Source organism: Shewanella frigidimarina NCIMB 400, from assembly GCF_000014705.1.
In the GTDB taxonomy this organism is placed as follows: domain Bacteria; phylum Pseudomonadota; class Gammaproteobacteria; order Enterobacterales; family Shewanellaceae; genus Shewanella; species Shewanella frigidimarina.
Window position 1 is genome coordinate 1,729,855 of the sequence record NC_008345.1, and the last position, 57,671, is coordinate 1,787,525.

The 57,671-nt window shown below is 40.5% G+C and carries 50 protein-coding genes, 6 tRNA genes and 1 pseudogene (2 of these 57 only partly in view); 37 read left to right on the top strand and 20 right to left on the bottom strand.

Features of this window, described 5'->3' with window-relative positions:
- Positions 1-1,291 carry the end of an ATP-dependent RNA helicase HrpA gene (gene hrpA / locus SFRI_RS07420; protein ID WP_011636920.1) on the top strand. The gene continues 2,585 nt to the left of window position 1, outside the view, so 1,291 of the gene's 3,876 nt are visible here — the last part of the coding sequence; the start codon falls outside the window, past its left edge; it ends in the stop codon at positions 1,289-1,291.
- A gap of 1,020 nt (positions 1,292-2,311) precedes the next feature.
- Here the strand turns inward: hrpA and SFRI_RS07425 are convergent.
- Both SFRI_RS07425 and SFRI_RS07430 read right to left on the bottom strand, forming a co-directional pair.
- On the bottom strand, positions 2,312-2,764 hold the full coding sequence (locus SFRI_RS07425; protein ID WP_011636921.1) for a DUF4878 domain-containing protein: 453 nt from the start codon (positions 2,762-2,764) through the stop codon (positions 2,312-2,314).
- 549 nt (positions 2,765-3,313) lie between these two features.
- Positions 3,314-4,093, bottom strand: coding sequence for a hypothetical protein (locus tag SFRI_RS07430; protein WP_011636922.1), 780 nt, complete (start codon positions 4,091-4,093; stop codon positions 3,314-3,316).
- 389 nt (positions 4,094-4,482) lie between these two features.
- On the opposite strand from SFRI_RS07430, the gene cysB reads away from it, so the two are divergent.
- Positions 4,483-5,460 carry an HTH-type transcriptional regulator CysB gene (gene cysB, locus SFRI_RS07435; RefSeq protein ID WP_011636923.1) on the top strand — a complete coding sequence of 326 codons (978 nt, stop codon included), beginning with the start codon at positions 4,483-4,485 and terminating at the stop codon, positions 5,458-5,460.
- An 86-nt stretch (positions 5,461-5,546) separates the two neighbouring features.
- Here cysB and purN read toward each other — a convergent pair whose 3' ends face one another.
- A complete protein-coding gene (gene purN, locus SFRI_RS07440; protein ID WP_011636924.1) occupies positions 5,547-6,191 on the bottom strand; it encodes a phosphoribosylglycinamide formyltransferase in 645 nt (214 codons plus the stop codon).
- Complete coding sequence (gene purM, locus SFRI_RS07445; RefSeq protein ID WP_011636925.1) at positions 6,191-7,228, bottom strand: phosphoribosylformylglycinamidine cyclo-ligase; 1,038 nt, start codon at positions 7,226-7,228, stop codon at positions 6,191-6,193. The genes purN and purM overlap by 1 nt, the downstream gene beginning before the upstream one ends.
- Positions 7,229-7,469: 241 nt before the next feature.
- Here purM and upp point away from each other — a divergent pair, with 241 nt between their 5' ends.
- The gene (gene upp / locus SFRI_RS07450) at positions 7,470-8,096 is read left to right on the top strand and encodes a uracil phosphoribosyltransferase (protein ID WP_011636926.1); all 627 of its coding nucleotides are present in this window, start codon (positions 7,470-7,472) and stop codon (positions 8,094-8,096) included.
- 132 nt (positions 8,097-8,228) lie between these two features.
- Here upp and SFRI_RS07455 read toward each other — a convergent pair whose 3' ends face one another.
- Entirely contained in the window at positions 8,229-9,551 is a 1,323-nt protein-coding gene (locus SFRI_RS07455; RefSeq protein ID WP_041412872.1) for a Na+/H+ antiporter family protein, read from the bottom strand.
- A 389-nt stretch (positions 9,552-9,940) separates the two neighbouring features.
- Here SFRI_RS07455 and SFRI_RS07460 point away from each other — a divergent pair, with 389 nt between their 5' ends.
- Positions 9,941-10,546: a peroxiredoxin gene (locus tag SFRI_RS07460; RefSeq protein WP_011636928.1), complete on the top strand. Its 606-nt coding sequence runs from the start codon at positions 9,941-9,943 to the stop codon at positions 10,544-10,546.
- A 126-nt stretch (positions 10,547-10,672) separates the two neighbouring features.
- On the opposite strand, the gene rnt is transcribed toward SFRI_RS07460, so the two are convergent.
- A complete protein-coding gene (gene rnt / locus SFRI_RS07465; RefSeq protein WP_011636929.1) occupies positions 10,673-11,338 on the bottom strand; it encodes a ribonuclease T in 666 nt (221 codons plus the stop codon).
- Positions 11,339-11,525: 187 nt separating this feature from the next.
- Here rnt and SFRI_RS07470 point away from each other — a divergent pair, with 187 nt between their 5' ends.
- The 15 genes from SFRI_RS07470 to SFRI_RS07540 all read left to right on the top strand — a co-directional run bounded on the left by SFRI_RS07470 (position 11,526) and on the right by SFRI_RS07540 (position 22,030).
- A complete protein-coding gene (locus tag SFRI_RS07470; RefSeq protein ID WP_011636930.1) occupies positions 11,526-12,395 on the top strand; it encodes a flagellar protein MotY in 870 nt (289 codons plus the stop codon).
- Between the two features lie 1,318 nt (positions 12,396-13,713).
- The gene (ybgC, locus tag SFRI_RS07475) at positions 13,714-14,115 is read left to right on the top strand and encodes a tol-pal system-associated acyl-CoA thioesterase (RefSeq protein WP_086019746.1); all 402 of its coding nucleotides are present in this window, start codon (positions 13,714-13,716) and stop codon (positions 14,113-14,115) included.
- Positions 14,105-14,794, top strand: coding sequence for a protein TolQ (tolQ, locus tag SFRI_RS07480; protein ID WP_011636932.1), 690 nt, complete (start codon positions 14,105-14,107; stop codon positions 14,792-14,794). The genes ybgC and tolQ overlap by 11 nt, the downstream gene beginning before the upstream one ends.
- On the top strand, positions 14,794-15,222 hold the full coding sequence (gene tolR / locus SFRI_RS07485; RefSeq protein ID WP_011636933.1) for a protein TolR: 429 nt from the start codon (positions 14,794-14,796) through the stop codon (positions 15,220-15,222). The genes tolQ and tolR overlap by 1 nt, the downstream gene beginning before the upstream one ends.
- Positions 15,223-16,185, top strand: a complete 963-nt coding sequence (gene tolA, locus SFRI_RS07490; protein ID WP_011636934.1) for a cell envelope integrity protein TolA — start codon at positions 15,223-15,225, stop codon at positions 16,183-16,185.
- A 43-nt stretch (positions 16,186-16,228) separates the two neighbouring features.
- Entirely contained in the window at positions 16,229-17,557 is a 1,329-nt protein-coding gene (gene tolB / locus SFRI_RS07495; protein ID WP_011636935.1) for a Tol-Pal system beta propeller repeat protein TolB, read from the top strand.
- A gap of 23 nt (positions 17,558-17,580) precedes the next feature.
- Entirely contained in the window at positions 17,581-18,117 is a 537-nt protein-coding gene (gene pal / locus SFRI_RS07500) for a peptidoglycan-associated lipoprotein Pal (RefSeq protein ID WP_011636936.1), read from the top strand.
- Positions 18,118-18,172: 55 nt separating this feature from the next.
- On the top strand, positions 18,173-18,910 hold the full coding sequence (ybgF, locus tag SFRI_RS07505; protein ID WP_011636937.1) for a tol-pal system protein YbgF: 738 nt from the start codon (positions 18,173-18,175) through the stop codon (positions 18,908-18,910).
- Positions 18,911-19,184: 274 nt separating this feature from the next.
- Positions 19,185-19,260: transfer RNA gene (locus SFRI_RS07510), tRNA-Lys, on the top strand.
- 125 nt (positions 19,261-19,385) lie between these two features.
- Positions 19,386-19,461, top strand: a tRNA-Lys gene (locus tag SFRI_RS07515).
- Positions 19,462-19,586: 125 nt separating this feature from the next.
- Positions 19,587-19,662, top strand: a tRNA-Lys gene (locus tag SFRI_RS07520).
- Positions 19,663-19,787: 125 nt separating this feature from the next.
- Positions 19,788-19,863, top strand: a tRNA-Lys gene (locus tag SFRI_RS07525).
- A 125-nt stretch (positions 19,864-19,988) separates the two neighbouring features.
- Positions 19,989-20,064: transfer RNA gene (locus tag SFRI_RS07530), tRNA-Lys, on the top strand.
- Between the two features lie 125 nt (positions 20,065-20,189).
- Positions 20,190-20,265 (top strand) — tRNA-Lys (locus tag SFRI_RS07535).
- 613 nt (positions 20,266-20,878) lie between these two features.
- The gene (locus SFRI_RS07540; protein WP_011636938.1) at positions 20,879-22,030 is read left to right on the top strand and encodes a DcaP family trimeric outer membrane transporter; all 1,152 of its coding nucleotides are present in this window, start codon (positions 20,879-20,881) and stop codon (positions 22,028-22,030) included.
- A 64-nt stretch (positions 22,031-22,094) separates the two neighbouring features.
- Here SFRI_RS07540 and SFRI_RS07545 read toward each other — a convergent pair whose 3' ends face one another.
- Both SFRI_RS07545 and radD read right to left on the bottom strand, forming a co-directional pair.
- The gene (locus SFRI_RS07545; RefSeq protein ID WP_011636939.1) at positions 22,095-22,355 is read right to left on the bottom strand and encodes a GrxA family glutaredoxin; all 261 of its coding nucleotides are present in this window, start codon (positions 22,353-22,355) and stop codon (positions 22,095-22,097) included.
- A gap of 79 nt (positions 22,356-22,434) precedes the next feature.
- Positions 22,435-24,156 (bottom strand): DNA repair helicase RadD, encoded by a 1,722-nt coding sequence (radD, locus tag SFRI_RS07550; protein ID WP_165872376.1) that lies wholly within the window; start codon positions 24,154-24,156, stop codon positions 22,435-22,437.
- Between the two features lie 273 nt (positions 24,157-24,429).
- Here radD and SFRI_RS07555 point away from each other — a divergent pair, with 273 nt between their 5' ends.
- Entirely contained in the window at positions 24,430-24,831 is a 402-nt protein-coding gene (locus SFRI_RS07555) for a hypothetical protein (RefSeq protein ID WP_011636941.1), read from the top strand.
- A 113-nt stretch (positions 24,832-24,944) separates the two neighbouring features.
- Here the strand turns inward: SFRI_RS07555 and acs are convergent, their stop codons facing one another.
- Positions 24,945-26,897 carry an acetate--CoA ligase gene (gene acs, locus SFRI_RS07560; protein WP_011636942.1) on the bottom strand — a complete coding sequence of 651 codons (1,953 nt, stop codon included), beginning with the start codon at positions 26,895-26,897 and terminating at the stop codon, positions 24,945-24,947.
- Positions 26,898-27,153: 256 nt separating this feature from the next.
- Here acs and SFRI_RS07565 point away from each other — a divergent pair, with 256 nt between their 5' ends.
- Together SFRI_RS07565 and SFRI_RS07570 are read left to right on the top strand one after the other, a co-directional pair.
- Positions 27,154-30,576 carry a hybrid sensor histidine kinase/response regulator gene (locus tag SFRI_RS07565; RefSeq protein WP_011636943.1) on the top strand — a complete coding sequence of 1,141 codons (3,423 nt, stop codon included), beginning with the start codon at positions 27,154-27,156 and terminating at the stop codon, positions 30,574-30,576.
- Positions 30,577-30,608: 32 nt separating this feature from the next.
- Positions 30,609-31,208, top strand: coding sequence for a glutathione S-transferase family protein (locus SFRI_RS07570; RefSeq protein ID WP_086019799.1), 600 nt, complete (start codon positions 30,609-30,611; stop codon positions 31,206-31,208).
- A gap of 71 nt (positions 31,209-31,279) precedes the next feature.
- Here SFRI_RS07570 and SFRI_RS07575 read toward each other — a convergent pair whose 3' ends face one another.
- Positions 31,280-31,912: a LysE/ArgO family amino acid transporter gene (locus tag SFRI_RS07575; RefSeq protein WP_011636945.1), complete on the bottom strand. Its 633-nt coding sequence runs from the start codon at positions 31,910-31,912 to the stop codon at positions 31,280-31,282.
- A gap of 158 nt (positions 31,913-32,070) precedes the next feature.
- Between SFRI_RS07575 and SFRI_RS07580 the strand changes: the two genes are divergently transcribed.
- The gene (locus tag SFRI_RS07580; RefSeq protein ID WP_011636946.1) at positions 32,071-32,964 is read left to right on the top strand and encodes a LysR family transcriptional regulator ArgP; all 894 of its coding nucleotides are present in this window, start codon (positions 32,071-32,073) and stop codon (positions 32,962-32,964) included.
- Between the two features lie 75 nt (positions 32,965-33,039).
- Here SFRI_RS07580 and bioA read toward each other — a convergent pair whose 3' ends face one another.
- On the bottom strand, positions 33,040-34,374 hold the full coding sequence (gene bioA / locus SFRI_RS07585; protein WP_011636947.1) for an adenosylmethionine--8-amino-7-oxononanoate transaminase: 1,335 nt from the start codon (positions 34,372-34,374) through the stop codon (positions 33,040-33,042).
- Positions 34,375-34,488: 114 nt separating this feature from the next.
- Between bioA and bioB the strand changes: the two genes are divergently transcribed.
- Genes bioB through bioD form a run of 4 tightly spaced genes read left to right on the top strand, consistent with a single transcriptional unit; the run spans position 34,489 to position 38,247 of the window.
- Positions 34,489-35,541, top strand: a complete 1,053-nt coding sequence (bioB, locus tag SFRI_RS07590; RefSeq protein ID WP_011636948.1) for a biotin synthase BioB — start codon at positions 34,489-34,491, stop codon at positions 35,539-35,541.
- Positions 35,542-35,547: 6 nt separating this feature from the next.
- Positions 35,548-36,747, top strand: a complete 1,200-nt coding sequence (locus SFRI_RS07595) for an aminotransferase class I/II-fold pyridoxal phosphate-dependent enzyme (protein WP_011636949.1) — start codon at positions 35,548-35,550, stop codon at positions 36,745-36,747.
- Between the two features lie 20 nt (positions 36,748-36,767).
- Positions 36,768-37,532 carry a methyltransferase domain-containing protein gene (locus SFRI_RS07600; RefSeq protein ID WP_011636950.1) on the top strand — a complete coding sequence of 255 codons (765 nt, stop codon included), beginning with the start codon at positions 36,768-36,770 and terminating at the stop codon, positions 37,530-37,532.
- 7 nt (positions 37,533-37,539) lie between these two features.
- Positions 37,540-38,247, top strand: coding sequence for a dethiobiotin synthase (gene bioD, locus SFRI_RS07605; protein WP_041413501.1), 708 nt, complete (start codon positions 37,540-37,542; stop codon positions 38,245-38,247).
- Between the two features lie 102 nt (positions 38,248-38,349).
- On the opposite strand, the gene SFRI_RS07610 is transcribed toward bioD, so the two are convergent.
- From SFRI_RS07610 to SFRI_RS07620, 3 genes are all read right to left on the bottom strand, one after another.
- Positions 38,350-39,375: a GGDEF domain-containing protein gene (locus tag SFRI_RS07610; protein ID WP_011636952.1), complete on the bottom strand. Its 1,026-nt coding sequence runs from the start codon at positions 39,373-39,375 to the stop codon at positions 38,350-38,352.
- Between the two features lie 153 nt (positions 39,376-39,528).
- Positions 39,529-40,440 carry a porin family protein gene (locus tag SFRI_RS07615; RefSeq protein WP_011636953.1) on the bottom strand — a complete coding sequence of 304 codons (912 nt, stop codon included), beginning with the start codon at positions 40,438-40,440 and terminating at the stop codon, positions 39,529-39,531.
- 446 nt (positions 40,441-40,886) lie between these two features.
- Complete coding sequence (locus SFRI_RS07620; protein WP_011636954.1) at positions 40,887-41,315, bottom strand: MaoP family protein; 429 nt, start codon at positions 41,313-41,315, stop codon at positions 40,887-40,889.
- 108 nt (positions 41,316-41,423) lie between these two features.
- On the opposite strand from SFRI_RS07620, the gene hdfR reads away from it, so the two are divergent.
- Positions 41,424-42,278 (top strand): HTH-type transcriptional regulator HdfR, encoded by an 855-nt coding sequence (hdfR, locus tag SFRI_RS07625; protein WP_011636955.1) that lies wholly within the window; start codon positions 41,424-41,426, stop codon positions 42,276-42,278.
- 17 nt (positions 42,279-42,295) lie between these two features.
- Here the strand turns inward: hdfR and SFRI_RS07630 are convergent, their stop codons facing one another.
- Positions 42,296-42,667, bottom strand: coding sequence for a diacylglycerol kinase (locus tag SFRI_RS07630; RefSeq protein WP_011636956.1), 372 nt, complete (start codon positions 42,665-42,667; stop codon positions 42,296-42,298).
- Positions 42,668-43,075: 408 nt separating this feature from the next.
- Between SFRI_RS07630 and SFRI_RS07635 the strand changes: the two genes are divergently transcribed.
- Together SFRI_RS07635 and SFRI_RS07640 are read left to right on the top strand one after the other, a co-directional pair.
- On the top strand, positions 43,076-43,924 hold the full coding sequence (locus SFRI_RS07635) for a DNA ligase (RefSeq protein ID WP_011636957.1): 849 nt from the start codon (positions 43,076-43,078) through the stop codon (positions 43,922-43,924).
- Positions 43,925-44,080: 156 nt separating this feature from the next.
- Complete coding sequence (locus SFRI_RS07640; RefSeq protein WP_011636958.1) at positions 44,081-44,566, top strand: low molecular weight protein-tyrosine-phosphatase; 486 nt, start codon at positions 44,081-44,083, stop codon at positions 44,564-44,566.
- Between the two features lie 151 nt (positions 44,567-44,717).
- Here SFRI_RS07640 and ylqF read toward each other — a convergent pair whose 3' ends face one another.
- Positions 44,718-45,659: a ribosome biogenesis GTPase YlqF gene (gene ylqF, locus SFRI_RS07645; RefSeq protein WP_011636959.1), complete on the bottom strand. Its 942-nt coding sequence runs from the start codon at positions 45,657-45,659 to the stop codon at positions 44,718-44,720.
- Between the two features lie 130 nt (positions 45,660-45,789).
- Entirely contained in the window at positions 45,790-46,629 is an 840-nt protein-coding gene (locus SFRI_RS07650) for an isopenicillin N synthase family dioxygenase (protein WP_011636960.1), read from the bottom strand.
- A 162-nt stretch (positions 46,630-46,791) separates the two neighbouring features.
- Between SFRI_RS07650 and SFRI_RS07655 the strand changes: the two genes are divergently transcribed.
- Positions 46,792-47,709 carry a bifunctional methionine sulfoxide reductase B/A protein gene (locus SFRI_RS07655; RefSeq protein WP_011636961.1) on the top strand — a complete coding sequence of 306 codons (918 nt, stop codon included), beginning with the start codon at positions 46,792-46,794 and terminating at the stop codon, positions 47,707-47,709.
- Positions 47,710-48,105: 396 nt separating this feature from the next.
- On the opposite strand, the pseudogene SFRI_RS21235 reads toward SFRI_RS07655, so the two are convergent.
- Positions 48,106-48,733, bottom strand: a pseudogene (locus SFRI_RS21235) (SulP family inorganic anion transporter).
- Positions 48,734-48,964: 231 nt separating this feature from the next.
- Positions 48,965-52,339 (bottom strand): ribonuclease E, encoded by a 3,375-nt coding sequence (gene rne, locus SFRI_RS07665; RefSeq protein ID WP_011636962.1) that lies wholly within the window; start codon positions 52,337-52,339, stop codon positions 48,965-48,967.
- 626 nt (positions 52,340-52,965) lie between these two features.
- On the opposite strand from rne, the gene rluC reads away from it, so the two are divergent.
- Complete coding sequence (gene rluC, locus SFRI_RS07670; RefSeq protein WP_011636963.1) at positions 52,966-53,922, top strand: 23S rRNA pseudouridine(955/2504/2580) synthase RluC; 957 nt, start codon at positions 52,966-52,968, stop codon at positions 53,920-53,922.
- Between the two features lie 31 nt (positions 53,923-53,953).
- Complete coding sequence (locus SFRI_RS07675) at positions 53,954-54,607, top strand: HAD family hydrolase (protein ID WP_011636964.1); 654 nt, start codon at positions 53,954-53,956, stop codon at positions 54,605-54,607.
- A gap of 184 nt (positions 54,608-54,791) precedes the next feature.
- Here the strand turns inward: SFRI_RS07675 and SFRI_RS07680 are convergent, their stop codons facing one another.
- Complete coding sequence (locus SFRI_RS07680) at positions 54,792-55,412, bottom strand: Maf family protein (protein ID WP_011636965.1); 621 nt, start codon at positions 55,410-55,412, stop codon at positions 54,792-54,794.
- A 247-nt stretch (positions 55,413-55,659) separates the two neighbouring features.
- On the opposite strand from SFRI_RS07680, the gene yceD reads away from it, so the two are divergent.
- The 4 genes in view from yceD to SFRI_RS07700 are tightly spaced (at most 18 nt apart) and all read left to right on the top strand, a layout consistent with a single transcriptional unit that may run on beyond the window.
- Entirely contained in the window at positions 55,660-56,184 is a 525-nt protein-coding gene (gene yceD, locus SFRI_RS07685; RefSeq protein WP_011636966.1) for a 23S rRNA accumulation protein YceD, read from the top strand.
- 18 nt (positions 56,185-56,202) lie between these two features.
- Positions 56,203-56,373, top strand: a complete 171-nt coding sequence (gene rpmF / locus SFRI_RS07690; protein WP_011636967.1) for a 50S ribosomal protein L32 — start codon at positions 56,203-56,205, stop codon at positions 56,371-56,373.
- Positions 56,374-56,388: 15 nt separating this feature from the next.
- The gene (gene plsX / locus SFRI_RS07695) at positions 56,389-57,417 is read left to right on the top strand and encodes a phosphate acyltransferase PlsX (RefSeq protein WP_011636968.1); all 1,029 of its coding nucleotides are present in this window, start codon (positions 56,389-56,391) and stop codon (positions 57,415-57,417) included.
- A gap of 8 nt (positions 57,418-57,425) precedes the next feature.
- Positions 57,426-57,671, top strand: the 5' end (the start) of a protein-coding gene (locus SFRI_RS07700; protein WP_011636969.1) for a beta-ketoacyl-ACP synthase III. Its footprint extends 714 nt past the window's final position; only the first 246 of its 960 coding nucleotides appear in the window; the start codon lies at positions 57,426-57,428; the stop codon falls past the right edge of the window.

The window sequence follows — 57,671 nt, forward strand, 5'->3', positions numbered from 1 at the left end:
TGTTGATGACGGCGTATCTGTGCATATTCCTGTTGCACTGATTAATCAAATTGATGACAGTGACTTTGATTGGTTAGTGCCTGGGTTGCGACAAGAAAAACTGATTGCACTGATTAAATCCTTGCCTAAAAATCTACGTCGTAATTTCGTTCCCGCACCAGATTATGCTCGGGCATGCTATCAAGCGATGAAGCCGTTTGAGTTATCGATGCTTGATACCATGTGTAAACAGTTACTGCGCATGAGCGGTGTACGCATTTCTGCTGATGATTTTGATGTAACTCAACTGACAGAACATCTTAAGATGAACTTTAAGATTGAGGATGACCATGGTCGCTTAGTCGCCCAAGGTCGTGATTTAGAGCTGTTAAAAGGTCAACTGCAAGGTGTTGTTGCTAAAGCAATACGTAAAGTGGCAGACAAAGGCATTGAGCAAGAGGCAATAACCACATGGTCATTTGGCGATTTACCCGCTCAATATCAGCAGCGCAAAGGTAATTACGAAGTTAAAGCGTATCCGGCATTAATTGATAATAAAACCGATGTGGCGATTAAGTTATTTGATGATGAACATGAAGCAAAACGTCATCATCGAGTAGGGTTGCGCCGATTACTGTTGATTAACATACCTTCGCCAGTGAAACATTTACAACAAGCTTTGCCTAATAAAGCAAAGCTAGCGATGTACTTTAATCCATTTGGACAAGTGCAGATATTAATTGAAGATATTATTAATGCAGCGGTACAGCAGTTGTTAGATCAAAAGCAACTAGATATTCGTAACGAGCAGCAGTTCGAACAAGCAAAAGAGTGGGTTCGCCAAGAGCTCAACCCAACAGCAGAGAATATTGCGCTAAATGTAGAACAAATTTTGACAATTTATCAACGTATTAAAAAACGTCTTAAAGGCAAAATTAGTTTAGATATTGCATTTGCAATGAGTGATATTCAAACTCAGCTTGATAGTCTTGTTTATAAAGGATTTGTCGAAGACTGTGGCTGGCAACGGTTAACGGATGTTGTTCGTTATTTAAAAGCCATTGAAAATAGACTCGATAAGCTACCTGTTGACCCTACACGCGATCGATTACACATGCATAGTATTGCAAAAGTACAAGAGGCGTTAACGGCTCAGTTAGCGAAAGTGCCACGTTCACAACCGGTCCCAGAAGCACTAATTGAAGCTCGCTGGATGATAGAAGAGTACCGAGTATCTTGTTTTGCTCAGGTATTAGGTACCGCTTATCCTATTTCAGAAAAGCGAGTATTGAGTTCTATCAGTCAAGTGTAACCTTGGCACGTTGCTCTATCGCATGACGATGTTAATACAACCGATATCACTTAGGTGATGTCGGTTTTTTATTATCCTAAATTGATTCATTTTCTACTGATGTCTGTAAGACCTGTCATTTCCTAAGAACTCATCAGCTTTAACTATTAATTCTAAGCCAAAAGCTTAGCTGTATGTGTTAAATGCTTTGATAGTGCAGGATGGGTGCAGGGCGTTATTTTTGAGTGAAGCTCTCAGGTGCTTCATTATGTTGTGCTTCGTCTTTTAAGGGCATTATTCTTTCAATAAATAATCAGAACTATAGAGTTTGAGTTGCTGTAATAGAGGCATTTAGCCTTAACAGCAGCAATGGATCCGTCGACTTGTGTCGCAATACGTTAGTACGTTGTCACGTCGAGCATGTTGTAATTTCTGAAAGACTTTCTGTTTTTTAGTGCAAAATCTCAATTTAAAGACACATTTAGACTATCCGCAAAACAGAACTGAAAGTTTTTCGTAATTGTGGTTTGAAAGTAATCTGACTATTGATATACTTAGCGCCAAGAAGAAAGTGATTGGTACTCTTCTCTCTGTAAGGCAAATGTCATCCCCCCAGCATTAACACGATGTCGTCAGTATTAAGGATTCAATATCGTGTTGTTGTTTATAAAAAGACAGGCCTACACCTACAAAACGACCTAAAAGATTGGAGTTATTATGGAAGTTCATGAATACGAAAACGCTTACTATCAAGTGAAAGATGACGTGTTAGAGTCTTTACCTTCTGACGAAGAATAAGACGATTGAACGAGCTGATTAATGCTTTGACAACTTAGTTGTTGCATTAAATACTCCGACAAAAAAATAAAAATAGCAGCCTAGGCTGCTATTTTTATTGGTTATTGCTAATAATCGGTTTTTTCAATAATACTTAAACATATCGCATAGCGGTGTATATCTGTAATCAGTGATAATTGTTTTGATCTTCCATCATGACTAAACTAAAACTAGCTAAGTTTGGTAATATGCTTTGACTCAATACTAACCTTCAATACGACCTTTTTCGGGTAATATTTCAACAATCACCCAGGTATTGCCTTGTTTATGCAGACGAATGGTTCGATCATCAATCCAATTTCTTCCACCTTTTAATCCTTGCATTTTAACGATGACAGTAACGTCGTCGGTAAATTTTCGGAAGAAGTCGATATCAATTTCATCAATAGACATCGTCACCTGTTTCATGGATAAGCCTAATACATGTCGTTGTACCGCTGATGCAATATGATAATGATCCATAATCTCTTGGATGTCAGGTGCGACAAACTTTTTAGCTTTCTCGACATCACGATCGACATAAATAGCTTCGAAGAACCCCAAAGAAACTTGTTCTGGTGTGAGTTGAGGTTGACCAAACTCATCTGATTGTCCGCAAGCGGTGAGAATGAACAGTAGAAGTACAGGCAATACTTTAATGGAATTCATTTTTAACATAAGGCTCTTTTTACAGCTGATATTATTATTTTTATCTAGTATCTCGATTTATGCTATAGCTTACAAGGATAGGCTCGATTTAAATAATATCATTATCAAAAATTGTAACGTAGAGCCTTAAATGCTCATATTTTGTAATATATTGAAAGTATGAATGGTTCAATTGAGTTTGATGATAAGCTATTATTTGTTCGATTAACGACAAAACAGGGTGCTTTTGATCGTAATGGCTTGACGCGATCAAAATGACATGTCATAAGTTAACGATACCGACACACGATAGTTATATAGAGACCGATATAGCGTGTGCTCATACCGATTCATTATAGCTACTATACATAGTGATAAGAATTGGCTAAAAATGTTATCCACAGATTCTGTGGACAACTGTGTTGACGAACGAGAGTAATTATACTAACCCACTGTATTTTTACACTTTTTGTGTGTGGTTAAAAAATAACGCAGATTTTATATTAAATGGATTTTGCGTGTAAAAAAACCAAGCCTCTTAATGAGACTTGGTTTTTTAGTTAGTGAAGATAAAGATACTTACCATTTCTTTTTTGGCTGAAACAACATATCAAGATCATCACCTTCTTTTTTCGGTTTTGGTGCACTCGGTTCACTGTGTTTTTGAGCACCCATGATTTCATCGAGTAACTGCTTAGCTTCATCGACTTTACGAGCAATAAAAGGATCATTGGGCGTCTGCGCTTTAATCGTGTGGAGCGTGTTTAATGCTTTTGTGACCATTTGTTTACTAGAACCGTACTGCTTCATAAAGCAAGCTGCACGAGCTCGGCTAATCATAGAATCAACATTAATTCTTAATTGCAGATTGTCGATACGCATTTCTTCTTGTGCAAAAATAGACGGATCCACTTTTCCCTTATTATGTTCAGCACGTAAAATGGCTTTGAGCTTCTTAAGTGTTTTTACTAATTCTAAAACTTGCCTATCATTATCAGGTAAACGAAAGTTCTCAATCGCAGGGACTTGGCTTGGTGAATTAGACACTGTGGCTATTTGCATTTTAATGTCACCTAGGCGACGCTCATAATCCGATTTTAATTGGCCTGATGCATGGACAACAGATTGTTCTAAAGCATCTTGAATGCGTCGATATAGTACTAACATAATGTGGCTAGAAGATGGGGTCATGCCAGTGTTGGATAATACGGCATCAGTTTCATCTATGATGGCGCGCTGGCGAGATGCTTCTACTCGACGTTCAGCTTCTGCTCGCTCTTTTTGTTGTTGGACAATACTAAAGCCGATAATCAGCAATAATAATGCACCAATAAGAATTAATACCAAAATTAAGGACATAAAGGTTCCATTTTATCTTTCATATCTCATGGTAAATATAGCCAAACGACAATGGCTAAAAGTTATTTTGATGCTGGAATAAATCGTTGCAATAAAACTTCATCAAAATGATTCTATATCTTAGCGTATGTTATCGTGGCTGTCGTTGAATAATAAGTCGTTTTGTTGATAAATCATTAAACATTTGAGCCATGATGTTTATCAAAAGCTAAGTCAATTAAGTAACGAGCGATTTTTGCTTGCTCGTTATTACTATTTATATTACATTTCAATTGTCATATAACGTTTTATTATAGTTGAACGTTTGTTCTTCTCATGTAAGACAACGACCGATTTGTTCTTGTTTGCATATTTTGCTGATGAGTGTTGGTTAAATCAAGGATAAAACCATGAAGCTGCAACAACTTAGATATATTGCAGAGGTTGTAAAACACAACCTAAATGTGTCATCAACGGCTGAGAACCTCTATACCTCACAACCCGGCATTAGTAAGCAAGTTAGAATGCTAGAAGATGAATTAGGTATTCAAATATTTGGTCGAAGTGGTAAACACTTGACTCACGTAACTCCTGCTGGGCAGCAAGTTATTGATATTGCAAATGATATACTTGGAAAGGTCGATAGCATTAAAAAGGTGTCTGAAGAATATACTCAGCCTAATCAGGGGGATTTAAATATTACCACCACTGATACTCAGGCTCGATATGCTTTGCCACAAATTATTAAAGAGTTCATTAAGCGATATCCCAAAGTCAATCTGCATATGCACCAAGGCACGCCGTCACAAATTAGTGAACAAGCCGCTAGAGGTGATGCTGATTTTGCCATTGCAACCGAAGCTATGCACTTGTATACCGATTTAATTATGTTGCCTTGTTATCATTGGAATCGCTCAATTGTTGTGACCCGTGACCATCCACTCGCGACTCAATCGACAAAAATTAGCATTGAAGATTTGGCTAAGTTTCCGCTAGTAACTTATGTGTTTGGTTTTGATAAAGCCTCTGAAATTGAAAAGTCATTTAAGCGTGCAGATCTTGATCCTCGAGTGGTGTTTAGTGCAACCAGTGCTGATGTACTTAAAACCTATGTACGTTTAGGATTAGGGGTAGGGGTTATTGCTTCTATGGCAATCGATCCGGCTGTTGATAAAGATTTAGTGGCGATTGATGCAAGCCATCTGTTTGCTCATAGTACAACCAAAATCGGCTTTAGACGTGGTAGCTTTTTACGCAGTTACATGTATGACTTTATGCGACATTTTGCACCGCACTTAACTCGCGATGTAGTAGAAAAAGCTGTCGCGCTTCGAGATCAGCAATTGATTGATGAAATGTTTGCCGACATGACATTACCAGTACGTTAGTACCCTATATCGATAATGCTTATTACATAAAAAACCTCGCGAATCTGCGAGGTTTTTTGTTTAATTTAAAGGCTTAGTAATTGGTGTTAATCTGGTGCGTAACCAGATGGCCCAATTAGCTCGCCATCTAAATAAGCTTTACCATCGGTCATCGCTAAACGACCTAAGCTGAACCATTTTACCACCAGAGGATAAATGGCATGTTCTTGTTCATGAACACGCTCTGCTAATGCTTCAGCATCATCTTCTGGGTAAATAGGGACTTTAGCTTGTAATATAACTGGTCCAGCATCGAGCTCAGGGATAACAAAGTGCACACTAGCGCCATGCTTTTTGTCTCCAGCATCAATAGCCCGTTGATGCGTGTGAAGCCCTGTATACTTAGGCAATAATGATGGATGAATGTTAATCATTTTCCCTAGAAAATGACTGACAAAATCATCTGTCAAAATTCGCATAAAACCCGCAAGAATAATGAGATCCGGTTGGTATTTTTCAATTGATTTCAATAAACGCGCATCATAATCACTGCGTACTTCATTGGCATAAGGAATAACACAACTGGTATCAATCTCGCTTTGATGAGCGCGAATTAACCCATAAGCATCCGGTTTGTTACTAATCACACCAACAACGGCAGCTTTTAAGTTATCGTCACAGCCATCAATAATAGCTTGAAGATTACTGCCATTACCGGAAATCAGTACCACAACTCGACAGCTTTGACTCATTAGATGATCTCCACTTGCTCTTCGTCACCTTGACGAGTAGCAATTTCACCTATCAACCAAGCATTTTCGCCTTCAGCTGTTAATAATGCTAACGCAGCATCAACTTTCTCTGTTGGCAGCGCAATAACCATACCTACACCACAGTTAAATGTTAGGAACATTTCATGCTGTGCAATATTACCGTTTGTCATTAGCCAATCAAACACTACTGGCCATTTCCAAGAGTCACCCTTGACTACAGCTTTGCAATCATCAGGCAGTACTCGTGGGATATTTTCCCAGAATCCACCACCGGTAATGTGCGCCATAGCGTGAATGTCTGATTGTTCAATCAGTTTCAATAAAGGCTTAACATAAATTCTTGTTGGCTCTAATAAATGGTCAATTAAAGGCTTTCCAGCAAGATCTTGCTGAGGGTCTGCTTTGCTGACTTCTAATACTTTTCGGATTAACGAGTAACCATTTGAATGAGGACCACTTGAAGCAAGCGCTATGAGTGAGTCGCCCGCTTTAACTTTAGTGCCATCAATGATGTCTGCTTTTTCAACAACACCAACACAGAATCCGGCAAGGTCGTAATCTTCACCTTCGTACATGCCTGGCATTTCAGCCGTTTCACCACCGATTAATGCACAACCAGATTGGAAACAACCTTCTGCAATGCCGCTAACAACTGAAGTCGCTGTTTCAACATCAAGCTTACCTGTCGCGTAGTAATCAAGGAAGAAAAGCGGTTCTGCGCCAGAAACAATCAGATCGTTGACACACATAGCAACTAAATCAACACCGACGGTGTCATGCTTTTTGTAATCAATGGCTAATCTTAATTTTGTGCCAACGCCATCTGTGCCAGAAACCAGTACAGGATGTTTGTATTTAGTTGGTAATTCGCATAATGCGCCAAAACCACCTAAATTGCCCATAACTTCTGGACGGCGAGTGCGTTTTACCGCAGATTTAATGTTGTTTACTAACGCATTTCCTGCATCGATATCAACGCCGGCGTCTTTGTAACTTAGGGGGGTAGGAGTGGTCACGGAGGATCCTCTAGGGTACATCGTTTTATGGAATTTTATGCGGCAATATTCTACCAGTTTGTGCTGCTAGTCGGAAGCCATGTTTTTACTTTATCCTATAAAGAAAACGATGAATTGCCTATTTTTTATTGGTTTAGGTCACGATTTACTGCAATTTTGAAACTTTATGTTTTATAGAGAGGATAAATCGACTAACATTTATCAAATTTGCCTGAAATAGTCAGAAATCTAGGAGAAAGAAATGAAAGTCGTTGAAGTAAAGCATCCTCTGGTTCGTCATAAAGTTGGTTTAATGCGTGAAGCGGATATCAGCACCAAACGATTTCGTGAACTCGCCACTGAAGTTGGCAGTTTATTAACCTACGAAGCTACCGCTGATTTTGAAACTGAAACGGTGACAATTGAAGGTTGGAATGGCCCTGTTACTATTGAGCAACTTAAAGGTAAGAAAGTAACTGTAGTGCCTATTTTACGTGCCGGTTTAGGCATGATGGATGGCGTTCTTGAGCATTTACCCAGTGCGCGTATTTCTGTAGTGGGTATTTATCGTGATGAAGAAACATTACAACCAGTACCTTACTTTGAAAAAATAGTCAGTAATGTAGATGAGCGTATCGCTTTAGTGGTTGACCCGATGTTAGCAACTGGCGGTTCAATGATTGCGACTATCGACCTGCTGAAAAAACGCGGTTGTACTTCAATTAAAGCGTTAGTTTTGGTTGCCGCGCCAGAAGGCATTAAAGCACTTGAATTAGCTCATCCTGATATTGAGTTGTATACCGCTTCGATCGATGATTGCTTAAACGAGCAAGGCTATATTTTGCCAGGTTTAGGTGATGCGGGTGATAAGATATTCGGTACCAAATAATTCGTTATACTGAATTGTTGATGCCATTGCTCGGCGTGATTTACATCATGTACGAGACAATAAAAACGGGAGCCTTTAGTAAGGCTCCCGTTTTTATTTCTAGCTTGATAAGCCGTCGTTATCATTTAAATGTTAAAGCACCATTGCAGCTATCCAACCAAAAATAAGCAGTGGGATGTTGTAGTGAATAAACGTTGGGATCACGCTGTCGCGAATATGATCATGTTGTCCATCGGCATTAAGACCTGCTGTTGGACCTAGGGTCGAATCCGATGCCGGTGAACCCGCATCACCAAGCGCTGCAGCAGTACCGACCAGCGCAATCGTTGCCGCAACAGAAAAACCAAAACTGAGTGCTAAAGGCACGTAAATGGTGGCAATAATGGGAATAGTTGAGAACGAAGAGCCAATTCCCATGGTGATCAATAAGCCGACAATTAGCATCAGTAATGCGGCTAAAGCCTTGTTGTCACCTATGATGTCACCTAGGGAGGTCACTAGTGTGCCAACTTCCCCGGTAGATTTAACCACAGCAGCAAAGCCCGCAGCGGCAATCATAATAAAGCCGATATTGGCCATCATGTGCACACCTTGGTTAAACAGGTCTTTGCTCACTTCGTGTTTAATGATCCCTGAGAAACGAAAGATAATGAAACCACTTAACGCACCAAAGATCATCGAATCAGTTTGTAATTGAACGATTAAAGTAACCACAATTGCTGATAGTGATATCACAAGGCTTTTTCGACTGATGGTGGTTGCAATAGTGTCACTTACCACGGGTTGTTCAATCATGTATTCTCTAGGCTTGCGGTAACTGATAAATATTGCGGTGAGTAGGCCGACAACCATGCCCATAGCAGGTAATAGCATTGCTTTAGGAATTTGTTCACCGATAGCATTTAGCCCATTAGTGTTTAAATTTGCCAACAGAATGTCATTGAGAAAAATACCGCCAAAACCGATGGGTAAAATCATGTACGTGGTGACCAAGCCAAACGTGAGGATACAGGCTATAAGGCGGCGGTCGATACCTAGCTTTGAAATAACATGCAATAAAGGTGGAATAAGGATAGGAATAAAGGCGATGTGAATCGGCAAAATGTTTTGTGATGAAACAGCCATCAATAATATTGTGACTAATAGTAACCAACGTACAACTTGAGTATTGCCACTATTGGGCTCTTTACCGAGTTTTTTGATAATTGAATGAGAAATTAATGTCGTTAAACCTGAATGTGACAATGCTGCTGCAAATGCACCAAGTAATGCATAGCTTAGGGCTATTTGAGCGCCGCCGCCTAGGCCATCATTAAAGGCTGCGATTGTTTGATGAATATCTAATCCACCGACTAAACCGGCCACAACTGCACTAATGGTTAACGAGACCACAACGTTAATTCGAATAAAGCTTAAAAACAACATTAAGCAAACCGCGATTACAACCGCATTCATAATCATTTTTCTTAAAAGTAAGTGAGGCCGCTATTCTTGACTGTCTAGAGTCTATTTGTCCAGCTGATATCGATTTTTTAGGTATTTTTGCTGATAGTTAACTCAGGATGACTTGTCATTTAATATGTGGTTGTAGAAAACAAGGAATGAAATCATGTCATCAAATCATTTTGTCATATTTGAAACTTATTATTTAATGAGTCATGATGTTTTATTTTTCAGCAAGTAAACCAACATTCATCTGAAATAACTTATAAGTCCGTTAAATTAGATGTATGGTATACAACTGATTTAAGTCTCAACAGTATGGGTAATTGCTTGGTGGGTCACCATTTTGCGATACACATGTACTGTTGTTGAGTGTTTAAGCCATTAAATGGAGATAGATAATGAGCGTATTAGTAGGCCGTCCAGCCCCAGATTTTACAGCCGCAGCCGTTCTTGGTTCTGGTGAAATTGTTGACACATTTAACCTTGCTACCGCAATTAAAGGTAAGCCTGCAGTTATTTTCTTCTACCCACTCGATTTTACTTTTGTATGTCCATCAGAGCTAATTGCTTTTGATCACCGTATGGAAGAGTTCACTAAACGTGGTGTTGAAGTGATTGGTGTTTCTATTGATTCACAGTTTACTCATAACGCATGGCGTAACACTCCAGTCGACAAGGGTGGTATTGGCCAAGTTAAGTACACTCTAGTAGCTGATGTTAAACACGAAATTTGTAAAGCATATGACGTAGAGCATCCAGAAGCTGGTGTAGCTTTCCGTGGTTCTTTCTTAGTAGACAAAGAAGGTCAAGTTCGTCACCAAGTGGTTAACGATTTACCACTAGGCCGTAACGTTGATGAAATGATCCGTATGATTGACGCACTTCAGTTCCATGAAGAGCACGGTGAAGTTTGTCCAGCGGGCTGGTCAAAAGGCGAAAAAGGTATGACTGCAAGCACTGAAGGTGTTGCTGCATATCTAAAAGATAACTCTGACAAGCTATAATTTAGCGAATTAGAGACAATAAAAAAGCTGCTTCGGCAGCTTTTTTATTGGGTGACATTAATGCTTTCTTATCGAACTGGCCAAGTGTTGATGGCCTGCAAGAGATAACGAAGGGCTAAGTATTCATTATTCGCTTGTAGAGTCGCTATCATCTTCCACAGCCGCTAATGGCCATCCGCCCAACGCTTTCCATCTGTTAACGATGAGGCAAAATAATTCAGCGGTACGTTCGGTATCATATAATGCTGAATGGGCTTCTTTATTGTCGAAATCGATCCCTGCCATTTTACAGGCTTTAGCTAATACAGTGTGTCCAATAGCAAGGCCTGCGAGTGTCGCGGTATCAAAGCTAGCAAAAGGATGAAAAGGAGATCGTTTTAAACCATTTCGTTCAATAGCCTTATTAACAAACCCTAAATCAAAAGCGGCATTGTGCGCGACAATGATACTGCGATGACAATCTGCTGCTTTTTGGGCTTTTTTAACTTCTTTAAAAATCTCTAAAAAAGCGACTTTTTCGTCTACTGCACCACGAAGTGGATTGGTGGGGTCTATACCGTTAAAAGCTAATGCTGCAGGTTCTAAGTTTGCGCCTTCAAAAGGCTCAATATTAAAGTGAAGGGTTCTATCAAGTACAATGACTCCATCACTATTCATTTTTAATAAGCTGACAGCAATTTCAAGCAACGCATCGGTATTGGCATTAAAACCCGCAGTTTCGACATCGATAACAACAGGGAAATAACCACGAAATCGGTGTTTAAACTTATTAGCGTCGCAAATATCAGTCATTACAGTTTTTATCCTCAATAGCTATCATTCATCGGTGCAAATGATATAAGCCAAGTATTATGCGCAAACTCAAGCGCAGTGTCATGTTTGATTGTGGTTTTTATCATCGATTAAACATGATTGTTTACTAAAGGAACTGACTTTGTGGCCGATAGAACAAATGTAATCGGGTATAAAGGGTGGTTTTATGTGGCGAAAACTGATGGTCCTCACAAGTTTGTGTCTTTGCTCAACGGCTAATGCCGACTTGAGGCACTACGTTGCGTCATTAGAAAACTCTGCATGGCGTATTGGTGAGAACAATCCAATAGAATGCCGTCTTGAACATGATATTCCTGACTATGGGCGAGCTGTGTTTACCAGTAACGCCGGTAAAGCGTTAAATTTACATTTCACGTTAGACATGTGGCTAAAACCTGATGCAGTGACTAAAGCGACATTAATTAGTCGAGCCCCTAGTTGGCGCCCAGGACACAATTCTAAAGAAATCACTCAACTGACTTACAATAAGCAGTTTAATGGTGAAGTGCCTAAAAAAGCTGCCTGGTCTATGCTGAATGAATTGAGCCAAGGAATGGAACCCACGTTTTATTATGCTGATTGGTATAATCACAATGCCAAGATTGCCGTCGGTTTGTCATCGGCTAATTTTGGCGGTAAATACCGTGAATTTCGTGCTTGCTTAGCTAATTTATTGCCATACAGTTTTGATGATATTGCTTTTACGGTGTTAAATTACCAAGAAGGCGGGGTAGAGCTTACTCGTTTTTCTAGCCAGCAATTACAGAAAATACAGCGTTATTTGTCTTTTGACCCTGAAGTAGAGCTCGTGCTCATTGATGCTTACACCGACAGTTACGGTGGACGTTCGGTTAACCAAAAGGTGTCAGATAAGCGTGCTGATTCAGTGAAAGATATTCTTATTGCTAGTGGTATCCCTAAAGATCGGATTCATACATCGGGTCATGGTGAGAAACGCCATGTAACAGGTAATGATCTTGCAGAAGAACGTAAGATGAATCGTAGGGTCGTGATTAAAATAACCAAACCTATATAAATTCTATAATGTATCGCTTATTGCGCGCCATGCGCAGTCGCCTCGTTTATTGATATGATAATTTGTTTGAGCCTGTCATCCACCTGGTAAGCAGTACAATGGCTCAATCGCTAGATTATCCTCATCTATCTCTGCCCATTTCATTTGGCTGCTATTCAATATTTTTTAATACCAAAAGCCAAATCGATAATACTCATTTGTAAACGGATGGCGGTTCACTTAAAAGCCAACTCAATAGCGTGGACATCATTTCACTTTAAAGGGTTACGCTATTTCTTATTCGTATAGCTCAAATTTATAATAGTGGCATATTTTGATTTGTAGATTTGTAGATTTGTAGATTTGTAGATTTGTTCGCTAGTATTTTGGTTTATGAATATGCTAAAAAAAAGGCAAAAAAAACCCACTTAATCCAAGTGGGCTAAATAATTTGCAATCAACAAATCTAAGGAAGGAAGTCAAGCATAAGAACTAGGGATAACTGAGGTATTGGGTTACATCAGTTTGGAGTTCTTGGTTTTCAACATCTGAATCAGATGTGTCCTGAAAACAAGGCAATAATAGAATGTATACACTAATCTGACAAACTAGAAAAATTACGAGTTACCATTAGTAAAACTAATGATTAAATATGGTTGTTAGATGTTGTTTATACTCTAATCGGCTTATATAGCGCTTTATTAGGTTATTACCTATATTTATTGCATAACTATTCGGATTAGTTAATGCGGCGGTAAAAATATTTAACAAATAGTCTATATCTCATCATGTGACAAAGCATGCTTCTTGATTTAAATATGCAAAATATAATCCTAAACAATGTTAGACATGTAGGAATTACTCATATTAAGTTGGAATGTTAAGGTTGTCTCTTCATGAGGTTTAGTTAATCCCAACATAGTCAGCAAGACAAATAAGGCAACGTTATTGGCAGAGCCGTTGATAGTGTATTGACTGGAAACAAAACGCAGAATGTTGTTGGCTTAACTTTTATTCACGTTTACATTTTCAGAGTGTGCGATGATGCTGCCATCTTGTTGTTGTCTTTTTTGTGTATTTAGCTTTTTAAGCGGCTAAACATAGGCTTTTTCAGCCAATAAATGACTATGCCTATATTGCATGTTTTGTTTAACAAATTGTTAATTTTTTTGATAAATACATTAATAAAGCTTCATCTCTTACAGTTCCTGAGGTTTTTCGTGTGTTTTAGCGCATTTTGAGCAAAATAAAGTCTACTTTTCCCTCGGTACAATATTCACAAGCGTGTTGGTACTCGGTATAGTAAGCCAACTTTTACAACCTAAAAATTGATGTTCAGATTATGTTTGTTTGGCCTATTTCAGTCTATTACGAAGATACCGATGCCGGTGGTGTTGTGTACCATTCTAATTACTTAAAATTTTTTGAACGAGCCCGAACGCAATGGTTAAAATCAATGGGTGTTCGCCAAGCTGAACTGTTGTCAGAAGATATTGCTTTTGTCGTCAAACATGCAGAATTAGATTTTCGTAAAGCTGCAAAATTTGAACAGGATTTTGTGGTTGAATCAAAAGTTATAGAATTAAAAAAAGTGTCGTTGGTGTTTCACCAGCGGCTAGTTGATCATCAAGGTGATTGCTATTGTGAAGCGACAGTTGTTGTCGCGTGTATATCTTTATCACGTATGCGTCCCCGCGCTATTCCCCTAAATATTGTTCAGGAGTTTGACAGTGCACGCTGAAATTTCATTTATTGGTTTGTTTTTAGAAGCCAGTGTGTTGGTAAAGTTAGTTATGCTGACCTTGTTGGCATTATCGATTGCCTCATGGGCAGTGATCATTCAACGCAACAAATTATTAGGCTCTGCAAGAGTTAAGTCATTACGTTTTGAAGAAACGTTTTGGTCAGGTGTTGATTTAAACCGTCTTTACAAAGAATTAATAGCACGTGGTAGTGCTATCTCTGGTTTAGAATCGATGTTTGTGGCAGGTTTTAAAGAATATACTCGTTTGAGCAAAGTAAACAGTAAAGCACCTGAAGCTGTTATGGATGGAACTTCTCGAGCAATGCGAGTGAGTTTGTCGCGAGAAATGGAAAAGCTTGAAAACCATTTGCCGCTATTGGCAACGATTGGTTCTACCAGCCCATACATTGGTTTGTTTGGGACGGTATGGGGAATTATGAATTCCTTTATTGCACTGGGCGCCGTTGAAAATGCCACTCTTGCCATGGTTGCACCAGGTATTGCAGAAGCATTGATTGCAACCGCAATGGGCTTGTTTGCTGCTATACCTGCCGTTATTGGTTATAACCGTTTTACAACGCAAGTTGATAAAATTGAAATGACTTATGCTAACTTTATGGAAGAATTCTCCAACATATTGCAACGTCAAGCGTATAGCGAGAAGGAAGCTGTTTAATGTATCAGCGTAAACGTCGTCGTCCAGTTGCAGAAATCAACGTTGTACCTTACATCGACGTGATGTTGGTGTTGTTGATTATTTTTATGGTGACAGCGCCTATTGTATCGCAAGGAGTCAAAGTAGAATTACCTCAAGGTAATGCCGAGTCTTTACCACCTGATAGTAAGCCTCCTATCGTTGCATCGATTGACGCGGCTGGACAATATTTCTTGAATATCGGCAGTAGTTCTAACTCTGAAGTTATGGACTTAGAACAAGTGTCGACTGAAGTTGGAGCGTTAATCCAGCTTGAACCGTTAAGGCCTGTGGTAGTAAAAGCTGACCGCACGATACCTTATGAAAGCGTTATTCAATTAATGATTAGTTTGCAAGGTGCTGGTGTGCCTGCTGTAGGGTTAATGACCGATTCACCGAAGGAGAAATAGGTGGCTGGAAATTCAGATTTAACCGTACCAGTTTCTATTTCTGCTGGTATTCATATTGGATTTATCGTCATTCTTGCTTTAGGCATTAGTTTTGATGATAAGCCCAAGCAAATGCAAACGGCAGCAGCAAGTGCACCTGCCGTTCAAGCAATTGTAATTGATCAACAGAAAGTTAATGACAGAGTTGAGCAATTAAAGAAACAAAAGCAAGATGTGGCCAAGCAAGAAAAAGCCCGTCAAGCAGAACTAGAACGTAAAGCATCAGAAGCTCGCCGTGAGCGTGAACGTGAACAAGAAAAAATTAAAACTTTAGAGATCCAGCGTAAACAAAAAGAGCAGGAAACTCAAAAGGCTAATGACGCCGCTAAAGCAGCTCAGGCAAAGCAAGTGCTAGAAAAAGAGCGAGCAGATAAAGCTGAAGTAGTACGCAAGCAAAAAGAACAAGAGCAAAAAGCTTCTGAGGACGCAGCTAAGAAAGCAGCTGAAAAACGTAAGCAAGAAGAGGCTGCTGCGAAAAAAGCTCAAGAAGAACGTCAACGTGCTGATGACGAACGTAAGCGTAAAGAAGATGCTGAGCGTAAACGTAAAGCAGAAGCTGATACTAAAGCGCGTCAAGAACGTGAAATGGCAGAGGCTATGGCTGCTGAACAAGATTCACTTTCTAAAACACGTAACAAGCAAGTGTTGTCAGAAGTTGATAAGTATAAAGCCATGATTATTGCCACTATTCAACGAAATTTAGTTGTTGATGAGTCAATGCGTGGGAAAAGCTGCAGGGTCTTTATTCGTCTAGCGTCAGATGGTTTTGTCACAACAAGCCAAACGTTAGATGGTGATCAGGTAGTTTGTCGAGCAGCCAAAGCGTCGATAAATAAAGCGGGACGGTTACCAGTATCGCCTGAACCGGCTGTTTATCAGCAATTAAAAGAAATTAATTTAACCGTTTCACCGGAATTTAATTAATATAAATCGTATTTAATGATGGAATGGAGTTAAAAGGAGTCACATGAATAATTTGGCTAAATGGCTAACACTGGTATTAATAGTGTTAACTACACCCGCTCGCGCAGCGTTAGATATTGTTATTACAGAAGGGGTTGATGCAGCAAGACCAATTGCTGTAGTACCTTTTGTATGGCAAGGGCAAGGTCCCGCTCCTGCATCTATTTCTGATGTGGTAGCATCTGATTTATCTCGCAGTGGTACATTTAAGACACTTGATGTTCGTGCATTGCCACAATCAACTATTTCGTCTGTAAATGGTTTTACTGCTCAAAACTGGGCTAATGTAGAAGCTGAAGCGCTTGTAGTTGGTACGGTTAAGCCATATGGAGCAGATCAATACCTAGTGAGTTTTGAGCTGATTGATTTAGTCAAAGCACAACTGCAAGCGGGTAAAGGGCCTCAGAATAACAATGAGTTATTACTTGAAAGCCGTGAAACGGTTATTAGTGCAAACCAATTTAGACAGTATAGCCATCGTATCAGTGATATTGTTTATGAAAAGCTCACCGGTATTCGTGGTGCATTTTTAACCCGTATCGCATATGTTGTGGTTAAACAAGGTCAAAAAGCACCTTACCATCTAATGATTGCGGATTACGACGGCTACAATGAACAAATGCTACTACGTTCACCAGAGCCCTTGATGTCACCAACTTGGTCTCCTGATGGGCGTCGTTTAGCCTATGTTAGTTTTGAAAATAGAAAAGCTGAAATCTTTGTTCAAGACATTTACAGCCAAACTCGTACATTAGTGAGTAGTTTTGACGGTATTAATGGTGCACCGGCTTTTTCTCCTGATGGGAAAAAATTAGCTGTTACACTGTCAAAAGATGGCCAACCAGAAATTTATGTCGTCGATATTGCCACTAAAGCAACTCGACGTATTACAGAGCATTACGCAATTGATACAGAACCATCTTGGTTCCCAGACGGTAAATCAATTTTATTTACCTCTGAACGTGGTGGGAAACCACAGTTATATCGCGTAAGTTTAGATACAAATAAAGTCTCGCGTATGACTTTTGAAGGTGAATGGAACCTCGGCGGTTCAATTAGCCCAGATGGTCGTAGTATGATTTTTGTAAACCGTACTAACGGTAAATTCCATATTGCTAGAATGGATCTTGCAACACGCTTTATGCAGGTGCTTTCATCAACTCAACTTGATGAATCACCAAGTGTTGCTCCAAATGGCACTATGGTTATCTACGGTACAACCCATCAAGGTAAACAAGTGTTAGCTGCTGTTTCTATGGACGGCAGATTTAAAGCAAGATTGCCTGTCGGCCAGGGCGAGGTGAAGTCACCCGCATGGTCTCCGTTTCTCTAAATAGATATTGATAAGGATTTAAAATGGATCTGAATAAGTTGTTTAAAGCTATGTTGGTTGCAGTTCCGCTTATGGCACTGGGTGCCTGTAGCTCAACTTCAGACTCTGAAACTGACGCTAACGGTTCTATGAGTGGTACTGGTAGTGAATACGGTAATGGTGGTATTGAAACTGGCGGTGTAGCTCCTGTACTAAGCTCTGCAGAACAGCAGCGTTTAAAAGAACAAGAATTACGTCGTCAAAATATCATTTACTTCGACTTTGACCGCAGTGAAGTTCAAAGTGAAAATGCTGAGATCATTCAAGCTCATGGTAACTACTTAGTTGAGCATCCAAATGTTCGAGTATTGATTGAAGGTCATGCTGATGAACGTGGTACGCCAGAATACAACATCGCACTAGGCGAACGTCGTGCTAAAGCGATTGCTAAGTATTTACAAGGTATGGGTGTACAACCTAGCCAAATGAGCATCGTGAGCTACGGCGAAGAAAAGCCATTAGATTATTCACGCAACGATACTGGTTTTGCTAAAAACCGTCGTGGTGTGTTAGTTTACTAAAGCGTAAAAAGTGCAAGGCCAACCGTTATCGGTTGGCCTTTTTTAGGAGATAAAAATGAAACTAGCCATATTAGTTGCGGCGATGTTCTTTACAACGGCAACGGCTTTTGCTGCACCAGCACCGGTTTCGGATGCATCTGGTGGTTCAAATGATGACAGAATTTCAAGATTAGAGCGCATCATTAAAGCAAAGCAACAAGGCGAATTCGACATGCAGCGTCGTATGGATGCATTGCAAAATGAAGTGTTGGATTTAAGAGGCATTACTGAGCAACAAAATTATCAAATGAATCAGATGTTACAGCGTCAACGACAGCTGTACGAGGAAATTGCTAATCTTACTGCTAAGTCATCAACCCCAGCAGCACCAGTTCAAGCTGATGCCACTACGGTTGCCGCAGCTAGTTCAACGTTGGGCGAGACAGGAAGCTATGAGGCCGCTGTGAACTTGGTCCTTAAAGAACGTAAGTACGATGAAGCCATTCCTGCTTTTCGTAGTTTTATATCGACATACCCAGACTCTAATTATGCAGCTAATGCAAACTATTGGTTAGGCCAGTTGTTGTACAACAAAAGCGAGTACAATGATGCGAAACAAGCATTTAGTACTGTTGTCAGTAAATTTGCAGATTCAAATAAGCGTGGCGATAGTTTAGTTAAGCTTGGCATGATTGCAGAAAAAGAAAATGATTCTGCCGGTGCAAGAGCTTTGTATAACAAAGTTCTAAAAGAGTACGCAGATAGTGCCTCCGCACGCCTTGCACAACAACAATTATCAGCATTGAAAGGCTAATTAAGCCAAAAAACAGCCTCTTAGTCTGTTTTTCATGCAAACAACAAGAAATTATAAATTTGCGCTTGCATGAGAAATTGAAAAAGGTATTATAGGCGCCCTCAGAACGGCAGAGCTTTCTGGGGTGTGTTGAGGTGATACTAACTTAGTCTACAGTTACTGTGATATGAGTTATTATTAACAATCAACACAATGGGATGTTAATTTAACAAGTCTTGAAATATAGCAGTTAGGTATGTTCCAGTAAGAATGTCAGTTCTTGCAAAACCAAGATGGGTCGTTAGCTCAGTTGGTAGAGCAGTTGGCTTTTAACCAATTGGTCGAAGGTTCGAATCCTTCACGACCCACCACTTTTTAAATCGTGGCTAAAGAATTTAAAGGTTACACCAAGATGGGGCGTTAGCTCAGTTAGTCTTGAAATAGAGACAGTTGGCTTATGTTCCAGTAAGAATATCAGTTCTTGCAAAACCAAGATGGGTCGTTAGCTCAGTTGGTAGAGCAGTTGGCTTTTAACCAATTGGTCGAAGGTTCGAATCCTTCACGACCCACCACTTTTTAAATCGTGGTTAAAGAATTTAAAGGTTACACCAAGATGGGTCGTTAGCTCAGTTGGTCTTGAAATAGAGACAGCTGGCTTTTGTTCCAGTAAGAATATTAGTTCTTCCAAAACCAAGATGGGTCGTTAGCTCAGTTGGTAGAGCAGTTGGCTTTTAACCAATTGGTCGAAGGTTCGAATCCTTCACGACCCACCACTTTTTAAATCGTGGTTAAAGAATTTAAAGGTTACACCAAGATGGGTCGTTAGCTCAGTTGGTCTTGAAATAGAGACAGTTGGCTTTTGTTCCAGTAAGAATATCAGTTCTTGCAAAACCAAGATGGGTCGTTAGCTCAGTTGGTAGAGCAGTTGGCTTTTAACCAATTGGTCGAAGGTTCGAATCCTTCACGACCCACCACTTTTTAAATCGTGGTTAAAGAATTTAAAGGTTACAGCAAGATGGGTCGTTAGCTCAGTTGGTCTTGAAATAGAGACAGTTGGCTTTTGTTCCAGTAAGAATGTTAGTTCTTCCAAAACCAAGATGGGTCGTTAGCTCAGTTGGTAGAGCAGTTGGCTTTTAACCAATTGGTCGAAGGTTCGAATCCTTCACGACCCACCACTTTTTAAATCGTGGTTAAAGAATTTAAAGGTTACACTAAGATGGGTCGTTAGCTCAGTTTGTCTTGAAATAGAGACAGTTGGCTTTTGTTCCAGTAAGAATATCAGTTCTTGCAAAACCAAGATGGGTCGTTAGCTCAGTTGGTAGAGCAGTTGGCTTTTAACCAATTGGTCGAAGGTTCGAATCCTTCACGACCCACCACTTTCTTTGTTATTCCCTCACTATTATTTCTAAATCATCACAGAATACAAGACTTATCATTGGCTAAAATAGCTCAGTATATTTTCAGATGTTTAAATCTCGATAGTTTGCTTTAATTTCAATAATAATTAGGTTTTGCAAAATCAAGATGGATCGGCAGCTTTGTTACTCTGTGTGAAATCAACTGCTGCCGTTGACTTTTGAGTCATTTTTCCAATGTTTGAACCTTTCATTACCCACTATTTTACTCCTTTAGTTATGTCCTCTAAGAATCCCTTTTATCAACGTTATATCTTATTATTACGTTACAAGATTTGAGTAGCGTTCGATGATTATATTCCAGCGAGCCTAAGATGTTATACAAAACCAATCCAGGTCGTAACTGGTCGATGTATTTTGTTATCAGCTTATTTAGCGTTTAATTTCTTATAAATCTTTAGTGTCCGAACTCATCAAGATCTACATTGTATTAAACAACATCTTGTTTTCGAAGTAGTCTATTTATTAGTTTTTGCTTGTCTACTTTTGTCTCATAGACCTATTGCTAATGTTATATGATTGTTAATTGGCTCATATTGCTCAAGATTAGAACAATATCAATAGGGAGATAATAATGAAAAAGCAAAAACTCAGTCTTTATGTTGCAGGTGCTTTATTGGCAATGAGCGGGGGAGCTCAGGCTGCTACAGATATGACTTTTGGTGGCTACATTAAAGCCGATGTGATGTTTAGTGATTATGGTAATGGGGCGCCAGATTCAGGTTCTCTATCTCGTCAGTTCTATGTGCCAGGAACGATTTATGGCACGACGGGGAATGGTAAGCAAGTAGTCGACTTTCAAGCTCGTGAATCGCGTTTTAATTTTAAGACTGTTACTGATCTTGAAGGGCATAAACTGACCGGTTTTATTGAACTGGATTTTATGACACATACAGATGGTAATGAACGTGTGTCTAATAGTTACTCTCCACGTATTCGCCATGCATTTGTAAGTTATGATAATTGGACTGTAGGACAAACGTGGACCACGTTCCAAAATCCTGGTGCTTTACCGGAAAACCTGGATTTTGTTGGTGCGGCAGAAGGCACACCGTTTGTTAGACAATCACTATTACGTTATACCAGCGGTAACTGGCAATTTTCGATTGAAAACCCTGAAACAACTGTGACGCCATTAGGCGGCGGTGGTCGAATTACCAGTGGCAGTGGCGTTGTTCCTGATTTTGTAGGACGCTATAATTTTAGCGCTGCCAGTGGTTCTGCATTTTCAGTTGCGGCGATTGTAAGGCAATTAGATCTAGAGCAAGTCGTTGGTACCACAACGTATGATACTTCTGAGCTGGGTTATGGTGTCAGTTTTGCGGGGGTTATCCCTGTTGGTAAAGATGACCTCAAATTTACTGCCACTTACGGGGAAGGGCTAGGTCGTTATATGGCGCTAAATTATGCTAACGCTGGTGTGCTTGATACCAACGGTGAAATTCAAACGATTAAATCGTTTGGTGGTTTCGTCTCATATCGTCATTGGTGGTCAGAGCAATGGCGATCTAGTGTGACGCTTTCAGGTTTTAGCGCAGATAATGATGTAGCGCTTACCGGCGGTGCCGTTAATAAAGAGGCTTACTCTGGTTACGTTAACTTATTGTTCTCACCTTCAAAGCCACTGACTTTTGGAGTTGAGTTTATGCATGCCTTGAATGAACGTGAAGACGGTTCCGATGGCGACTTGAATCGGATTATGTTTTCGGCGAAATATGCTCTTTAGTATTTGAGTAGATAATAAAAAGGCAACCCATTAGGTTGCCTTTTTATCTTTATACTTACGAAGCTTAATTAAGTAAGTTGTTTTGACGAACATACGCTTCGAATTCGGTGCAACCACCAATAGGTTGTTCATCTACAAAAATTTGTGGAACAGTTTCTACCGTTTTACCCACACTTTTTGATAAATCCGCTTTAGTGATACCTTCGGCATGAATATCAATATATTTGAATTTGAAATCTTCACTCTGCGCCGCTAATTTTTCTGATAATTCAACAGCTCGAACACAATATGGGCAACCTGGGCGGCCAAAAATAACTACAAACATGGTGACTCCTGTTTTATGATATGGCCAATTTATACCATAAGTACTTTTCAAATCATAATTCAACGCAATTAATTTTGTTTTAACTCATATCGATTTTATATTTGCCTTGATAGTCAAAAAATGAATCAACTAAATCCCAGCGATGTTTGTTTTTTTTCAGTAATAATAAATCGGGTTTTCTGAATCGAATTTGATCCGTCAATACATCGGTTACTTTATTATATTGAGGATGCGGTATACCTGGAGTGCGGGTATGACTGAGAACAAATACCGCATAAAATGCTTTTCGTTGTGCTGGTGTGGCGAAGCTAAACATTCGCTTAAAATCATTACCTTCAATATCAATATATTGAATAAGCAACTTATTGTCTTGATCGCGCAACAACATTTGCTCACATTTAAATAAGTGATGATGCTGAGCGTTAAGTACTTGTTTTAGTCGCTTATCGGGATCAATTAAGGTTGATTGGCAGCTATGACAAATACGTGCCGCGATATCATTTTCCGCTCCACAGTCAGGGCATGACTTTGATCTAAATCTAAAGTCACACTGTTGCAGCTCATCGATTAACCCCTGACAGCGTCTGCCATAATGTTCAATAATATCGCCATCGCCATCTACTAGGCCCCAAAAAGTATTAGCAAATTGACATACAGGACAATGCACTTGTACTGGTACTGATTTGCTATTGGGTTTGGCTTGACCGACTTCCGGGTAAAATAAGTCATAACCATTAGCGGCATAATCAATGACTAAACAATCTGCTTTATTGGGGGCCAAGCGTAATCCTCGACCTATCATCTGTTGGAATAGGCTCACCGATGCGGTGGGGCGCAAAATTGCGATAAGGTCGACGTGAGGAGCATCGAAGCCTGTGGTTAATACGGCAACGTTAACAATGTATTTGAGACGTTGGGCTTTAAAGCGATTGATGATGTCATCACGTTCGCTATGTGGCGTTTGAGCGGTAATTAAGGCGGCATCGTCGTCTAATAGAGTCATTACTTCATTGGCATGTCTGACCGTAGCAGCAAAAATCAATACACCTTTTCGGAGTTCAGCAAGTTGTTTTACTTGTTTGATAATAGCTGTGGTTGCTCGTCCTTGATGATGTAATAAAGAATCGATTTCCATTTGTGGATATTCACCACTGTCATGTGCAACGAGCTCACTAAAATCATACTGTGCACTCAGTCCGTCAAAAATGGTTGGTTTGGTTAAGTAACCTTTTTTGATCAATGGTCGCATTGGAAGTTCAAAAATGCATTTTTCGAATACAGGTGTATCTGTATTACCTACTTTTCCATGATAATGGTGCCGGTAAATCCAGCCTAAACCTAAACGATAAGGCGTGGCAGTTAGCCCAAGCAGTTTAATGTCAGGATTACGCGCTTTAAGGTGCGTGAGCAGTTGTTGATATTGGCTAGTAGACTCATTACTGACTCGATGGCATTCATCAATGATCACTAATGAAAATGCTTGAGTGAATTTATCTAGGGCGCGAGCGGCTGATTGGACACTGGCTACCACGGTTTTGCCATTAGCCTTTTTTTGATTTAATCCTGCGGAATAGATGTTGGCCTCTTGAGTGAGTAAACCCACTTTTTCAGCATTTTGAGCGACTAATTCTTTTACATGGGTGAGCACTAGCACATTACCATTCGCGATACGTGCCAGTTCGGCAATCACAATACTTTTACCCGCACCGGTAGGTAGCACTAATACCGCCGATTGTTGGCTGTGCTTGAAGTGAGCTATAGCCGCGTCGACCGATTGTTGTTGATAGTCACGTAAGGTGATATTTACGGGGTGAGTAGATGAGTGTTTCACTTTACCGGTAGCGTTGTTCTGGTTTATATAAAGCTTAACATAGCCAATGATTGATAAACCATGATGTTTTAATTGAGTTGGATAAATCAATTGCTGATGGTTAAAGATGATAAATAGACAGGGATGGTATTTTTTGCGTGTTAAGCGCTGTTTTTTTATATCAGTTGGTGTAGATTCATCTATTGAATCAGATGATATTAATACTAATAAAAATGAAATTTATCACCATCAGGAAAACACATTATGAAATTTTTATCGTTAGCCGCTCTGTTAATGGTTAGCCATCTCGCCGTTGCCGAAGAAAGTCTGGTCATTGGTTTATCTATTGAAGAAACGGTTAAGCATTCAGACGATGCAACTGCATCGGCATCAAAAATTGAGATGGGACTAAATGAATCTGTGTCACTCAGTGTTGAAGGAGACTATGGCGTGACCATAGTATCGACAGCAAATAGTGATAATAAGGTTAATTTGTTGATAAGTTTACGCGATGAATCTAATGATGGTGCGGATCTATTAGGTGACAAAGCCATAACGATTAAAGTGGGTCAATCAACGAGCTACAAAATGACATTAAATGATCATTCATATAATGTCACTATTGATACTGCTTATGCTCCACAGCCTAAGGTTTCAGATAAGTAATAATGTTAAATAATGCTGGTTTTAGATAAAAAAAAAGCCCCTCAATTGAGGGGCGAAAAGAGAAATTGGTCAGGATTTCTCAGGGTGGATAGAACATCACAAGTTGATTTTCATTACTCAGTTTTGTTTAAGCGAGACTCAATCAACGTATCAATCACTGCAGGATCTGCCAGAGTAGAAGAATCACCTAAGTTGGTTACTTCGTTAGCCGCAATTTTACGTAAGAATCGACGCATAATTTTGCCTGAACGCGTTTTAGGTAAACCACTTGCCCACTGGATAAGGTCTGGTGTAGCAAGTGCACCAATTTCTTTACGAACCCATTGACGTAACTCTTGACGTAACTCTTCTGTCGGTTCAATGCCACGGGTTAGGGTGACGTATGCATAAATTCCTTGGCCTTTAATGTCATGTGGGTAACCCACAACGGCCGCTTCAGCAACGAGTTCATGCGACACTAGAGCGCTTTCCACTTCAGCCGTACCTAAGCGATGCCCAGAAACGTTGATGACATCATCGACACGACCAGTGATCCAATAATAGCCATCTTCATCACGACGTGCGCCATCACCGGTAAAATACATACCGCGGAATGTTTTAAAATAAGTCAGCGCAAATCTATCATGGTCACCGTACACTGTTCGCATTTGGCCTGGCCACGAGTCAAGGATAACTAAGTTACCTTCACCAGTACCTTCAACAATATCACCCATGTTATCAACCAGTGCTGGTTGCACACCAAAAAATGGTCGAGTTGCAGAGCCAGGTTTGGTATCCGTTGCACCAGGTAATGGGCTGATCAGGATGCCGCCAGTTTCAGTTTGCCACCAAGTGTCGACAATAGGGCAGTTTTCATGACCGATTACCTCATGGTACCAACGCCAAGCCTCAGGGTTTATGGGTTCACCTACTGAACCCATAATGCGCAATGAGTCACCTTTATAGCTGCTAAATTGTTCTTTACCTTCAGCCATTAATGCACGAATTAATGTAGGAGCGGTATACAGGATATTGACCTTATGTCGGTCAATCATTTCACCTAATCGAGCTGGAGTAGGGTGATTAGGTACACCTTCATGAATTAATACCGTGGCGGCATTAGCAAAAGGTCCATATACCATATAGGAATGACCGGTAATCCAGCCTACATCGGCGGTACACCAATATACTTCGTCAGCTTTATAATCAAACACGTATTCGTGTGTCATCGAGGCATACACCATATAACCACCGGTAGTATGAAGCACACCTTTAGGATTACCTGTAGAGCCAGAGGTATAAAGCAAAAATAGTGGATCTTCGGCGTTCATTTCTGCTGGTTGGCAAAATTCTGAAGCCACTTCCATGAGTGAATGCCACCAAACGTCTCGACCTTCAACCCAATCGATGTCACCACCTGTGCGCTTAAATACAATAACTTTTTCGACGCAAGTAACATCAGGATTTGATATGGCTTCATCAATGCTGCGTTTTAAAGGGATTTTACGGCCACCACGAATACCTTCGTCGGCAGTAATTAAGACTTTTGATTTTCCATCAATTACCCTTGCTGCTATCGAGTCGGGTGAGAAGCCACCAAATACCACTGAATGAACTGCACCAATGCGAGCACAAGCAAGCATAGCGACTGCCGCTTCAGGCACCATCGGCATGTAGATAGTGACGATATCTCCCTTATTAACCCCTTGGCTACGTAGCGCATTGGCAAACTTACACACTTGTGTGTGTAGCTCTGCGTAAGTTAATTTGCGTTGTTCGTTGGCGTCATCGCCTTCCCAAATAATGGCAAGCTTATCGCCGTGTTCTTCAAGGTGACGATCTAAACAATTGGCCGAGGCATTGAGCGTGCCATCATAAAACCAATTAATCGAAAGATTATGATCATCAAAAGACGTTTTCTTAATTTTGGTATAAGGTTTAATCCAATCAATACGTTTGCCGTGTTCTCTCCAGAAACCTTCTGGATTAATAATGGACTCCTGGTACATTTTCTTATATTGATCGTTATTAACCAGTGCGTTTTCTGCAATGTCACTAGGAACTTTGTAAAGAGACTGCGGGGTCATGGGGCTTCCCTTTCTAAAAATGGCGTGGTTAAAGTATCATCTGCAACGGGTTGTTTGCACTATTAGACCTTGGTCTAGTTTTAAAATATCCTTAATATTTAGTCTGTTGCACGTGTTAATATGGTAATGGTTGCTGCAGATTTGGTCGATTATTTATATCGATTCTCTTATGCAGGTTGTTTTCTGCTCAATACATGATGTTTTAGATGAAAATAAAACAGATTTTTAATAATAATAAAGTGATAGCGGACGTTTCATGAACTTAACCTTAATCGTTGCCGTGATTGCGGTATGTTATGTGTCATTGCTGTTTATTTTGGCATGGGGTGCCGAGCGGTGGTTTAGTAAAATAAATCAAAAAGCTCAAGTATGGATTTATGGGCTCAGCTTAGCGGTGTATTGCTCATCATGGAGTTTTTTAGGCACAGTAGGTCAGTCTGCCAATGATTTATGGTCATTTCTACCTATTTTTGTCGGCCCAATATTAGTGTTTACTCTTGGGTTTGGCATGCTACGAAAAATGGTTGTGGTGTCTAAAGCACAAAACATTACTTCAGTTGCCGACTTTATTGCTGCTCGTTATGGCAAGTCACAGTTATTAGCCGCTTTAGTCACGCTTATTGCATTGTTTGGCATCATGCCTTATATCGCACTACAGCTTAAAGCAATGGTGTTTAGCCTTAACTTATTTCAACCTGATGATACCCCCTTAAGCCCAGTGGCGGTGCCATTATTGATCACCATGTTACTGGCCATTTTTGCCATTTTATTTGGTACGCGTAAATTAGATGCGACTGAACATAATCCTGGAATGATGGTCGCGATTGCGTTTGAGTCATTGGTTAAACTTGCGGCATTTATCTCAGTCGGTTTGGTGATTAGTTTTGGTGTTTTTGATGGCTTTGGCGATATTTGGCAGCAGGCATCAGATAAAGCATTAATCGAAAATAGTCACATTCGTTTAGAGTCGTTTCTCCCTGAACTATTTGTTGGTATGGCAGCGTTTTTGTGTATGCCAAGGCAGTTCCATGTGATGGTGGTTGAATGTGGCGGCGAGCATATTTTAAAGAAATCTCGCTGGATATTTCCGATTTATTTAGCCTTGTTTGGCATGTTTGTCGCGCCATTGGCATTAGCCGGTAAAATTATTCTGGGTGATTCGGTATCTGCTGATACTTATGTTATTAATTTGCCTTTGGCACTAGACCAACCAATATTAGCGGTTGTAGCCTTGTTAGGTAGTTTGTCTGCGGCAACTGGGATGGTGATCGTGGCCGTAGTGACCATCAGTGTGATGGTCAGTAATGAGTGGTTGGTGCCATTTTTGCTGCGAACGGGGCAAATAAGAGAAAAGAACTTTAGCCAATTTTCTCAATTATTATTAAATGTCCGCCGTTTATCGATTGTGGTTATTCTAGGTTTTGGCTATTTAAGTTATTTACTGTTTACTGACAGTGACTCGCTTTCACATTTAGGAATGATGTCCTTTGGCGCATTTTCTCAACTAGCGCCGGCATTAGTCGGTGGATTATATTGGAAGCACGGTAATCGAGCGGGTGTTTATCTTGGCCTAGCTGTCGGTTTTAGCTTGTGGTGTTTTATTTTACTTCAAGGTGCAGGCGAGGCTCGTTTACTCGGTAGTGAGTCTGGCTTACTCAATTCAATAACCCCAAATATTAGTGATACATTAATCGCTTTGTTAGCGAATATATTTTGTTATGTGTTGGGTTCTATTTGGTTTAGAGCGGGCGTTGCCGAACGTATTCAAGCAAGTAATTTTGTTAAACCTTGGTCATCTAAGAAAGATTCGAAGAAACGTCAAGGGCCTATTTCGCAACAAGATTTATTAATTTTAGCAAGCCGATTTGTGAGCCCAACTCGTGCTTATGAAAGCTTTAGTCGTTTTTCTGCCGATGCAGTTAAAAGTGACAGTTGGTACAAAGCAGCTCCAGAAGAATTAATTGCTCACACTGAACACATGCTGTCGGGTGTTTTAGGTGCATCAAGTGCATCATTAGTGATGGACTCTGTCCTACAAGGCCGCGATTTGGCGCTGGATGAAGTATTCAGTCTTGTAGATGAAGCATCCTCTAAAATTATTTTAAGTCAGGATATGCTGCGCGGTGCAATTGAACACGCTTATGAAGGTATGAGTGTGGTCGACAAAGACCTAAGCTTGGTTGCGTGGAATTATCGCTATGTTGAATTGTATCAATATCCTGAAGGCTTTTTACAACAAGGAATGCCTATTGCTGAAGTGGTGCGGTTTAATGCGTTGCGCGGCTTTTGTGGCTCGGGAGACATTGAAAATCAGGTAGCAGTGCGGGTACAGCATATGCGTAATGGCACTCCGCACACATCTGAGCGTGAACGCCAAGATGGTAAAGTGATTAAAATTCAAGGTAATCCAATGCCCGATGGTGGCTTTGTGATGACATTTACCGATATTACTCAATATCGTTTGCAAGAAAAAGCGTTACTGGAAGCCAACGAAACTCTAGAAAGTCGTGTGCAAGAACGAACCTATGAATTGGCGATGCTAAACAGTGAATTACTTGAAGCAAAAGCGCAAGAAGAGCTCGCTAATGCGTCTAAAACTCGATTTTTAGCCGCCGTCGGTCACGATCTAATGCAGCCATTAAATGCGGCAAGGTTATTTACGGCCTCATTATCGCAATATCCTAATCTAGATTTAGAAGCCCGCACCACGCTAACTCATGTAAACAGTTCGTTGAAAATAGCGGGAGAGTTATTGACCGATTTACTCGATATCTCAAAACTCGACTCTGGCATGGTGGACGTTAATCGTCGTGATTTTGCTATCGCAGAGGTGATTAACGGTTTATCGGTTGAATTTGACGCCATGGCCAGTGATAGCCAAATTTCGTTTTCAATGGTGCCTTCAAAAGCGACAGTTAACTCCGACCCTTCATTATTACGACGTATTTTGCAAAACTTTTTAACCAATGCATATCGATATGCCCGTGGTGGAAAAGTATTATTTGGTTGCCGCCATCGAGGTGATTTTATCGAAATCCAAGTGTTAGATACTGGCTGTGGGATAAATGAGTTTGATATACAAGAAATTTTTAAAGAGTTTAAACGTCTTAATCATCCCAGTAGCCGTAATGTTGGCGGCTTGGGATTGGGATTGGCGATTGCCGATCGGATTAGTAAAGTACTTGATCATCAAATTCATGTAAGTTCAACTTTAGGTCATGGTTCTCTATTCTCTATATTCGTGCCATTAGGTGAAACGGTCAGCAAAATAAGTAGTAAACCTTTACCGACATTATTGCAGCCTTTAGCTGGCATTAAAGTCTTGTGTATTGATAATGAAGAAGCCATTCTCGCGGGGCTAGAGTCTTTGTTAAGTCGTTGGCAATGTGAAGTTATTTGTGCCAAAGACCTTGCCGATGCTCGAATTAAATTAGGGCTTAAAGGAGTCGCCCCAGACATTATGTTAGCTGATTATCATTTAGATGATGACCAAAATGGTATTGATGCGATGAATGGTATTCGCAGTCGTTATGGTGAGCATTTACCAGGGATATTAATTACTGCCAATACTAATAAAGATTTGATTGATGATGTTGAAAAACGTGGCTATCACTATATGGCAAAGATGGTAAAACCTGCCGCATTGCGTGCGTTAATTTCTAGTCTTGTTAAAAAGTAATTGAGTTATTTTAGCGTTGAGGACAACTAATGATCACAGCTTATGGCGATAGCATGTCGGGTAATTGTTATAAATTGCAGCTGGTGTTGAATATGCTCGATGTCGATCATCTATGGCAAGAAATGAGTATCACGAATGGTGAAACGCAGACACCAGAGTTTTTAGCTAAAAATCCGCAGGGTAAAATACCATTAATAGAACTCGATGATGGCAGAGTATTATCGGAGTCGAATGCCATTATGGGTTATCTTGCTGAAGGCTCTGATTTGATCCCCACCGATACTTTTAGTAAAGCTAAAATGTATCAGTGGATGTTTTTTGAACAGTATAGCCATGAGCCATATATTGCCGTAGCACGCTTTATTCAGTTGTATTTAGGGCTACCTGAAGATCGTTTAGCTGAATATCACTCACTGCACGTTAAAGGCCATAAAGCGCTTGCGGCTATGGAGGCTGAGCTCGCTTGGCAACCCTTTCTGTGTGGTTCGCAGTTTACCTTAGCGGACATTGCTTTGTTTGCTTATACTCATGTTGCACATCAAGGTGGCTTTGATTTGGCCCATTACCCGCAGATTAATCAATGGTTAATACGCATAAAACAGCAAGCTGGTTTTTTGCTGATGGAGAGTTAATTCTTTACTGTTTTTTATGAGTATCTTTTGGTCTACATGTGTAGCTTTTGGTTTACATGTGTAGCCTGTCGCTATAAGTTTGTTGGTATTATTAATAAAGTATTAAATACTGAATAGGCGATAAAAAGCATAATAGTGCCGACTATGGCATCAATCACGCGTTGAACTTTAGGTGAACCTAACCAGGGTGCAAGTTTAGCGGCACCAAATGCAATAGTATAAAACCACAAAACCGATGCCAGTATAGTACCTATTGCAAATGCCCATTTTTCGTTACCATCAAAAGTACCGCCCACGCTACCTAATATCATCACAGTATCTAAATACACATGAGGGTTAAGCAAGGTGACCGCAAATGTGGTGCCGATAATTTTTTTACGACTATTGGCTGCTGCAATGTGTGTTGCAACTTGGTACTGATTTCGCCATACATTTTTGAACGACATAACTGCATAAACAACTAAAAAAGTGACTCCGCCCCAGCCAATAAGTAACATTAGCCATTCACTGCTGGCGATTAATTTACCTCCGCCAAAAATACCTAGACCAATTAATAACACATCACACAACATACAAATTGTGGCCGCGAGAAAGTGGTGATTGCGTTTTATTCCCTGACTTAATATGTAAGAGTTTTGGGCGCCAATTGGAATAATCATTCCTAAGCCGAGAATAAGTCCTTGAAATAATGCAGAAGTGGCCATGAGTTTCCTAGTTACAAGCAATGTAATGAGTTGCTAAAGTAGCAATAGTTTTGTTATAAGTTAAATTAATAATTTTTCTGCTGTATAAGATAAATTAATGAAAGCGGCATAAATACCGGTTACGATGGTTTCAGGGGATTTAATGAGTTGGTAAAACAATGAGTAAACTTGATTATAAATTGCTGCAAGCATTGAGTTGTGTGATTAAAGAACAAAGTTTTGAGCGTGCAGCAGGTGTGTTGTGCTTATCGCAATCGGCGGTGTCACAGCGGATTAAACAATTAGAGCAACAGTTTGCTCAACCAGTATTGATTAGAAGCCAACCTATTCAAACTACAGATTTAGGTAAGCAGCTCTTAAAGCACTATTACCAAGTGGTACAGCTAGAAGCTGACGTACTTCCTAGTGCTATGCCTCATTCGCCCCAGACTCCGTTAACTCTGAATATCGCCACCAATGCCGACACGTTGGCAACTTGGCTCATTCCGGCAATAGCCCCAGTGATTAAGTCACATTTAGTTGAGATAAATCTGCTGATTGAAGGTGAAGCTCGTACGATTAATAGGTTAAAGGATGGCCAAGCTTTTGGTGCCATTTCGGTGCAATCTACACCGATTAAAGGTTGTCAATTAACTCGATTAGGCTGTGTCGACTATCTGCTAGTGGCGTCACCTGAGTTTAGTCGTGATTATTTCCCTAACGGCATTAGTGCTGACAGCCTTAGAAAAGCACCGGGTATTGCGTTTGATCATAAAGACAATATGCACACACGTTATATTCAACAGCATTTTGGTTTGATGCAAGGTGAATATCCATTACATGCTGTGCGTTCATCAGATGCTTTTGTGACCATGGCTAAACATGGTGCTGCCTATTGTTTAGTACCAAAAACGCAAATTAAACCAGAACTAGCCACTGGTGAGTTAGTGCACATATGTAAAGACCATATCATCACTGAAACGCTTTACTGGCACCATTGGATTTTACTTAAAGGTGTCTATAAAGACGTTTCAGATGCCATTATTGCCCACGCTCAATCGGTATTAGATTAAGCTAAACTTTGATCTACCTAAGCTGAGACGGGCCCAAATTGAGACTTACCCAAGCAGTGAATAGACCTGCTTTGATTATCCATGGCTAATCAACGTTTGATTCTCTTCGGTAGGAATAAGGGTATCGGCAATTAACAACATGGCCGAGGTTAGTTGGGTTAATTGTGCAGCGCTAATAGTGTAAGGCGGCATGATGTAGATATAGCGGCTAAAAGGCCTTACCCACACTCCTAAGTCAACAAAGGCTTTTTGTAAGGCTGCGGTATTCACTGGAGAGTGCATTTCTATTACGCCGACACTGCCAAGTACTCGTACATCTTTAACCTCTTTTGATGTCATGGCTGCGGGTAAGGTGCGTATTAAATGCGCTTCAATGTCTTTCACCTGCTGTTGCCAATCGCCAGCAAGCAATAAGTCTAAGCTAGCGGTTGCTGCAGCACATGCCAATGGATTCCCCATAAAAGTAGGGCCATGCATAAACACACCAGCGGGAGAATCACTAATACCATTGGCCACTTCGTCACTGCATAAGGTGGCTGCGAGGCTAATATATCCACCTGTTAATGCTTTGCCTACACATAAAATATCAGCCTCAATATTGGCATGCTCATAAGCGAAGAGGGTGCCAGTACGGCCAAATCCGGTAGCTATTTCGTCTAATATCAATAGCACATCGTATTGGTCGCAAAGTTGGCGCAGTTTAACTAAATAAGCTGGTGAGTAAAAACGCATTCCGCCAGCACCTTGCATGATGGGTTCAATAATCACCGCAGCAATATCTTGATGGTGTTGCGCAAATGCGGCATTTAATGCGAGTGTATCGGTTTGATTCAACGGTTCGTCAAACTTTGAGGTTGGCGCAGGGATAAAGACTTGTCTCGTCACATTGTTGCCAAACATGGTGTGCATTCCACCATCAGGATCACATACGCTCATCGCGGCAAAAGTATCACCATGATAACCACTTTTTACAGTCATAATCCGTTGCTTTTGCGGCTGGTTTCGCCCCTGCCAATATTGCAGCGCCATTTTTAGCGCAACTTCCACAGCAATTGAGCCTGAATCAGCTAAGAAAACCTTAGTTAAGTTATCGCTGGTCATCTGCACTAAGCGTTTTGAGGTCTCAATGGCTGGCTGATGGGTGATTCCGCCAAACATCACATGACTGAGCTGTGATAGCTGCTTTTGCATAGCGGCTAAAATGGTCGGATGACTATAACCATGCACACAAGACCACCATGAACTGGTGCCATCTATAAGTACTTTCCCATCATCTAAAGTCAACTCACAACCTTGTGCTGAAACGACTCCATATACAGGCAGAGACTGGGTCATGGAGGTGTATGGGTGCCAGATATGTTGTGCATCGAAAGCATAATCGATTGTGGTATTTGTATCGGAAAGTGGCATAATTATAAGTGCTCTTTTTTTGACCGCTAGTAAAGCGTAAAGTGGTTACTGCGTTGACAGTTTACGGGCTCAGGGTATCCTAGCCAACATAAAATCAAAATAAAGGAATGATCCATGTCGTTAGCTGAAGTTCGTCACGATTGGCAAAAAGCACAAATTGAAGCATTGTTTGCGCTGCCTATGAATGATTTATTGTTTAAAGCTCACAGTATTCATCGTGAAACGTTTGACCCTAACGAAGTGCAGATCAGCCGCCTATTGTCGATTAAAACCGGCGCATGCCCAGAGGACTGTAAATATTGTCCTCAAAGTGCACGCTACGATACAGGTCTTGAAAAAGAACGTTTACTTGAAATTGATAAAGTACTAACCGAAGCTAAAAGTGCTAAAGCGGCAGGAGCATCGCGTTTTTGTATGGGCGCCGCTTGGCGTAACCCGCGTGACAAAGATATGCCATATTTGACGCAAATGGTAAAAGATGTCCGTGCTTTAGGCATGGAAACCTGTATGACATTAGGGATGTTGTCGTCTGAACAAGCCGGAAAATTAGCCGACGCTGGTTTAGATTATTACAACCATAACCTTGATACCTCGCCTGAATATTACGGAGACGTTATTACCACTCGTACTTATCAAAGTCGCTTGGATACGCTAACAAACGTACGCGCATCGGGCATGAAAGTGTGCTCAGGCGGCATTGTGGGTATGGGTGAAAAAGCTACTGATCGCGCAGGTTTATTGCAACAGTTAGCTAATTTAGAACAACACCCCGATTCAGTACCAATCAACATGTTAGTTAAAGTCGCCGGTACACCGTTTGAGAATATCGATGATCTTGATCCGCTTGAATTTGTGCGCACTATTGCTGTTGCCCGTATTTTAATGCCTAAATCTCGAGTACGTTTATCTGCAGGACGTGAAAGCATGAGTGATGAACTGCAATCTATGTGTTTCTTTGCCGGTGCTAATTCTATTTTTTACGGTTGTAAGCTATTAACAACGCCAAACCCTGAAGAAAATGATGATATGAGTTTGTTCCGTCGTTTAGGTTTGCATCCTGAGCAAGGCCCACAAGCCAACATTGAAAACGATAGCGCACTATTAGCCAAAGCCAGTGCCAAACAAGATAAGTCGACTAAGCAGTTTTTTGATGCCGCAGCGCTGTAATCTAATATGACATCATTCAGTCAGCCTGAAATTGGAGAACATCCAATTACATTACGGATAAGTGAGAAGCTTGCCGAACTGCAGGCTGCAGGATTGTTACGCCAACGACAGGTGTCGGCAACGTCGCAACAATCAACATTGATTGATTTTAGCCATAATGACTATTTAGGTTTAGCCCACGAACCTGCGTTAGCACAAGCACTTTACCATGGTGCAACCGTGTATGGTGTAGGCAGTCGGGCATCACCGCTTGTGAGTGGTTATAGCCAAGCCCATGTGGCGCTGGAACAACGTTTATGTGAGATTACCAGCCACCAAGCTTGTATGCTGTTTAGTTCAGGCTTTAGTGCCAATAGTGCGTTAATGAAAACCTTGTTTAACACCGATGACACGGTCATTGCCGATAAATTGGTGCACGCCTCAATTATTGATGGCTTAAAAGACTGTGGCAGTAAAATTAGTCGCTTTTTGCATAATGACATCAACAGCGCAGCACGTATTATTGAACGAAATCCCAATTCAGCCGTTGTCACCGAGAGTGTATTTAGTATGGACGGCGATATAGCCCCCATTACTGAGCTATCTGATTTATGTAAGCAATATGGATGTTGGCTTATTGTCGATGATGCCCATGGTTTTGGGGTATTACCAAGCTCGTTTGTTAATGCCGATAATGTCGATATTCAAGTGGTCACCTTTGGTAAAGCGTTAGGGGGTCAAGGCGCAGCGATTTTAGCCTCAAAAGAGGTAGTTGATTACTTGGTTGCTACCTGCCGTGAGTATATTTACTCGACAGCTTTATCTCCAGCCAATGCTCATTTAGCATTAGCGGCGATTAATTGGCAACAAACTCACCCAGAATTATTGGCACAGTTAACGGCTAAAGTTGCGTTGTTTAGACAACTTGCATTAGCAAATAAATTGAGTATTACGTCTTCTACCACCGCAATTCAGCCCATTATGATCGGTGATAACCATCAGGTTATCGCGATTGCGCAGCAGTTAAAACAACAAGGCTTTTTAGTCGGCGCAATTCGTTCGCCAACGGTGCCAAAAGGCCAGGCGCGTTTGCGTATTACTTTAAATGCACGGCATAAAGTCGATGACATTCATGCATTGGTTAATGCTTTGACTCTGCTCATTGATCAATATAATGATTCTGACGAAAAGCAAGGCGCATTAGCACCACAAACAATGGCTAAATAAATCGTATCTATGAGACCCTCATGACGTTAGATAATCCGGTGGCAAATAAATTTTCAATCGCCGCATCTCAATACAAGCAACATGATGTATTACAACGTATCACTGCGAAGCAATTATTAGACAATGCGCCGTTATTTGGCACCTTACTTGATGTAGGAGCCGGCCCGGGTACGAGTTTTAACGCCTTTAATGACGTTGAGCAGGTCGTTGCAGTTGATATCGCGCATGGGATGCTTAACCAACTAACAAAACAATACCCTGACTACTTACCTATTTGCAGCGATGCACAGGCGCTTGGATTACAAAGTGCTTCCATTGACAGTATCTATTCCAATTTAGCTTTACAATGGTGCCAAAACCTACCCGAAGCGTTTGCTGAGTTTCATCGGGTATTACGTCAAAATGGTGAATGTTATCTCAGTGTGGTTGTTGATGGCAGTTTGGCTGAATTAAAAACATTGGGCTTTAGAGTGAATCAGTTTAATTCGGTATCAGCTATTAAAGCAGCGTTTATCGCATCTCAAGATTCACCAAACGATTGGCTTAATATTGATATTCAAGTAAAGAGTATTAGCGTGTATTTTGATGATTTGCGCAGCTTGCTGTACTCAATAAAAGGTGTGGGTGCGTCGTTTGCTCAACAAGGCGAAAACAATGCAACACATCATCATCCCCTTACTAAGCAACAATGGCAGCAACGCATCGCACTTGCAGAAACAATGCGTACCGATAAAGGCATACCATTAACTTATCAAATTGCGTATATCCGCGCCAAGCGAGGTTGAAACGATGTTGTACTTTGTGACAGGAACAGATACCGACAGCGGCAAAACATTAGTTTCGGCAGCATTACTATCAAAGGCTCAAGGCCATAAATGCGGCTTTAAACCCATTGCATCAGGATGTATATCCACAGATGTGGGCTTACGCAACAGTGATGCCTTAATGCTAATAGCTCAGTCGAATATAGATTTACCATATCAAGTGGTTAATCCTATTAGTTTTGAACCCGCTATAGCACCGCATATTGCCGCCAAGCTAGTTAATCGAACATTAACAGCGCAAAGTGTCCTTGATACTATGTACAACCCCGCGATGTTAGAAGCAGATTTTGCCTTGATAGAAGGTGCTGGTGGCTGGCGCTTACCGTTTGGTAATGGTGAGTATTTATCTGATACTGTCAAATTATTGCAGACTAAACTGCAACAAGCACAACAAATTCAAAACCCAAAAAAGAAGCCAAAGATAGAGGTTATTTTAGTGGTTGGCATGAAGCTAGGTTGTTTAAACCATGCGTTGTTAACTCAAGAGGTTATATTGGCTGACGGATTAACGATAGCGGGGTGGGTGGCGAATCAAGTCGATGCTGAGATGGCTTTTATTGACGACAACCTCAACAGCTTACAGCAGATGATGCAGGCACCATTTTTAGGTTACGTGCCTCATTTAACGGCAGCAACAGCTGAGAATGCTGCTGTTTATCTGCAATTACCTCAATAACCCGCAATATCAAAAAATATTCAGCCCAATTTTTCCTGCTGTTAGCTTTCAGCATGGGCAGGTAAAAATTGGGCGAACAATCAATTGATATTATCAGAATGGTTAGTTTGCGATTGGCATCACTCTATTACGACCGAGGCGTTTTGCTTCGTACAGTAACTTATCAGTTGCTTCAATTAATTGAGATACACTTTGTTTAGCTTTCCATTCAGCAACACCAAAAGATGCAGTTATTGAGTCAATAACTTTGTCACTGCGTCTGTCTTTGACGCTGAGTTTTTCGAGCGCTCTGCGAATGCCTTCAGCTAATTGTCTGGCAACTCTAAACTGACTACTTGGTACAATAATAGCGAACTCTTCACCACCAAAACGATACAGTTTAATGCCGTCACGACAGGCTTCTTGGATACGCTTCGCAACGGTTTTTAGGACTAAATCGCCAAGTTGATGGCCAAAATTATCGTTGAAGGTTTTAAAGTGATCAATATCAATTAAAATCATGCAGGTACCCGCAGGAGCTGAGCCAATTTGCGCTTCAATGTCAGTGTTAAATGCACGGCGATTTAACACATTGGTTAGGGCGTCAAATAGCATGTCTTTTTCAGATTCAGCTAAACGAGTTTTGAGAGTATCGATTTCTGATTGAGCTTTTTGGAGTTGTTCGGTAAAACTCACGGTGCTAGAACGGATGCTGGAAGATTCTTTAACGATATTTCTTACAATACCAATCACTTGCTCTAACGAGAAACCTTGATTTTCGAGGTCGCTTAATTTCTTAAAATCTTTATCAATTTGATTTTGAAATGTCTCAGTGTCCAAATTAGTATCTTTGAGTGACTGAGATAATTCACATACCATCGCATCAAGATTTTTACGCATGTCTCGCACATCAAGCTCAACCGGGTCAGCCACATGTTTACGATATAATAATTCGCTGGTCACAGGTGAACAGGTTTGATGTTGTTTGACTGCTGTATCTAATTCTTGATTGAGTAACGGGTTTTGTTCACCCACGTAAGCATACCAAAGCGCGTAGTTTGTTGGCGTTGTGGGTATTCTATATTTTAACATTAACGGAACAGCTTTTTTCAAATTGGCTGCAGCGGTTTGCAGTAGTGTGTTCGACATTAAGTGCCTCATGATCCGGGCTAAGGAAAGACTTTGAAAAAATCTACAATTGAAGTAAATATAACAATAATAGCAGGTTTTGCACCATGATATTATAGTGATACAAATAACAAAAAAGCATCCGAAGATGCTTTTTTAGTGACTTGAATCATATTAAAAAACGTAAGAGACCGCAAACATTGGGCCAGTAAAGCTGTAGTTTATGTTGTAATCAAAGGTACGTTGCTCAATATTACCGACATTACGTGTTTTTTCGATAGTGACATCGACATCATAATAGTTGTAAGCCAGTTTTAATGACCAATTATCACAAATTTTAGCTTCAACACCTAAGCGGATATCGATCAGTGATCCGTCTACATCATCATATTTGATAGCAAAATACTGGGCGTGAGCATCAAATGTCCAACCAGGATAAAACTCGTAGGAGCCGTAAAGACCAATGTCTGGAAGAGGTGCCGTTAGAGTGTCGTCGATAACTTCTGGTGTGGCAACTGCATTGCTGCATAAACTGGTTAAGGTTGAATCTGGGACACAAATACCGATAGTGCCTTTAAAAGCGGTTTCGATAAACATGGTATGTATACCAACGGATACTCCAACAGCGTAATGAGTACCTTGCCAAATGTCATAACCATAACCAATTCGCAGAATATCAATATTAAGTTCGGTATTCAGTTTAGCGCCAGTTTCAATCAGGTAGTCTTTTCCATCAATATCTTCAAGAATAAAATCTTGTGATACCGTTTCTGTGTCGGCTTTGCGATCCAACGACTTCCAATCAATATAAATATTATGGCGTTGGTTGAAAGAGAATGTGAATTCAAAGTAGGGTAAGTATTGCTCTTCAGCAAGTAGAAGTTCATCTTCAAAATCTACTGGGAATGTTCCACCTGTTTTAGGGTTTGTAACGATGAAGTTTGAATCGGAGTTAGCATAAAACATACCGACATCAAGAGTATATTTGTCGGAGACTGTTGAGTCGTTAGTTGATAGGTTCGTCTCTGCCGAGGCAGTTCGAGTACCTAATATCAATAACACTATACAAAAAAAAGTTCTTATCATTGAAACTCCGCATTTATTATTTTTTCTATATCACAGGATATGCGTCTTCATATGATGCTTTTGTCGAATTTAATACCTAATCTATTCAACGCAGATATCCAAAATAAGGGTTATCAAAATGCGCAGTCATAAACATTAAGTTAAAATAAAAACGACAAACTGTTCAGTGCATATACTAACACTTTGTTACTAATTGTGAAGTATTTGTATAGGATTATTGCGCTAAATCAAGTTTTCGTTAATAGCTTGACCTCTACGGTGTAAAAACAACCATTTTAGTGAAGAGTCGCTATGTATAAAGGCGCCAGAGCATTGGCGGAATTGCGGTGGGTGACAAATATGTGACAAAACGAAAAAGTAGAGCGGGAAGTTGACTCTACTTTTATCATTTGTGTTACATAAATGTTAAACTCTGTGAGCGGCGACTTTAGCAGTTAAAAGATGGTTTACTCTGACTCATCGGTGTCTGAAGCATCTTCTTCTACATCGTCAAATTCAATTTCAACTTTAGAGCTTGCAGGTGCATGAATTGTCCCAACAACAGCATAAAATGGTTTGCCTTTTGCCAGACGACAATATTTAGACCACAATAACTCCATTGGAGTTGATGCAGGTTTTTTCCCCTGTAAAACGTTAACAAATTGGTCTTCGTCAACATTACAAGGTAACTGCGAACCATTGGCTAAATTTTTCATTGCTTGACCGTGTTGTTCAAGCAACTCAGCTTCTTTATTGGTAAAATCACCACAACGTTTAAATCCCTTTGGGAAATTCACGTCATCATAGAAGCGTTTAGTAGATTGAAAACTGTTGCTATGACCATTGGTGTTAGCATCAATACCTTGTTTTGCATTGATAAATGATTGCTGAGACATGGCTAATACCTTCTAGATTATGAGATATAAAGATTTGCAACTGGAGTATTGGCTAGTATTATCATTTTTTAAATCAAAATATTTTGTCCTTAATGGTAAAGAATTTTTATGGATACAGATTTATTAAAAACATTCTTAGAAGTGTCCCGAACTCGGCACTTTGGTAAGGCGGCTGAAAATCTATACCTCACTCGAAGTGCTGTCAGTTTTAGGATAAAGCAGTTAGAAAATATTTTGGGTTTAGAGTTATTTGAACGCTTACGTAACAATATTCAACCAACACCTGCAGGTGAAAGAATGCTCGGCCATGCTGAGGCAGTGCTTAATGCTTGGGAAAGGGCAAAACAAGATATTATTTTAAATCAGCAACACAGTGCTCAGTTAGCGTTGTCGGCTGGCGATAATATTTGGGATGCTTTTTTACAAGGTTTCTTGCAGCCATTACATTTAGGCTTAGAAGGGGTGGCTTTAAGAACTGATGTATTACCTGCAACGGTGATGACTCGCCAACTTATTGAACGAACTTTAGATATTGCGATTACTTTTGACCCTCCAAAGCTTGATGGAGTCATATTAGTTAAGCTTGCTGAAGTAAAATTGTATTTAGTATCCAAACAAGCAGGCGTTAAGCTTACACAAACACCTACTTTACCTTATATAAAAGTAGACTGGGGTACCGCCTTTAATATCACTCATGCCCAAGATTTTACCATGTTGCCTTTGCCGGTATTACACACAAGTTCTGCTCGTATGGCATTGGACTTTATACTTAATAATGGTGGATGTGCATTTTTGCCTGAAGCACTTATAAAGCCTTATTTAGATAACGGGAGCTTATATGTCGTGGATGATGCAAAATGTATCCATAGACATGTGTATGCTGCATATTGGGCTGAAAATGAAAGACTTGCTTATATTGAACAAGCCATTTCAATTCTGACAACCGATAAGCGCACTGAATGATATTCGTCTGGCCGTTACTAAAACAGTAATGGCCAAATAACGATGCTCCAAGTGATTGCACATAATACCAAACTGAGAAAGACTGCTGCAGAAGCAATGTCTTTTGCCTGACCACTAAGTGGGTGGATCTCATCACCAACCCGATCAACTACCGCTTCAATAGCGGAGTTTAGCAATTCTACAATCAATACAATTAATACTGTCATGATAAGCAAAATACGTTCAGTACTACTTATATTGAGTAGCAGAGCAATGGGTAACATTAGGCAAGCAAGCACGGTTTCTTGTCTAAATGCCGCTTCGTTTTTCCACGCTGACTTTAGACCTTGCATAGAAAACCCAGTCGCTCGAAACACGCGTTTTAGACCATGATTGTTCTCTGGTTTCATTTTACTCATTATCTTTTTGATGTTAATTCCGTAGATTGTAACATTCCGTTCATATGCTTCCAGCAGTAATTTAGGTCTTATGATGTGCTGTAGAACAAAACAAATATTTATTGTTGTGATGGTATATGCCCTCATTATGCATCGATTTATATCAATATAAGCCCTACCAATGAATGGATAATTATTCTGTTTGTACTACGCTCACCTAACCCTGTAGAGGGTTGAGAATCATTTAAACAGGTGAAAGTCGTATTCATCCACAGATGATAGGCGTTATAGCAGTATTTTAGAGGTTTTACTTGGAAGTGGCTCGATGCCGAGAGAGTACAATCATCGGGATATTGAAATAAACTTTTGAACGAAAATGAAAAAACACTAAATGGATTTAACTTTTAGCAAGGATTGCATATGCGTAAGCTACCGTATCTTTTTATTTTGGTCATTATTTCACTGCATTGTTTTACGATAAAGAGTGAAGTGTTATCAATACCTCCTATTCAGTTGGCAACAAAATATCAACAAGATATAGATGTCACTGAATACTTAGTCAGCGAGAAGCTTGATGGTGTTCGAGGCTACTGGGATGGCAGTAACATGCTGACTCGCAGTGGACGAAAAGTGGCATTACCTTCATCGTTTACACTGGGTTTTCCTCATACAGCTATTGACGGTGAACTTTGGTTGGGGCGTAATCGATTCGAAGATATTTCAGCATTGGTTCGACGCAAGCAAGTACCCGATAAAGAGTGGCAGGAAGTTAAGTTTATGATGTTTGATTTACCGCGGCATTCAGGCCCTTTTATTGAACGCTACTTAGCGATGAAAATGTTGGCAGAACAAACGGCCTCCATACATTTACAGGTCATTAAGCAGGAGCCGGTGGCTTCAACTGAAGCTCTGTTTACATTGCTTGATTCCATCGTTAATGCTGGTGGTGAAGGATTGATGTTACATTATCAGCAAGCGCATTATGCAGTCGGCCGCAGTGAGTATATTGTTAAGCTCAAACCCAAATATGACGCTGAAGCTGTAGTGATTGGTCATACAGAAGGTAAGGGTAAGTATCGAGGTAAACTAGGTGCGTTAATTGTAAAAACACCTGCGGGGGTAGTGTTTAATATCGGCAGTGGTTTAAGCGATAAACAACGAGAAAATCCACCTTTAGTCGGTTCTACCATTACTTATCAATATTTAGGCTTAACTCAAAAAGGGACGCCAAGATTTGCTACTTTTCTGCGACAAAGACCACCGCAATAACGCTTCAACATTGCTGGCATGTTGCGTTGCGTATCATTGTATAATTAATGGTAAAACTAAATGTAGAACTACAATTGGTAATGATCATAACCCCGGTTAAGGTATCGGCAATATGATTAAGTGATGATATAAAACTGGAGATAATGGCGGTTATCAATGATCGATGATAAATATCTTTTAAATGTTCGCTCGGTGTTGTTTGTCTGTATGGGTAATATTTGCCGCTCGCCGACGGCAGAGGCAGTGTTTAGGCAACAAATGAAACGTCACTCGCTTCAACTCGACATCGATTCTGCAGGGACTATTGCCTATCATCAAGGGCATGCTCCGGACAGTCGCAGTATTATTGCTGGCAACAAGCGCGGACTTGATTTTTCAGGTATGAAAGCTCGGCAGGTTATCGACGCTGACTTTGAACGATTCGATTTAATTTTAGCGGCAGACTTTGCCAATTTAAATGATTTGAAAGACAGGTGTCCTGCCCATTTACGATATAAATTACAGTTGATATTAAGCTATGGTGATTCGTTAGTCGAAGAAGTACCTGACCCATATTATGGTGGTGAAAGAGGATTTGAGATGGTTATCAATTTACTTGAAGCCAGTTTAGCTGCATTGGCGATTAAACTAGCTAATCGTTGAAATATAATCAATTAACTAAGGGATTTAACTAAGCTACTTATCTAGGCGACTTAATTATGATTACTTAATTCAGGCTACTTAGCATGATAGGTCACTCTGAATGATAAGTGCTAGGCCGGCATTGATGTTGACGACCTAGACTTTGTTCGGCTTAATCGTTATAACGTTTACCGGAGCGTTTAAGTTTCTCTTGCTCTATTTTCTGCTGTTTAATGAGTTCTTTCTCAGCTAATTTACGTGCAACTTCCTCTTTTTCTACTTCAGCCATCGCTGGAGTTTCAAGGCTTAAAAGTCCGATTTTCCCTGAGCGGTATTCATGTAGTAATAGTTCAGATACTTTATGGTAATCAACTCGGGCGCCAGGGCGAAGTGCTCCGCGAGAACGACTGATAGCTTCGAGTAATTCGATATCGCTGGCTGGTAGCGATTGAAGCTTATAACGTTCACAAATTTCGTCAGGATAGGCTTCAAGGAAATAGCCAGCAGCAAACATTGCCACATCTTCGTATTCCATAGCGGTATCTTTAATTGCACCGGTGACAGCAAGGCGATAGCTACTGGCTTCGTTGTCCACTTTTGGCCATAAAATGCCCGGAGTATCCGATAGTACGATTCCGTTACGTAAGTTAATACGTTGCTGACGTCTTGTGACTGCAGGTTCATTACCCGTTTTAGCTATAGTGCGACCCGCTAAGGTATTAATAATTGTAGATTTACCGACGTTAGGAATACCCATGATCATGGTGCGAATGTCTTTTTCCATGATGTCACGGTGTGGCACCAGTTTACGGCAAAGATCAGGAATGCTTTTTACCATACTGGGTTGTAAACTTGTGATTGCTGATGCCTGAACGCCTTGTTCACGTTCTAGGTATTCAATCCATTGAGCGGTAACCTTAGGATCGGCTAAATCAGATTTATTCAGTAATTTAATGCAGGGTTTATCACCACGTAGTTGTGACACCATCGGATTTTCACTGCTGTATGGAATACGTGCATCGAGCACTTCAATAACGAGATCCACTTGAGGCATTGCCTCCTCGATCTCTTTACGTGCTTTGTGCATGTGTCCTGGATACCACTGAATTGCCATGATGTTGCCTTATAAACCGGAGAGTAAATACAATAAATACAAAAGTGATATTCTACCTCGTTAGCAGATTAAATGCATAAAAAAAGCGCCCGAAGGCGCTTAGTATCATTGTTAAATGAAGCATTAATGTTTAAATAACGCCTAATTCACGTAATCTTTCCTGTAAATAGCTGTCTGCGGTATAACGCTCTGATAGTACTACTTCTGGATTAGGGTGCAAAAACAGCGGTAATGAAATCCGTGATTTGGTTTTGTCTGTCCCTTCAGGATTGATTACCCTGTGTGAAGTGGAAGGGAAATAACCACCAGATGCTTCTTGCAGCATGTCACCGATGTTAATAATGATGCTGCCAAAATCGCTAGGTACGTCAATCCATTCACCTGTTTTGGTTTTCACTTGTAATCCAGGTTCATTTGCTGCAGGTAATATAGTGATGAGGTTAATGTCCTCATGCGCTGCTGCACGGATAGCGCCCATTTCTTCATCACCTTTCATTGGTGGATAATGTAAAATCCGCAACAAGGTTTGTTGGCTTTGAGCAATCATGTCTGGTAATGGAATAGAATATTTTTCCGCAACATCTGCCGGTGTATATTTTTCAATCCAACTGAGTAATTCCGCAGCTAGGGTATTGGCATGTTCATAATATGCAAGAATATTGGCTCTAAGTGAATCAGGAATACGGCCCCAAGGATACACATGATAATATTCTTTGATATCTTTTACATTGTTACCTTTGGCTGTTTCAGAAATCGATGCAGGAAAAAATCCATCGTGTGTTTCAGACTTGAACAAAAAGTCATGTTTTTGTTCAGACTGAAAGAAGTTGTACCACTCTTTATAAATATCTTCGACAAGTTGCTTTTGAATAGGGTGATTCGATAGTACCCCAAAACCTGTTTCACGAAGTGATTCAACAAAGCGCTCAGCGCTATCTGGTGCTAAGTAATCAATTGTATTTAGTTTCATTATATTTTCTTATTAGTGTGTTGACCCACTGCTAATGGTAACCTTAGTCACACTTTGTCGCAATTCTTTGCGTGTCTTCATGTTGTATTGGTTGAACTGATGCCGCAGATCTCACGTATCCTTTGTTAATATCTGCGACAAACAACTCAATGAGAGCCGACAATGAATGATTTAACCGAATTTGAAAAATATGTTATTGAACAAAAAGGTACTGAACGGCCTTTTAGCGGTGAATATGTTGATCATGATGCACAAGGCGTTTATTTATGTAAAAAGTGCTATGCACCTCTATATAAGAGTGAGCATAAGTTTAATGCCCATTGTGGCTGGCCTGCATTTGATGATGAAATTAAGGGAGCAGTAGAACATACTCCTGATGCCGATGGACATCGAACCGAAATTACCTGTGCACAATGTGGCGGTCATTTAGGCCATGTGTTTGAAGGGGAGCATTTAACAGATAATAATGTTCGTCATTGTGTTAATTCAGTATCGATGATTTTTAAATCTCGTGATGAATTAGCACAATCAAGTTCGGCTAAAACTTCTTACCAAAAGGCTACTTTTGGAGCTGGGTGCTTTTGGTGTGTCGAGGCTATTTTTGCTCAATTTAAAGGCGTGCACAGTGTTAAATCAGGTTATTGTGGCGGTGACGCTAAAGATGCAAATTATGATGCTGTGTGTTCTGGTAAAACCGCGCACGCAGAAGTCATTCATATTGAGTTCGATCCCGCTGTAATTCAATACGACACTCTGCTAAGTGTATTATTTGAAAGCCATGATCCGACAACACTGAATCAGCAGGGCAATGACAAAGGCCCGCAATACCGTTCGGCAATTTTTGTTCATAATAGTGAACAAGCTGATGCCGCCAATAAATTCATCAATACCTTAACTCAACAGCAAGTATGGCCTAGACCTATTGTGACCGAAATAAGCGCGTTTGACACTTTCTATCCCGCTGAAAATTACCATGATGATTACTTTGCTAAACACGGTCAGCAACCATATTGCCAACTTGTGGTGAAGCCAAAATTTGACAAAGTGATGAGTAAATTTGCAGATAAACGTAAAGTGTAAACTAAATTTTTTGCTCTTGTGTTAGGGCTAAACATGATAAAAAAGGGGTGATTGAATATTCAGTCACCCCTTTTTTTTATTATATCAATTCCATTAATTATGTGCTTAATCAGAGCCAGTCATGTTTTCCAGTTTGAGGCGCATTGTTGAAAGAATGGTTGTTCCCTTGTAAAACAATGCAACAAAGAAATGGAAAGCCTGAGTAATAGCTCCCGCAGGGCGGGTTTCTGTATCTTCTATGCTGCTTATTGACGTACGACTGCAAGGACGCAGAAGGTAGAGTAACGCAGGACCTGTTGCCGAGAACAACTATGTCTACAAACCTATTACTTGCCTAGAAGGCGCAGAACTCCCGCTGAATGACCAGATAATTATTGGAATTGGTATTATGTCCGTTTAGCCTAATTTATCGTCGGTCACTTTGTTGTGCAGATCTTCAATAAGGTAAACTTCAACCAAATCACGTGCTTTAGGGGTAGGGCTTTACAATCTTGACTTAAGTGACGTAAATGCAGACATTTTCCCGCAGCCACATAACGTTTAGCTAAAGTATCGATAGCCTCTAATGTTGATTGATCTGCTACTCGTGAATGTTGAAAATCAATAATCACATCTTAGTTATCATTTCCAACATCAAATAATTCAAGGAAGTTAGCAACTGAGCCAAAGAATAATGGCCCATTTAAGCGATATATTTTCTAACCATTTGTATCTTCACTTATGTCAATGTTGATGTGTTTTGCATGTTCCCATGTAAATACCAAAGCAGATACGATAACACCAACAAACACAGCAAAAGTCAGATCGGTAAATACGGTTATACCGTGTTTAATCACTAGTGACTCCATTACTACTGCCATAGCACCTGTAGCGCCGGACATAATCCCCGGTCGTCCACCAATGCGGTGATTAAACCCATAATGAAGGCTGCGTATATTCCTACCATGGGTTCAACATGGGCGACGAATGCAAAGGCAACAGCTTCAGGGATAAGGGCGAGTATCACGGTTAATCCAGATAAAATATCGACTTTACTACTTGTTTAATGGCGAATGAGATCGAACATTTAACCTCTGGTTTTGTATGTAAGTTAATAAAAAGGATGTTTGCTTTAACACAAAAAATTAACAGTTGAATGATAGTGACATCGATTCAATGACACTAAATGTTAAGTTTTATATTAATATTTCCAATAAAAAAGCCATGCTAAGCATGGCTTTATAAATAATGGGGCGAAGTTAGCCCTTTATTAAGTTTACTCTCCAGGGCGAGTCATATCAGCAGATGCACTGTTATTCTTCGCTACTTTCGTAACCTTGCTGTCAGTCGCTTGAGCTTCGTAAGTACGTCCTTGAGGTACCGCTTTCTGCTCACGGACATCTACTGTAGGTTTAGTCGTGTCAGATGACACCATAGAACCAAAGCGACTTGCCTTTACGGGGACTTTGGTTGATGGCGCTGCTTCAGTAGAAACCGTCTCTGCTATTGTCGCCGCGACTTCTTTTACGACTTCAGGTTTAGCTTGACGCACAATTGCAGCAGGCTTAGCCATAGGCGCAGATGAATTGGCCGCAACCGTTTTATCTTGCTTGCTAGTTAACGCTGCAGCTTTTTCAGCTTCAACAACTGCGGTATTTGCCACAGTGGTTTGTTTAGCTTCAACATCAACCGTTGTTTTAACAACTTCTACTTCAGCTTTAGGTTCAGGGGCCTCAGGTGCTTTTACTGCTTGAGGTACTTCCTTTATTTCTACTGGCGTTTCAGTTTTTTCAACATTAACGGGTGCTGCATTAGCTTTGTTAACTTCAGCTTTAAGCACTTCAACCGGCTTAGTAGCGGTTTCAGCAGCAGTGCTAACCGTTTCAGCAGGTTTAGTAACGGATTCAACAATAGCCTCAGTTACAGGAGCTTGTGCTTGAGTTCTAGCTTGCTCTGCGTCTAATTGCTTCTCTAACTCATCATTAGGTGTGAAAACAGCTGGTTGTGTAGAGCCTGTTTCATCATCACGACGACGACGTTGACCTGCTGCACGTAAGTGACGAGGACTACGACGACTACGACGTTGACCTTCACGGCCTTCAGCTTCGCTGTCTGTTGTAGCATCTTCAGCGCTCGAGCTTGACTCATCAGTTTCAGCTGCAACGTCAGTGCTAGCAACTACCGTTTCAGTGACAGTATCAACATCTGCTTGAGTTGTTTCTGCTTTTACTTCAACCACGGCAGTAGCGTCAGTTTCAACTGGAGCAGCAGTACTGGTAACATTTGCTACTTCAGTAACTGGATCAGTTGCTTGCTCTGTTTCATTTTCAGCTGGCGCTTCAACCGCCTGTTCAGTCTTCTCTTTACGAGGTTGACGACGACTGCGTGGCGCTCTCGTTTCTGATGTTTTATCTTCAGCTACTTTTGACTCTACCGCTTTAGGTTCTGATGTCATTACCTCAACTGATTGCTCAGTTGATTTATTATCATTAACATCGGTTGTTGGTAATGCTTCACTCTGTTCGTTTTCAATACGCACTTTACGACGTAAATTACGACGTTGGCGACGCTCACGAGCAGCTTCTTGTTTTGGAGATTTTTCTGTAGCGACTTTAACTTCGGCAACTTTAGCATCTGTTGCTTTGGTTTCATTGACAGCTAATGGCTTGTCAACTTTCTCAGTTTTCGGTTTGTTTTTGGCGTTGTCATCTTGAACTGTATTTCTGCTATTACGTTCATTACGCTTATTCTGAGAACGAGCTTCTGTGCCGTCTTTCGATTTGTCGCTGTCATTACGTTGACGGCGACTGTCATTGCGTTTGTCATTACGGTTAGCGCTGTCGTTACGAGTGTCATTACGACGGGTGTTACGACGAGTGTTAGTTTGAGTCGATTCTTTAGTAGATACTGCTGCTTTGGTCTCTTTAACCTCAGCTTCACTTCCAGAAAATAAAGCGCTAATGGCAGAGATCATTCGAGTGAATAAACTTGGCTGATTAGACGTTGCCACAGGAGCGACATTTACTGGTGTGGCTTTTACTGTATCTTCAGCTGCTTTTTGTGGCGCTGCGAAGCCTTTTAATGCAGGTTCAGGAGATGCTGCACGCTCAAGCTTGCGAGGCTCATACAATTTTGCGACAGGCTGTTCTACTCGCTTATAGCTAGATTCACTGACTTCATCATCACTCTTACGACGCACTACACGGTAATCTGGTGTTTGCATGTGTGCATCTGGAATGATGTACACTTCAACTTGGTGACGCTCTTCTGTAATACGAATCGCTTTACGTTTTTCGTTTAGTAAGAACGCAGCAACATCAACAGGCACAATCGCTTCGATTTGTGTGGTGTTTTCTTTAATGGCTTCTTCTTCCATTAATCGTAAAATCGATAATGCTAAAGATTCGGTACTACGAATAGTGCCTTGACCATGACAACGAGGGCACAAATGAGCGGCAGACTCTTCTAGCGATGGACGTAGACGCTGACGCGACATTTCCATCAAACCAAATCGAGAAATACGACCTAATTGCACACGAGCACGGTCATGATGTACTGCATCACGTAAACGATTTTCAACTTCACGCTGATGACGAACAGGTGTCATATCGATAAAGTCGATAACCACTAAACCACCTAAATCACGAAGACGTAATTGACGAGCAATTTCATCAGCAGCTTCAAGGTTAGTGTTTAGTGCAGTTTCTTCAATGTCGCCGCCTTTAGTTGCACGGGCTGAGTTGATATCGATAGACGTTAATGCTTCTGTTGGGTCAATTACAATTGATCCACCTGAAGGTAAACGCACTTCGCGTTGGAACGCTGACTCAATTTGAGACTCTATTTGGAAGTGAGTAAACAGTGGTACTTCTGAGTCATATAGCTTTACACGTTCAACAAAATCAGGACGCACTAAACCAATATGCAATTTAGCTTCTTCGAAAATACGTGGGTGATCGATAAGGATTTCGCCTACATCACGACGTAAATAGTCACGAATAGCGCGAACAATCACGTTACTTTCTTGGTGGATTAAGAATGGTGCAGCTTTACTTTGAGCAGCTTCTTGAATAGCATCCCAATGATGTTGTAGTACTTTTAAGTCCCACTTTAGCTCTGTTGATTCTTTACCAACACCAGCAGTACGCACAATCAAGCCCATACCATTAGGTACTTCTAACTCAGCCATTGCTTCTTTTAGTTCTGTACGTTCATCACCTTCGATACGACGAGAAATACCGCCAGCACGAGGGTTATTTGGCATTAAGACTAAATAAGATCCAGCAAGACTAATAAAAGTAGTTAGTGCAGCGCCTTTGTTGCCTCGTTCTTCTTTATCTATCTGAACGATGACCTCTTGGCCTTCTTGTAACACTTCTTTAATGTTTGGACGGCCTTGGAATGAATAACCTTTTGGGAAGTATTCGCGACCAATTTCTTTGAGAGGTAAAAAACCGTGACGATCTGCACCGTAATCAACAAATGCAGCTTCAAGTGACGGTTCTACTCGAGTGATTTTACCTTTATAGATATTTGATTTTTTCTGTTCGTGACCAGGACTTTCAATGTCTAAATCATACAGTTCTTGCCCATCTACTAGGGCTACGCGCAACTCTTCTGATTGAGTTGCATTAATTAACATACGTTTCATGATGACGTGATTCTTCTAAATGAGGTCATCAAACAACACGATTTTTCTGCATTACGGGCCTGAATTAATCGGTATAACCTCACGGCTAGATCCAGGCAATTAGGTGCTCATTACTGTAAAACGCAATCACTGCGTGTCGCATCCTATTTATGGCTTATTTTCTAATGTTTACAAAAACAAGGAATTGGTTGACTAACAACCAACCCCATAAATTATGGTATTTTAATCCGTTAATGCCCAAGTCGAATCGGTTTGTTTGATAACAAGCTAAAATGTTGTTCGAATTTGGGGCGATTTACTACAGTTAAATTGAAATCTTTATTCAAAACTTACGGTTTAATTGCACAAACGGTTTTTGTCGTTTTTTAATTAATACAATTTGCAAATCAATGAGTTGCTACCGATTAGGTTCATTTTTCTAACTGCTAGTGTTTCGCATTTGGTGAAAGTTGTGAACACTTTATCCACTGTTTACTCTCAACCTGTGGGCAAATATAGCAACAAACGTTATTTTCAGCAATCAAAAGCCCATATTCTTTCATGTATTTATTTCAAGTCTGATGCGGCAATAGCCAATCATTTACAAGATAAGGTACACTATTGGGGTTACCACTATATGGCGCATCATGAATACTGAAACTACCCCCCAAGTTGAATACGTGACTATCGACGAAGATCATTTTGAACAACGAATCGATAATTTTTTGCTAACTAAATTAAAAGGTGTTCCTAAAAGCATGATCTATCGGATTGTGCGCAAAGGGGAAGTGCGGGTAAATAAAAAACGCATCAAGCCTGAATACAAATTACAAATTGGTGACATCGTAAGGGTACCGCCTGTTCGTGTTGCCGAAAAAGACAATCGTAAGGCACCATCTCCTAATTTATCCAGAGTGTCACAGCTTGAAGATCGTATTATCCATGAAGATAATCATCTTATTGTGTTAAACAAGCCTGCTGGTATTGCTGTACACGGTGGCAGCGGTGTTGATTATGGTGTGATTGAAGGATTACGTTCACTGCGACCACAGCAAAAATTTTTAGAGTTAGTACATCGATTAGATAAAGATACTTCCGGTGTACTGCTTGTGGCTAAGAAGCGTAGTGCGCTAAAGCATTTACATGAGCAATTACGCAGCAAAACCATGCAAAAAGATTATTTAGCCTTGGTGCGTGGTGAATGGCAGGCAAGTGATAAAGTGGTTAAAGCACCGCTATTAAAAATTACCTTAAAGTCGGGCGAGCGAATCGTGCGGGTTAATAAAGAGGGTAAAGAATCTGAAACTCGCTATAAGATCATGCAACGTTATCAAGGCTGTACTTTAGTGAAGGCGAGTCCTGTTACAGGGCGAACCCATCAAATACGAGTACATTGTCAGTATGCTGGCCATGCAATTGCTTGCGATGATAAATACAGCGAACAGCAATTTGACGATAGCATGCGTGCTTTAGGGTTAGACCGTTTATTTTTACATGCGGCTGAACTTAAATTCACTCATCCAGAAAATGATGAAATCATGCAAGTTAAAGCGCCTCTAGACCCTGTGTTATTGAGTACTCTTGATAAATTGAAAAGAGTATAACACCCACAGACCTGTGCAAATGAAGTAGGGCATGATATTGAACATTAAAGATAAAGCTTATGAACTGGTCATTTTCGATTGGGATGGCACCCTAATGGATACCGTAGGTAAAATAGTGTCTTGTATGCAACATGTAGCACAAGAATTAATTTTACCTATACCCACTGAGCAACAAATTAGAGATGTCATCGGTTTATCTTTACCTAAAATCATGCCGATTTTATTTGCTGGTCATCAAAACCATCAACAGATTATTGATTGCTATCGACGTCATCATGTTGCCAATGAGCAACCTACACCTCTTTTTGAGGGTGTAGAGTCGCTCATTAGTAATCTACATGCGGCTGGTTATCAATTAGCTGTTGCGACCGGTAAAGGACGAGATGGCCTAGATAAGGTATTAGCATTAACAGGCTTAGGGCAGTATTTTCATGCCACACGTTGTGCAGATGACGCTAAAAGTAAACCGCACCCTGAGATGCTGCATTCATTATTGAGTCATTTTAATGTCGCTGCCGACAGAGCTATTATGATTGGAGATTCCATTCATGATTTAACGATGGCCAATAATGCTGGTATGGCGAGTATTGGTGTGAGTTATGGTGCGCATAATGAAGTTAGATTGAAAACGTTAAACCCACATGCGATTGTCGACCAGCCTCTGGCGATACATGACTACCTTTAATATTTCTGGATGATGCTTTGCCAGAGACGTAATACAGCGTCGAATCATAAGTGTTCGACGCTGTAACACATAAGCCTTTATATGCTGCTTAGTTTATCTCGGTGTTAAACCTCTTATCGTCCCCATATCAAGCGCAAACGTTATTACCTTAACGAATGCACCCTTATTAGATTTGGTATCAATATTAATTGATTGAGCATTCTGGTGCTTGGCTGAGAATATCGACACCGTGCTGTGAGAGTAAATCAATAAGTTTAATTAATGGTAGTCCAATTAAGCTATTTGGATCGTCACCTTCTAAACGGTTAAATAAGGCAATTCCTAATCCTTCGCATTTAAAACTCCCTGCGCAATATAGTGGCTGCTCAGCATCTACGTAATAGCGAATTTGCGCAGTAGATAAGTGTTTAAAATGAACCGTAAACGGTTCGACACAAGATATCATTTGCTGATTGGCATTATTGAATACAGCAAGACCAGTATAAAAAGTAATAGATTGACCAGATGCCGAGCTTAATTGAGCTATCGCATTGTCTACAGTATAAGGTTTACCGATAATCTGACCGTTAATCAACGCGACTTGGTCTGAACCAATTATTATTTGCGGTACCGATGTTTCATCAATTAAATTCGCTCCAGCTAATGCTTTTTGCTCTGCTAAGCGTTTAACCAATGCTAACGCTGTCTCATCTTTTATTGGCGTCTCATCAATATCTGGATTAACACAAGTAAAAGGCAGCATTAATTTTTGCAATAGCTGCTGGCGAAAAGGTGAGGTTGAAGCAAGTACAAGATTGAATTTCATTGGTTTTGTTTCATTATTGAGTGGCTAATAACAGAATATTAGTCAGTTTACTGTATTCATCTATGCAAATGGATCATTTTTCTCGAGTAATGCTTGTGTGATGGGGTTTGGTTCGGTAAAATTTGCCAACTTTCAAATTCAATGCCGGATTTAAAGAGTACCTAAAGTTCCTAGTTAGGTGAGATTACCGTATTTTACGGAAATTTTCTTTGACTCCAGCGTTTTCAAACTATAATATGCGCGCCTTATGCAAACAGTAAAGATACCGGTTTCAATTGATCCTATACGCGCTGCTTCAAGTGGCCTTCGATACGAAGGTATCATTTTAGGTAAGCAACTAAAGCGATTAAGCGAGTTATGTGCCGGCGACTGTTCCGACGTAGTTGTGTCGTTGGAATGTGGCGTCGATTTACAGGGGATAGTCTACCTTCGCGGGAAGGCTGTGACGGAGCTCACTCTGCTATGTCAACGTTGCATGACACAATTTACTACCGAGGTTACGGTCGACTTTTGTTTTAGTCCTTGTAAGACTGAGGCAGAAATCGATGAGCTCCCGGATGCGTATGATCCAATTGAGTGTAATGAGATTGGTGAAGTACGTCTGCATCAATTGATTGAAGATGAATTGATAGTCGCTATGCCTATCATCCCGATGCACGATGATAATAGTTGTAAGTCTGGATCGAAAGATATAGTTGTAGGCGAGATCGAACCCGCTCATGAGGAGCGTCCAAATCCGTTTGCAGTGTTAGAAAAACTGAAGAGCAAGTAATCGTAGGAGACAGGTCCAATGGCTGTACAACAGAATAAAAAGTCACGTTCAAAGCGCGGCATGCGTCGTTCACATGATTCATTGAGCACTGCTCAATTATCAGTAGACGCTACTAGCGGTGAATTACATCTACGTCACAACGTGACTGCTGATGGTTTTTACCGCGGTAAAAAGGTTATCAACAAGTAATTTGTTGATTATCTGATGACAAATCTGACGCTTGCGTTAGATGCGATGGGGGGCGATCACGGTCCCCACGTGACAGTGCCTGCAGCGATGCAGGCACTGAAATTTCATACCTCTTTAAATATTATTTTGGTTGGCGATAAAACCGAAATAGAAAAATACCTCCCCCAAGCTCATTCAGCTGATTTATCCAGAATTGAAATAATCCACACCACTGAAGTCGTGACAATGTGCGATAGGCCCATTCATGCTTTGCGTTCACGTAAAAACAGTTCTATGAGAATTGCGCTTGAACTTGTGCGTGACGGAAAAGCGGAAGCCTGCGTTAGCGCTGGTAATACTGGTGCGTTGATGGCAATGGCTAAGGTGTTATTAAAAACATTGCCGGGTATTGATAGACCCGCTCTTGTTTCTTGCTTACCGGCAATGACGGGCAAGCCAGTTTATCTGCTGGATTTAGGGGCCAATGTATCTTGTGATTCTGAGACCTTATTCCAGTTTGCCATTATGGGATCCGTCTTATGTGAAGCCGTCCATAAGAAATCTCGCCCGAAAGTAGCTTTGCTTAATGTGGGTATTGAAGCCATTAAGGGGAACGATCAGGTTCAACAGGCCGGACAAATTTTACAGCACACCGAACAAGTTAATTATATTGGCTTTGTCGAAGGTGATGAGATTTACACTGGTAATGTGGATGTGATTGTTTGTGATGGCTTTGTCGGTAATATCACCTTAAAGACTTCTGAAGGCATTGCAAAACTGTTAGTACATCAATTAAAACGCGGCTTAAATGACGGTTTTTTTGTTCGTTTACTCTCCAAACTCATCGCTCCACGCATACAAGCTGTTCTTAGTAAGATGAACCCCGACCACTATAACGGTGCAAGTCTGATAGGATTGCGCGGAATAGTAGTAAAGAGTCATGGTAACGCGGATGAAGCTGCATTTTTACAAGCATTAAATTTAGCAGCAACAGAAGCAAAACGTCGTCTTCCTGAAATGATTAAAGATCGTTTGGAGTCGATTCTTTTAGACATCAATAGCTGATCTCATATATGCACACAAAAATTCTCGGAACAGGTAGCTATCTACCTGTGCAAGTTCGTAGCAATCAAGATCTCGAAAAAATGGTTGAAACCAGTGACCAATGGATTGTTGACCGAACCGGTATTTCTGAGCGGCGCATTGCTGCATCAGACGAATCGGTTTCAACAATGGGTTATCAAGCGGCACTAAAAGCGCTTGAAATGGCAGGAATCGAAGCTAGCGATCTCGATATGATTGTTTGTGGAACCACCAGT

Coding starts and splice junctions, on each gene's coding strand:
- SFRI_RS07425 (WP_011636921.1), bottom strand. CDS start 2,764: ATGTTAAAAATGAATTCCATTAAAGTATTGCCTGTACTTCTACTGTTC.
- SFRI_RS07430 (WP_011636922.1), bottom strand. CDS start 4,093: ATGTCCTTAATTTTGGTATTAATTCTTATTGGTGCATTATTATTGCTG.
- cysB (WP_011636923.1), top strand. CDS start 4,483: ATGAAGCTGCAACAACTTAGATATATTGCAGAGGTTGTAAAACACAAC.
- purN (WP_011636924.1), bottom strand. CDS start 6,191: ATGAGTCAAAGCTGTCGAGTTGTGGTACTGATTTCCGGTAATGGCAGT.
- upp (WP_011636926.1), top strand. CDS start 7,470: ATGAAAGTCGTTGAAGTAAAGCATCCTCTGGTTCGTCATAAAGTTGGT.
- SFRI_RS07455 (WP_041412872.1), bottom strand. CDS start 9,551: ATGAATGCGGTTGTAATCGCGGTTTGCTTAATGTTGTTTTTAAGCTTT.
- SFRI_RS07460 (WP_011636928.1), top strand. CDS start 9,941: ATGAGCGTATTAGTAGGCCGTCCAGCCCCAGATTTTACAGCCGCAGCC.
- rnt (WP_011636929.1), bottom strand. CDS start 11,338: ATGACTGATATTTGCGACGCTAATAAGTTTAAACACCGATTTCGTGGT.
- SFRI_RS07470 (WP_011636930.1), top strand. CDS start 11,526: ATGTGGCGAAAACTGATGGTCCTCACAAGTTTGTGTCTTTGCTCAACG.
- tolR (WP_011636933.1), top strand. CDS start 14,794: ATGTATCAGCGTAAACGTCGTCGTCCAGTTGCAGAAATCAACGTTGTA.
- tolB (WP_011636935.1), top strand. CDS start 16,229: ATGAATAATTTGGCTAAATGGCTAACACTGGTATTAATAGTGTTAACT.
- pal (WP_011636936.1), top strand. CDS start 17,581: ATGGATCTGAATAAGTTGTTTAAAGCTATGTTGGTTGCAGTTCCGCTT.
- ybgF (WP_011636937.1), top strand. CDS start 18,173: ATGAAACTAGCCATATTAGTTGCGGCGATGTTCTTTACAACGGCAACG.
- SFRI_RS07540 (WP_011636938.1), top strand. CDS start 20,879: ATGAAAAAGCAAAAACTCAGTCTTTATGTTGCAGGTGCTTTATTGGCA.
- SFRI_RS07545 (WP_011636939.1), bottom strand. CDS start 22,355: ATGTTTGTAGTTATTTTTGGCCGCCCAGGTTGCCCATATTGTGTTCGA.
- SFRI_RS07555 (WP_011636941.1), top strand. CDS start 24,430: ATGAAATTTTTATCGTTAGCCGCTCTGTTAATGGTTAGCCATCTCGCC.
- acs (WP_011636942.1), bottom strand. CDS start 26,897: ATGACCCCGCAGTCTCTTTACAAAGTTCCTAGTGACATTGCAGAAAAC.
- SFRI_RS07565 (WP_011636943.1), top strand. CDS start 27,154: ATGAACTTAACCTTAATCGTTGCCGTGATTGCGGTATGTTATGTGTCA.
- SFRI_RS07575 (WP_011636945.1), bottom strand. CDS start 31,912: ATGGCCACTTCTGCATTATTTCAAGGACTTATTCTCGGCTTAGGAATG.
- SFRI_RS07580 (WP_011636946.1), top strand. CDS start 32,071: ATGAGTAAACTTGATTATAAATTGCTGCAAGCATTGAGTTGTGTGATT.
- bioA (WP_011636947.1), bottom strand. CDS start 34,374: ATGCCACTTTCCGATACAAATACCACAATCGATTATGCTTTCGATGCA.
- bioB (WP_011636948.1), top strand. CDS start 34,489: ATGTCGTTAGCTGAAGTTCGTCACGATTGGCAAAAAGCACAAATTGAA.
- SFRI_RS07595 (WP_011636949.1), top strand. CDS start 35,548: ATGACATCATTCAGTCAGCCTGAAATTGGAGAACATCCAATTACATTA.
- SFRI_RS07600 (WP_011636950.1), top strand. CDS start 36,768: ATGACGTTAGATAATCCGGTGGCAAATAAATTTTCAATCGCCGCATCT.
- SFRI_RS07610 (WP_011636952.1), bottom strand. CDS start 39,375: ATGTCGAACACACTACTGCAAACCGCTGCAGCCAATTTGAAAAAAGCT.
- SFRI_RS07615 (WP_011636953.1), bottom strand. CDS start 40,440: ATGATAAGAACTTTTTTTTGTATAGTGTTATTGATATTAGGTACTCGA.
- SFRI_RS07620 (WP_011636954.1), bottom strand. CDS start 41,315: ATGTCTCAGCAATCATTTATCAATGCAAAACAAGGTATTGATGCTAAC.
- hdfR (WP_011636955.1), top strand. CDS start 41,424: ATGGATACAGATTTATTAAAAACATTCTTAGAAGTGTCCCGAACTCGG.
- SFRI_RS07630 (WP_011636956.1), bottom strand. CDS start 42,667: ATGAAACCAGAGAACAATCATGGTCTAAAACGCGTGTTTCGAGCGACT.
- SFRI_RS07635 (WP_011636957.1), top strand. CDS start 43,076: ATGCGTAAGCTACCGTATCTTTTTATTTTGGTCATTATTTCACTGCAT.
- SFRI_RS07640 (WP_011636958.1), top strand. CDS start 44,081: ATGATCGATGATAAATATCTTTTAAATGTTCGCTCGGTGTTGTTTGTC.
- ylqF (WP_011636959.1), bottom strand. CDS start 45,659: ATGGCAATTCAGTGGTATCCAGGACACATGCACAAAGCACGTAAAGAG.
- SFRI_RS07650 (WP_011636960.1), bottom strand. CDS start 46,629: ATGAAACTAAATACAATTGATTACTTAGCACCAGATAGCGCTGAGCGC.
- SFRI_RS07655 (WP_011636961.1), top strand. CDS start 46,792: ATGAATGATTTAACCGAATTTGAAAAATATGTTATTGAACAAAAAGGT.
- rne (WP_011636962.1), bottom strand. CDS start 52,339: ATGAAACGTATGTTAATTAATGCAACTCAATCAGAAGAGTTGCGCGTA.
- rluC (WP_011636963.1), top strand. CDS start 52,966: ATGAATACTGAAACTACCCCCCAAGTTGAATACGTGACTATCGACGAA.
- SFRI_RS07675 (WP_011636964.1), top strand. CDS start 53,954: ATGATATTGAACATTAAAGATAAAGCTTATGAACTGGTCATTTTCGAT.
- SFRI_RS07680 (WP_011636965.1), bottom strand. CDS start 55,412: ATGAAATTCAATCTTGTACTTGCTTCAACCTCACCTTTTCGCCAGCAG.
- yceD (WP_011636966.1), top strand. CDS start 55,660: ATGCAAACAGTAAAGATACCGGTTTCAATTGATCCTATACGCGCTGCT.
- rpmF (WP_011636967.1), top strand. CDS start 56,203: ATGGCTGTACAACAGAATAAAAAGTCACGTTCAAAGCGCGGCATGCGT.
- plsX (WP_011636968.1), top strand. CDS start 56,389: ATGACAAATCTGACGCTTGCGTTAGATGCGATGGGGGGCGATCACGGT.